Genomic DNA, 56,019 nt, shown 5'->3' with positions numbered 1-56,019 from the left:
CGCCCAGGCCGGGCCGGGCGTCCCACAGCGCCAGCACGATCCACGCCCGCACGAAGCCGAACACCGTGTTGGTGATCGCCTCGGCGAACGCTCCCAGCGGATAGGCGGCGTGACGGCGGAACGAGTAGGCCGCCACCCAGGGATAGACGCTCACTCCCCGTGATGCTAAGCGCCGGCGAGGAGCGTTCCATGCCATATGACACGGTCCCCGGACATGACGGACCCCTCCGGGCGGAGGAGCGCCCGGAGGGGTCCGTCACCTGACCTGGTTCGAAGGGACGTTCTCGAAACGAGTGAGCCTTACTTGTTGTCGAAGAACTGCTCGTCCTCGGTGGAGCCCTTGAGCGCCGTGGTGGACGAGTTCGGCGAGATCGCCGTGCTGACCAGGTCGAAGTAACCGGTGCCGACCTCGCGCTGGTGGCGGGTGGCGGTGTAGCCGCGGCCCTCGGAGGCGAACTCGCGCTCCTGCAGGTCCACGTACGCGGTCATGCCCTCGCGGGCGTAGCCGTAGGCCAGGTCGAACATCGAGTAGTTCAGGGCGTGGAAGCCGGCCAGCGTGATGAACTGGAACTTGAAGCCCATGTGGCCCAGCTCGCGCTGGAACTTGGCGATGGTCGCGTCGTCCAGGTGCTTCTTCCAGTTGAACGACGGCGAGCAGTTGTAGGCGAGCATCTTGTCGGGGTACTCGGCCTTGACCGCCTCGGCGAACTTGCGGGCCTGCTCCAGGTCCGGCGTGCCGGTCTCCATCCAGATCAGGTCCGCGTACGGGGCGTAGGCCAGCGCCCGGGCGATGCAGGGCTCCAGGCCGTTGCGGACCCGGTAGAAGCCCTCGGGGGTGCGCTCGCCGGTCAGGAACGGCTTGTCGCGCTCGTCCACGTCCGTGGTGATCAGGGTCGCGGCCTCGGCGTCGGTCCGCGCGATGATCAGGGTCGGGACGCCGCAGATGTCGGCCGCCAGGCGGGCGGCGTTGAGGGTCTTGATGTGCTGGCCGGTGGGGATGAGCACCTTGCCGCCCAGGTGGCCGCACTTCTTCTCGGAGGCCAGCTGGTCCTCCCAGTGCACGCCCGCGGCGCCGGCGGCGATCATCGCCTTCATCAGCTCGAAGGCGTTCAGCACGCCGCCGAAGCCGGCCTCGGCGTCGGCCACGATCGGGGCCAGCCAGTAGATGTCGTCCTTGCCCTCGGACCACTGGATCTGGTCGGCGCGCAGCAGCGCGTTGTTGATCCGGCGGACCACGGTCGGCACCGAGTTGGCCGGGTAGATGCTCTGGTCCGGGTAGGTCTGCAGCGCCAGGTTGGCGTCGCCGGCGACCTGCCAGCCGGACAGGTAGATGGCCTTCAGACCGGCCTTGACCTGCTGGACCGCCTGGTTGCCGGTGAGCGCGCCGAGGGCGTGGACGTAGTCCTCCTCGTGCAGCAGCTTCCACAGACGCTCGGCGCCGAGGCGGGCCAGGGTGTGCTCCTCCTGGACCGAGCCCCGCAGCCGCACGACGTCCTCAGCGCTGTAGTCCCGCTTGATGCCCTTCCAGCGCGGGTCGGTGTCCCACTGGCGCTGCAGCTCTTCGGCTGCGCCCTTGAGGCGACTGTCAGTCATGTCGGTGCCCTTCTGGTGTCGTCCCCTGGGTGCTTGTGTCCGAGTCTGCCCGGGTGAAGACGGTTGGAACTACTCAGAAGTAACAGAAGAACTGCGAAAGTTTCTGTACCATCAAGCTGTGACGACCTTGCGATCAGAAGAATCACTGAACTTGTCGAGTGACGTAGATCTCGTCACGTTCGGGCAGCGGCTTCGTCATCTGCGCAAGGCGCGCGGCATGACACTGTCGGACCTGGGCGCCAAGGTCGGCCGGGCGCCCTCCCAGCTGTCCCTGTTGGAGAACGGGCGCCGGGAGCCCAAGCTGTCGCTGCTGCAGTCGCTGGCCGCGGCACTGGAGGTCCCGGTCGAGGAACTGCTGCGCCGCCAGCCGCCCAGCCGCCGGGCCCAGCTGGAGATCGCGCTGGAGGAGGCCCAGCGCGACCCGCTGTACCGGTCGCTCGGCCTGCCGTACCTCAAGGTCGGCAAGCGGCTGCCCAACGACGTCATCGAGCACATCCTCGCCCTGTACTCGGAGCTCAAACGCAGCCGCACCAAGCCGACCGCCAGTCCCGAGGAGGCCCGCAAGGCCAACGCCGAGCTGCGCCGCCAGATGCACGAGCGCGGCAACTACTTCGGCGAGATCGAGCAGGTCGCCGCCCGCGCCCTGGCCGCGGTCGGCTACCGGGGCGGGGCGCTGTCGCAGGGGACGCTCATGGCGCTGGTCCAGCACTTCGGCTTCGACCTGCGCTACGTCCAGGACCTGCCGCACTCGGTGCGCTCCATCACCGACCTGCGCAACCGCCGCATCTACCTGGAGCGCGAGCAGCTGGGGATGCACACCCCCCGCACCATCCTGCTGCAGACCCTCGGGCACATCGCCCTGGGGCACGAGGTGCCGCGCGACTTCGCCGACTTCCTGCGCCAGCGGGTGGAGGCCAACTACTTCGGCGCCGCGGTGCTGATGCCCGAGTCGGCGGTGGTGCCTTATCTCCAGGAGGCCAAGGCCGCCCGCGAGCTGTCGGTGGAGGACCTGGCCGACGTGTTCTCGGTCTCTTATGAGATGGCCGCCCACCGCTTCACCAACGTGGCCACCCATCACCTGGGGCTGCAGCTGCACTTCACCAAGAACGACGAGAGCGGCACGATCTACAAGGCCTACGCCAACGACGGGCTGGTCTTCCCCCAGGACTCCGACGGGGCCATCGAAGGGCAGCGGATGTGCCGGCAGTGGGCCGGCCGCCGGGTCTTCGCCGCCCCCGACCGCTTCTCGGTCTACTACCAGTACACCGACACCCCCAACGGCACCTACTGGTGCCTGTCGCACATCGACCCCAGCCACGAGCGGGACTTCGCGATCACCCTCGGGGTGCGCTTCGAGGACTCCCGCTGGTTCCGCGGCCGGGAGACCACCAACCGGGTCAAGTCCGCCTGCCCGGACGGCGACTGCTGCCAGCGTCCCCCGGCCGAGCTGGCGCAGCGCTGGGAGGGCATGGCCTGGCCGTCGGCGCGCGCCCACTCGCACGTGTTGTCGGTGCTGCCGCCGGGTGCGTTCCCCGGCGTGGACGAGACCGACGTCTATGCGTTCTTGGACCGCCACTCCCGGGAGTGAACGGCGCCCGGCGGCGTCCGCCCCCGGGCGGCCGGGAGGCGGCCCCGGCGCCGCCGGAACGGGCCCGGAGACGGCCGGCGAAATTCTCCCGGTGACCGCTGTGTTGTGCGGTTGTTAACTCTTTGGGTCGAATCAGTTGGATCGTTCCTCCTGGTACAGGATCCCTACCAATGTGGGTTTCTCTTGAGTGAGGTCGTCCACCTGCGGAGGGAGTGCGCGTGCTGACTGAGGCCACCACATGGATGCGCCGCCGGACCACCATGGCGGCGGACTGGCCTGTGGAGATGCTCCTCGAGGCCAAGGCCGCACACGGCGACGGGCGGATCAGCGTCGTGCTGCCCGCCCGCAACGAGGAGGAGACGGTCGGCACGATCGTCGCCGCGATCCGCCGGGATCTGATGGAGAGGGCGCCGCTGGTCGACGAGATCGTGGTGATCGACTCGCGCTCCACCGACCGCACCGCCGAGGTCGCCGCGGCGGCCGGCGCGGAGGTGGTCCACCAGGATGCGATCCTGCCCGAGCTGCCGCGGATGTCGGGCAAGGGAGAGGCGCTGTGGAAGTCGCTCGCCGCCACCGACGGCGAGCTGATCGTCTTCATCGACGCCGATCTGCGCAACTTCTCCTCGCATTTCGTGAGCGGACTGCTGGGGCCGCTGCTCACCGACCCCACGGTCGGCTATGTCAAGGGCTGCTACGACCGGCCGCTGATGAGCGGCGGACGGCGGATCGACGGCGCGGGCGGCCGGGTCACCGAGCTGGTGGCCCGGCCGTTGATCAATCTGCACTGGCCGGCGCTGGCCGGGGTGATCCAGCCCCTGGGCGGGGAGTACGCCGGCCGCCGCGCGCTGCTGGAACGGCTGCCGTTCGTCACCGGATACGGTGTGGAGCTGGGGTTGCTGCTGGACGTGTACGCCGAGGCGGGACTGGACGCCATCGCCCAGGTGGACCTCGGCGACCGGGTGCACTCGCACCAGTCCACCGAGGCGCTGGCGGCCATGTCCGGCCAGATCATGCTGACCGCCTGGTCGCGGCTGCAGCGGCACGGCCGGATGCTGCCGCTGGAGGATCCGGGCACCGCGCTGGCCTGGTTCTCGCGCAGCGGCGACGGCCATGAGGTGCGGATCAACGACGTGGGCGTGCAGGAGCGTCCGCCGATGATCGAGGTCCCCGGTTACGCCGGGGCGAGCCGCCCGCTGCTGCCGGAGCACTGAGGATCGTCGGCGAGACCGGCCCGACACGGTGACGTGTTACCAGCGGTAACCCATCGGTGCTACCGTTGGTAACACGCCTGTTGGAGGGAAGGTCAATAAGCATGACGAGCAACGAGGCGGTGTCGTTCTCGCTCGAGCTCAGCGAGGACGTGGCCGAGGTCCAGCAGTGGGTGCACGAGTTCGCCCGTGACGTGATCCGCCCGGCGGCCGAGGAATGGGACGAGCGCGAGGAGACCCCCTGGCCCATCATCCAGGAGGCCTCCAAGATCGGCCTGTACTCCCTGGACTTCTTCGCCAACCAGTGGCTGGAGCCCACCGGCCTGGGCATCCCGGTGGCCTTCGAGGAGCTGTTCTGGGGAGACGCGGGCATCGCGCTGTCCATCGTGGGCACCGGTCTGGCCGCCGCCTCCATCGCGGCGACCGGCACCCAGGAGCAGATCGGGGAGTGGGTGCCCCAGATGTTCGGCTCCCCCGGCGATGTGAAGCTGGGGGCCTTCTGCGCCTCCGAGCCCGACGCCGGCAGCGACGTCGGCTCCATCCGCACCCGCGCCGTCTACGACGAGGCCAAGGACGAGTGGGTGATCAACGGCACCAAGACCTGGGCCACCAACGGCGGTATCGCCGACGTCCACGTGGTGGTCGCCTCGGTCTACCCCGAGCTGGGCACCCGCGGCCAGGCCAGCTTCATCATCCCGCCCGGCACCCCCGGCCTGAAGCAGGGGCAGAAGTTCAAGAAGCACGGCATCCGCGCCTCGCACACCGCCGAGGTGATCCTGGAGGACGTGCGCATCCCCGGCCGGCTCATCGTCGGCGGCAAGGACAAGTTCGACGAGCGCATCGCCCGCGCCCGCGAGGGCAAGCGCTCCAAGGGCCAGGCCGCGCTGAAGACCTTCGAGACCACCCGGCCCAGCGTGGGCGCCATGGCGGTCGGCGTGGGCCGCGCCGCCTACGAGTACGCCCTGCAGTACGCCCAGGAGCGTGAGCAGTTCGGCCGCAAGATCGGCGACTTCCAGGCCATCGCCTTCAAGCTGGCCGACATGAAGACCCAGCTGGACGCCGCCCGGCTGATGGTGTGGCGGGCCGCCTGGATGGCCCGCAACGGCAAGGAGTTCGCCAACGCCGAAGGCTCGATGGCCAAGCTGTTCGCCAGCGAGATGTGCGTGCGGGTCACCGAGGAGGCCATCCAGATCCTCGGCGGCAACGGCTACACCCGCGACTACCCGGTGGAGCGGATGCACCGCGACTCCAAGATCTTCACCATCTTCGAGGGCACCAGCGAGATCCAGCGCCTGGTGATCGGCCGCACCATCACCGGCCTGCCCATCCGCTGACCCTGACCTGGGACAACTCGAACCTCCAGGCGCGGTGAACCGGCGCCCCACCCCCGACGGACGGGGTGGGGACGCCGGTTCCGTCGTTTCCGGGGGTCGTCTGGGGGTGAGACCACGGCTCCGGAGCGGTCGCGGCCGGCCGCGCATCCGATGGGCGCCGACGGCTTTTCCGGACCGCTCCGTCACCGCCCGGGCGCCCGGCCGCCCCTAGGGGGGACGGCCGGGACGAGGTCAGCCGCGAGCGGCCGGGCCGCCGATGCCGACGGCCAGGTCGGCGAGGAACGCCTCCGGCGGCGGAACGTCGGACTCCGCGGACAACCGCGCCTCCTCGGCGGCGAGCCACCCCGCGGCCCGGTCCACCTGCTCCTCCGGCGTGTGGATCCCCAGGGCGGCGCGTTCCCGGTACGGCAGCCAGTCGATGGCCAGCCGCCGGACGACCCAGTCGACGACCGAGCGGACGCGGGGGATGTCGGGGTCGTCGGTGCGGCCGTTGGGCGCGAAGCACAGATCCAGGCCCTGACGGACGAACTCGGCGAGCGGAACGCCGTGCTGCAGCCCCACGGTCAGGGCGATGGCGTAGGCCTCCAGCAGACCGGCCTGGACCTGCCCCTGCTTGCCCCACCGGATGGACACCTCACCGAGCGTGCCGTCCTCGCGGCCGTTGGCGGTCAGGTAGAAGCGCTCCCCGCCGATGGTCACCGCAGTGGTCACGCCGGACCGCCGACGCGGCATGGGCCGGTGCACTGCGGGGCTGGCAGGGTGAGCCATATCCACCTCCATGACTGGTTCCACAACTTGTGGGGGACTTTCAAGATCATGCCACTAGATGTGGTGTGATGAGAGTAGTGGGGAGCGGTGACGTTTCCCGGGGCGACGCGCCGATGAGCTCTCGGCCCCTCCGGGAAGGGCCGACCCTGCGCGCCGGTTCGCACCGAACTCTCCGGCGAACGGTCCGCGCCCGCAGGCGGTGGACAGGCGCCGCGAAGGCTCCCGGTATCGGGCACGACACGGGAGAAGCGGACCTCCCGCCGATCACCGGTCGACGGGCGACGGGGAAGACGCCGAACGCGGCCGCAGCGGACGAGCCACCGGGATCACGGGCCCGCAAAAGCCGACTCGGCGCAGGCGCCTTGTCGAGGAGCGACCGGCGTGGACGCCCGGCCGCGCCGCTCGTCACCAGACGCGGAACCCGCCGTACTCGGCCGCACCGCGCAGGTAGTCGATCCAGGCCAGCCAGTGGTCCGGGTCGCCTGTGTGTTCGGCGATGAAGGTCATGGCGGTCTCTTCGCCCTTGTCGGCGACGTATTCCTCCCAGGCTTTGACCGCGGCCCGGCATTCGTCGGGCAGCACCAGCCACCCGCTGTTGCTGGAGAACTTGTGCAAGGGGATGCCGGGGATGTCGGTCCTGCCGTGCCAGGCCAGGACCCGCTCGACGGCCGCGCGGTGCTCGGCGGCCTTGGCCTTCTGCTCCTCGGTGAAAGCGACGTCCGGAAAATCCTCCGGATCCTCGAAGGCCCACACCTGCTCATGGGTGAGGCCGAACTCCTCGGGGCGGGGCGGGTCGGGGCGCGGGTCGTCCTCGAAGGCCATGCCGAGCGCGGCCATCACCTCCCGATAGCCGGCCATGCCCGACACGTTCAGGCGGAAGTACGAGCGCTCGGTCTCGTACAGGGCGGCGAGGGCGGCGTTCACCCTGTCCTGGGCGGCGCGGTACCGCGCGGTGCGGCCCTCGTAGGCGTCGTGGGAGATCGGGTCGGGGTGGTCGGGACGCAGCCGACCCGCCTCCTCCGGAGGCAGCGCGTCCCGTTCCCGGAGCGCGGCCTTGAGCCGCGCCTCCGCTTCGGCGACGACCTCGGCCTCGCCCGGAGGGCGGATCTCGTAGTGCAAGTCGTAACCCACAGCGGACCTTTCCGTGTTCCGGGGGCCCCAGTGTTCCAGGGATCGAACGGCCGCGGGCGGGGCGACGACCGTCCGCCTGCCCGTGCCCGCGGCCCTCACGCGCGCCGCCCCTCCCGGGGCGGCGCCGGCGGCCGGACGTGTGCGCCGGCGGTCGAGCCCGCCCGTTCGGCGCATGCCCGCAGCGTCTCCGGCTCACCCCCCGGGTTGCGGAGCCGCTTGGAGAGAGCGCGGGAGCACCGCGCGCTTCGCAGGCGGGTGCCGGACGCTTTCCCGCCGGGAACGCGGGACCGGCGCGGGCACCGGCCGGCCCGGCCGGGTCCTCCGAGGCCGGCCTGGCCTTCACCGCCGTCGATACCCCCGACGGGGCCGCGCGTGGGGCGTCGGCACCGCCCCCGCGGCCGAGTTCCGGAAGAGAGACGAGGAGCTGGGTGAGGCCCCGACACCTGCCTGGATTCTTCGGCGGGAGGGCCGTGATCGCCGGGAGCCGCTCGGCACGCCGTCGACCGGCCGGAGGCCGTCCGGATCCGTGGCCACGCCCTCCGGTCCTCCTCGCACCGCTCAAGCGGGGACCACGGCATCGGGCCGATCCAGTGGTGCCGGGCCCGCTCGAAGGCGGGCACAAGGGCCCGGGGCCGGGGCCTGACGGACGGCCCGAGCCGCTTCCCGCTTCGGTCGAGGTCGGCCGTTGAGCCGGCCGTCAGGGGCCGGCTGTCTGCCCCTGGGTGAGGAGCCGGTGCGCCAGCCGGGCAGCGGCTCCTGCAATGGGCCGCAGTCCGGGTGCCGGGTGAGCTGGATGCACACGCACAGTTGCTCTACCCGTCCGTCAGGGCTGTCCAGCACGTGACGGAACCGCCGATGGACCTCCTTGGCGACGCGAGGACGAGGAGACTGGTGCAATACAGCGTGGCGGCATCGGTGCCGGCGGGGGCGAGCCCTCAGAACTCCCAGTCCAGCAGGTAGGGGGTGGTGCGGGTGAGGTTGCACCACCGCAGGCCCCCCATGCCGGGTCGCCCGCCGTTCCACTCGTGTGGGGGCGTTGGGTCCGTAGGTTCGTCGCAGCGCCGCGGTGATCCGCTCCGGGCGGTGGCGTTGGTCAAGAAGCTGGGAAAGAGGCGTAGCTTTCCAGGACAGCGGGCTGCGAGCGGGGCGGCCGCCGTTGTGCCCCCTCAGCCCTTAGGTGTTTTCTGTAGCTGTTCGTGGCGAAGGCGGGGCGGGCGTCTCGGTACCAGGGAACACAGTGCTCTCCATGACGGAGGCAGCTTCTCGGATCTCCTCTGCCGACAACCCACGAACCTCTCGAAGGTTCGCGCTGTTCAGGAACGCGCCGCTTAGGTTCGCGCGGATCAGATTCGCATCGTTCAGGTGTGCGCCAATTAGATTCGCGCCGTTCAAGTTCGCACGGGTTAGGTTCGCGCAGGTCAGATCCACTTCGCTCAAGTGTGCGCCGTTTAGGTTCGCGCGGACCAGATGTGCGCCGCTCAGGTGTGCGCCGTTTAGGTGTGCGCCGTTTAGGTGTGCGCCGTTTAGGTGTGCGCCGTTTAGGTGTGCGCCGTTTAGGTGTGCGCCGTTTAGGTGTGCGCCGTTTAGGTGTGCGCCGTTCAAGAACGCGCCATTCAGATTAACCCCGTTCAGGTCCGCGTCCACCAGGTTCGCGCCAGTCAAGTCTGCGCCGCATAGGTCGATACGATCGGTGTCTTTATCGGAGTTGCGGCGTCCGATGACGGTGAGGGCGGCCTGCAGGTCGGGACGGAACCGGGTTCGCGCTGGTGGGGAAGAGCTGGTACCGCCAGTGTTCTCCTCGGGCCGACCCGGTGATCGGCTGGGGGCGGTGTGGGCGTCGGGGTCGTGGGAGTGCTCGCGGACGAACGTAGCCAGCACGGCCATGACGGTGGGGTGATCGCGAGCCGAATCGCGGGCGATGCGTTCCAGGGCGTAGATGCCGCCGAGGCGGATGTCGATCTTGTCGGAGCCGAGCTGCTCGATGGCGGTGGTATAACGGCCGGTCACCAGGCCCTGCTCGGTGAGTTCGTGGGTGCGCTGCTGGCCGCGTTCGGTGATCTCCACGCTGCGTAGGGCCGCTTCGGCGGTGCGCTGAGCTGCCTGCACGTTGGCTTGAGCGGCGTTGGCGGTGCGACGTGCGGCGGCGGCATTGACCGCGGTGAAGACCAGCGCTCCCACAGCCAGCAAGCCGGAGCCGTAGGCGATGATCCGGCCTCGTGCCTTGTCCTTGGCCTCCAGTACCTCTTTCTCGTTCGTGGAGATCCCGTCGCTGACCTGGACGTCGTCAACGGTGCGCATCCACCATTCGATACCGGGGCCCAGCACCCATCCCACAGCCGCGAGCATCACGATGGCCAGCAGCACCAGTGCAATCCACACCCACCGTGGGCTGCGGGGCGCCTGTTCGTTCACCTACGCCTCCTGCGATGAGCACTGCTTTGAGCGTTAGATGCCAAACCGACGACCGACGTTCCGTGAATCGAAAGGCCGCGGCCGTCCAACAGGAGTACGGGGAGAAGCAGCGTGTGCTCAGGGAGGAGCGGGATTTCCGACTGCGCGCCATAGCCGTCCGAGGCGTGCTGCGGGTGGACCTGGCTAAGGCCACCGGCTGGGCACGGCCACCATGCGGCTACCATGAACCCTGAGGCCCGCAAGGAGCGGCTGCGTCGCTGCAAGACTCCAATAAAGGTTGATGGCATGTCCTCCAGCGGTCACTGAGTCGTGAGCAGGGCGGCCGCCTCGCCGATCTGCCTGCGGGGGAAGCAGATCGACGCCCACGAGCACAGGCCGTCTGGGGTGATCGGTACCTGCGCCGGCCACTCTCCGGGGCGGACGGGCGGCCGGAAGATCTTCATCGTCCCGCTCCGGAGGGATCGGCCTGTCGGGGCGGTGCCGGTCGCCGGTGTTGTCGTGCTTGCCCATCGCGTTCCTCCTCACCGAACACCAGTGCTGACAGTAGTCGGATGCTCGCGAACGGTGTCGATGGTTGAGTCAGGTCAGGTCCGTGGCGCGCCGGTCAGGCGGCTGCGATGCTCCGCCCACATCCGGGCCGCCGCGGACATCGCCTTGACCCAGGACGCTGCAGGGGCGCGCTCGGCATGCCGGCGCCACAACCGTGCGTTCGCCGCGGCGAAGGCGGCCACCGCCTGGGAGTCGGCGGACTCCCACGCCGTGCAGCGGGCCGCCCACGACTCGGCCGATCCGGGTGTGCCCTTCGGCGACGAGCTGCACCGCCGGCAGGGCCGGGTCGATCCGTCCGGCGCCGCGGGTGGGCCATGCCCAATCGACCGCCTACGCGGTCTGCCGGACCGGCGCCCCGTTCCGGGTGGGCGCGGCCACCGGGGCGGAGGAGGCGGCCCGGTGCCTCCGGCAGCGGCCCGCCTTGGCCGGGGGGCGAGAGACATGCCCGTCGCCCGTGGTGGGATGCTGAACCCACGCGGCGGCTCTGAGCAGTCCGGAACCCCCTTGCACGTCGCCGGGGCCGCCGCGCCCGGCCCCATGGCGCTGGGCGTGGTGACCGTAGGCGCTCATCAGCGTGCACGAGCCGTGGACCACCGTCCCCGAAGGGGTGGGCGAACGCCACCGGCGGTGGGCGGCCGAGCCGGTGAAGGCGGCACGACGGGAGCCGGTCGGGGCGGCGGCGCAGAGACGGCGCCTGGGGGCCGACCGTGCAAGCGGACACCGTGCCGCGGACGGCCGGAGGAGACCGCGACGATGAAGGGCGGTGACCGGACGGCCGGGCGAGACGAGCGTGCCGCGGCTCGACCGTCCCCGGCCCGGGCCCTTCACCGCGGGGCATGAGCCGCCCGTCGTCCGTCACCAGACCCGGAATCCCCCGCGCTCGACCGCGACGCGCAGGTAGTCGATCCAGGCCAGCCAGTGGTCCGGGTCGCCTGTGTGTTCGGCGACGAAGGTCATGGCGGTCTCTTCGCCCTTGTCGGCGACGTATTCCTCCCAGGCTTTGACCGCGGCCCGGCATTCGTCGGGCAGCACCAGCCAGCCGTCGTTGCTGGAGAACTTGTGCAAGGGGATGCCGGGGGCGTCGGTCTCCCCGTGCCAGGCCAGGACCCGCTCGACGGCCGCGCGATGCTCGGCGGCCCTGGCCTTCTGCTCCTCGGTCAGGCCGAGGCCCGGATGGTCCCCGGGACTCCCGGCGGCCTGCACCTGTTCGCGGGTCAGACCGAACTCCTCGGGACCGGGCCAGTCCGGCGGGTCGCTCTCGAAGGCCATGCCGAGCGCCGCCATCGCCTTCCGGTACCTCTCCATGCCCCGCACGTTCAATCGGAAGTGGGAGCGTTCGGCCTCGCGCAAGGCGGCGTAGGCGGCGTCCACCTTCTCCTGCGCGGCGCGGTACCGCTCGGTGCGGCCCCCATGGGCGCCGCCGGAGGGCGGGTCGGGCCGTCCGGCGCGCAGCCGCTCCGCCTCGTGGCGGCGCAACGCGTCCCGCTCGCGGAGCGCGGCCTGGAGCGAGGCCAGTGCGTCGGCGACGGCCTCCTTCTCGCCGCTGAACCGGACCTCGTACCACATGTCGTAACCCATGATGAGTCCTTTCAAGGTTCCAGGGCAGGCGGCCGCGGGGCGGACGGCCCACGCCCCCGGGCCTTTCGACGCTCGGGTCGATGCTCGTGGCCCTCACCGTGCGCCGTACGGTCCTCTGGGCGACGATGATCGACGGACCGGCGCATGCCGGGGTGCTTTGCACGGCGGGAGGAAGCCGGGGGAAGGCCGGTGCGGAGCGGCCGCCTCGAACGGAACGGCGCGGCCGCGTGAGGTGGAACGCATCGCCCGAAGCCCGCGCCGAGGCCGGGCGGCGGCGGTCACGCTTCACGCATCGGGGGTCCGGCGTTGTCGGCGAGAGCCGGCGCATCGCGCCGTCCGGCCGGTCTCGGGCCGTCCGCCGCCAGGACCGCCTCCACGACGGCGGCGGTGTCGGTGAGATCGGCCAGCACCAGATCCGCCCCGGCGGCGCGCAGCGCGGCCTCGTCGCTGACACCGGTGGCCACGGCGATCACGCGGGCGCCGCCGAGCCGACCGGCCTCCACGTCCAGGGGCGTGTCCCCGATCAGCACGGTGTGGTCGGCGTCGACCGTCTCCCCGTAGACGGCGGCGGTGCGCCGGCGGGCGAGATCGACCAGGGGCGGGCGGGCGCGGCCGTCCATGCCGTAGGCGCCGACCCGCAGGTCCAGGTGCTCGTCGAAGCCGAAGGCGGCCAGTTTCCACTCAGCGATCGGCCGCATGTTCCCCGTCAGCACCGACTGGATCACCCGTGGTTCGGCGGCCAGGGCCCGTACCGCGGCGTGCGCGCCGGGCAGCGCCCGTCCCCGGGCGGGGATCTCCCGACTCCGGGAGGCGTACCGTTCGGCCACGGCGTCGGCGAGCGCGCCCACCAGTTCCTCGGTGGGGGCGACCCGGTTGAGCCGCAGCGTCTCGATGATGATGGCGCGTTCGGTCTTGCCCGCCAGGGCGGGGAACGCCTGCAGCTCCCGGCCGATGACCCGGCGGTACGCGGCGGCGTAGACCTCGGCGGTCAGGCCGTCGATGCTGAGCAGGGTGCGGTCGATGTCCCACAGGACCAAGGTGCGCACCGCACGGATGATAGGCGCTCCGTTCTCCGGCGGACGGCCGCGCCTTGGCGGACGGTGGGTGACCGTCCGGCAGTGCGCCGGTCTTCTCGCACGACACCGGTGACGACGATGAGCGGCCGTCGGGGGCGACGCGCGGGTTCGCCGCTCGGGGCGGGCCGCCGGTCATGTCCCGCACCCGGCGGGAGGCGGCCGTGCCGGCGGAAGGGCTGGAGGCGGTGGAGCCGTCGGATCGCCCGCCGCGGGCGGTCCGACGACGATCGGCCGTGCGACGGCCGTTCCCCGCGCCCGCGGACGGCCCCGTGTCCCGCCGGCGGCGCGGAGTTGGCGAATGCGCCGCTCCCCGCCGACACTGGACGCACCGACCGCCTCACCGGTCGGGCCGGCAGGCGGCGGAGCACGGAGGACGCCATGGGGAGGCCGTGAGGACGCCGCGCATGCGCCTCTTTCGGGAGGGGCCCGGCGAGCCCTCGACGCCCGTCGATCGGCCGTGTCCCTCGCCGGGCCGCCGGCCGGCCGATGCCCGTCGACGGTCCGGCCGCGTCCACGGTGCCGTGCGGGGCGGGGTCGGCCGCGCACCCGCCGCCGGAGCGGTGCATGATCGAATCGTCGTCCGTGTCATGCGGGGAGGGCGCGTGGTCCGCCGGGTGCGGGGCCTGCGAGGCCATGCGGACACCATGGGGACGACGCCATGGGGACAAGGAGCAGTCATGGGGAGCCGAGAACCGGACGGGGAAGAGCAGGCGAGCACCCGGGACCCCGACCGTCGGCGCGCTCTGCTGGAGGCCGCCGACCGGGTGATCCTGCGTGAGGGGCCGAGCGCCTCCATGGCCGCCATCGCCGCCGAGGCCGGCATCAGCAAGCCGATCCTCTACCGGCACTTCGGCGACAAGTCCGGGCTGTACCAGGCGCTGGCCGAGCGGCACACCCGCAGGCTGCTGGAGGTGGTGGAGGCCCAGTTCTCGGCCGCCGGGACGGTGCGGGACCGGATCCGCACCACCATCGACACCTATCTGTCGCTGATCTCGCACAACCCGCAGCTGTACCGGTTCCTGATGCACCGGGCCAGCGCCGAGGACGCGGCCACGCACAGCGCGATGAGCACCATGATCCGCGGGCTCAGCCAGGAGCTGGCCAAGGTGCTGATGGCCGAGTCCGGTCTGGCCGACCCCGCCCGCGCCTATGTGTGGGGGCACGCGGTGATCGGCATGGTGCAGACCGCCGGGGATTGGTGGCTGGACCACCCGGACGTGCCCCGCGAGACGGTGGTGGACGCGCTGACCGATCTGATCCTGGTCGGATTGCCGGAATCGGCCCGCCGGAACGGGGGTCGCTTCCCGGACTGAGCCGTCGGCTGCCACGATGGCATGGAAAGCGAGCGCTTACCGGGAGGCGGCGTGGATCTCAGCGGGCTCGGCGGACCCCTGCGGGACGTGCTCACCGCACGGTACGGCCCCGACGTGCAGGTCGCGGAGCTGCGCCGGTCCGCCGGCGGCGCCTCGCGCATCACCTGCACGTTCGACGCGGTGACCGGCTCCGGGCGGCACCCGCTGGTGCTGCGGCTGGCCGGGCCGGCGGGGGAGTTCTCCGGGCTGCCGCTGCCCATGGAGGCCGAGCTGATGCGGGCCGCCCGCCGCGCCGGGGTCCCCGGCCCGGAGGTGATCGCCGCGGGCGCCGCCGCGGACGGGCCGCTCGGGGTCGACTTCGTGGTGATGGAACGGGTCGAGGGCGAGACCATCCCGCGGCGCATCCTGCGGGACCCCGCGCTGGCCCCGGCGCGTCCGCGGCTGGCCGCCGAGTGCGGGCGGATCCTGGCGGCCGTGCACCGCATGCCCCCCGTCCCTGGGCTGGAGCGGGACCGCGGCCTCGAGCGGTGGCGGGAGCTGCTGGACGCCGCCGGCGAGCCGCACCCGGTGCTGGAGTTCGCCCTGCGGTGGTTGGAGCGCAACCGCCCGCCGGCGAACCCGCAGGTCCTGGTGCACGGGGACTTCCGCAACGGCAACCTCGTCGTCGGCCCCGACGGCGTCCGCGCCGTCCTGGACTGGGAGCTGGCCCACCTCGGCGACCCGCTGGAGGATCTGGGGTGGCTGTGCGCGAAGGCCTGGCGCTTCGGGTCGCCCGAGCCGGTCGGCGGGTTCGGCGGCTACGACGACCTCATCGCGGCCTATGAGGAGGCCGGCGGGGTGCGCGTCGACCGGGACGCGCTGCGCTGGTGGGAGATGTACGGGGTGCTGCGCTGGGGCGTCATCTGCATCATGCAGGCCCGCCGTCATCTGACGGGGGTCGAGCGCTCGGTGGAGCTGGCCGCGATCGGGCGGCGGACGGCCGAGACCGAGTGGGACCTGCTGCAGATGCTGCCGTGATCAGCGGGCCGCGGTCAGCCGCGCGTACACGATGACGTTGTCGCGATAGGTGCGCCGGCGCCGGTCGTAGGAGCCGCCGCAGGTGACCAGCCGCAGCCCCGCGTGGTCCACCGGACCGTACACCTTCCGCGCGGGGAACCGGCTCTTGGGCACCCGCTCCACGGACTCCACCGCGAACACCGCCGTGCGCCCGTCGCGGCGCTCGATCCGCACCACGTCGCCCCGTCTGACCCGTCCCAGGCGGTGGAACACGGCGGGGCCGTGCAGATCGTCGTAGTGGCCCAACAGCACCGCCGATCCCCGTGAACCGGGCGCGGGGCCGTACCGGTACCAGCCGACGCGGTGGGCCTGGTGCAACGGGGGCACCTGCACGGTGCCGTCCGGGGACCGCCCCACCGGCATCACCGGGGCCCGGACCCCGATCACGGGGATCTCGACGCGCACCGGCTCCGCCGGGGGCAGCTCCTCGGCGTCGCCCTCCCGGTCCCGGCCGTCGTGGGCGAGGGCCGCGAACGCGGCGGCGGCCAGGACGGCGACCAGGTAGCCGCGCCGGTCAGGCCCGGACACGGCTCCGGGCGAGCGTCACCGCGCCGGCCGCTCCGGCGAGCGCCGCCGGCAGCAGCAGGAGGGGGAGCGAGGGCCGGTCCCGGCCGTCGCCCTGGGCGCCTCCGCCGCCGGTCTGCGGGGCGCCCTTGGGGTAGGGGACCGCCTCGGGCTTGGGGTAGGTGACCGTCTCGCGGCGGTCCGGCCAGCGGTGCACGTAGAAGACCTCGGTGTAGGAGACCTTGGAGGGCTGGCAGATCACCGTCACCGTGTAGCGGCCGGGCTGCGTCCGGCGCACGGTCGCCGCCCGGTTGAAGCCGCCGTCGGAGTCCAGTTCGATCTCCTCGGCGCGCAGCGCATGGCTGGTGATGCGCATGGTCTCGTCGCCCGGGCGTTCGCAGCGTCCCCGGACGGTCACCGTCTCGTCGGGCTTGGCGCTGCTGGGGTCGATCTCGAACCGGCCCGGTTCGGGGTCGACCACGGCCCGCTCCGCCTGCGCGGGCGGTGCGGCGAGCAGTGCGGCGGCCGTCGCCGCGGTTCCGGCCACGATGGTCCTGACGCGCACGTTTCCCCCGGTGAGATCGCAGGACGACAGGACGGCGGGGACCGCCCCGCCGTCCGCGCGGCGTGATTCCCAGGCCGGCCGTGGAGCAGACGCGGGCACGCCGATCCTTTGTTGACTCTTTGTAATGAGATATTAGCTCACAGTAGTGAGCATGGTCAGTGGATGGGGTGGCGGAGCGTCTTTAGAATCACATTCTGTCGGTCGGCCGGTGAGAGGAGACGCGATGACCCCGCCCCATGACGCCCCCTCCGCCGGCGAACTGGTCGCCGCGGTCCGCGAGTACCTCGAGCGCGACGTCCTGCCCGGCCTGTCCGGCCGGGCCCGCTTCCACGGGCTGGTCGCCGCCAACGTGCTGGGCATCGTGGAACGCGAGCTCGAGCTCGGCGCGGCCCAGCGGGACGCCCACCGGCGCCGCCTGGCCGCGCTCGGCTACCCCGACGACCGGGCGCTGGCCGCCGCCATCCGCGGCGGCGACCTCGACGACCGGTACGCCGAGCTCAAGGCCGCGCTGCAGGACGCCGTGCGCGACAAGCTCGCCGTCGCCAACCCCGGATATCTCGATCGGCCCTGACCCTCACCGTCGCTCGAAGGCGTCGGCGATGTCGCGCGTCCCGTACCCCTCGGGAGCGGGCACCTCCGTGATCGGGTCGTCCCGGTCGTCGAACTCGGTGCGCAGCGCCTTGGACATCGTCGCGTGCATGTCGTACAGGCAGGTGACGTAGGTCAGCTCCAGGATCTGCTCGTCCGGCAGGTGCCGGCGCAGGACCGCGAACACCTCCTCGGGCACCCGCCCGCCGCCGAGCACGAGCGCGTCGGTGTAGGCCAGCACGGCGCGCTCCAGCTCGTCGAACCGGTCGGAGACCTCCCAGTGCGGGATCGCCCGGATCTTCTCCTCCGGCACCCCCAGCGCCCGCATCTGCTTGCAGTGCTGGGAGAACACGAACCGGCTGCCGCGCGCCCAGCCCGCCCGGGTCTGCCCCAGCTCGCGCAGCACCGGGTCCAGGCTCACCGTCCGGTAGACCTGGAACCCCTGCACGCAGTGCTTGAAGATCGCCGGCCGCAGCGCGAACGTCGTCCACCAGTTCCCGGGCGTTCCCGTGGCGGTTCCGGGCTCGGCCACCGGATCGCGGTCCGGGCCGAACAACGTGTCGTAGAAGTAGAGGATGAGCTCGTCGGTGACCTCGGCACGGCCGACCTGACGGAGTCGGGGCATCGGCGGCCTCCTCACACGGTGCGGTCGGCGGCGGTCTTGGGCTCGTGGCGCACGTCGTCGGGCGAGCCCACCTTGCGCGTCCAGGCCGCGAACTCCAGCAGGATCCCGTCGGGGTCCTGGAAGTAGATCGACCGCACGAACACCCCCTCGTGCGGCTCGGGCGCCACGCCCCACTCGCTGTCGTCGTGGTTGAGGATCACGCTCACGTCGACGCCCTTGGCGATCAGCCGCTCCCGGTACTCCTCGATCTTCTCCGGCGGAACGTCGAAGGCGATGTGGTTCATCGACCCCACCGCCGAGAGCAGCTCGCCCCGGTCGGGCAGTCCTTTGGGGGCCGACACCCCCGGCACCGCCTCGGGCGCGTTCGGGAACCAGAAGAACGCCAGCGCGTTGCCGCCCCCGCAGTCGAAGAAGAAGTGCTGCCCCATGCCGCCCGGCAGCTCGATGGTTTTGATCAGCGGCATGCCCAACACGCCGGAGTAGAAGTCCACCGTCCGCTTCATGTCCCGGCACACCAGAGCCAGATGGTTGACCCCGCGCAGCTCGAACTCGCCGTCCATGCCACCTCACCCGACCGTCTCGTAAGTGAGTCCTTGCATCCATCCTGACAGCGGAGCGCGCCGAACCCAACCCCCCTCAATGCCGGCCTCCCCGAACGCCGATGGGGTAGCCTGGACCCACCATGCGAACCGCACCGCGCCAGTGGTGGTGGCGCCGCTGAGGCGGCGCCGGTTCGCGCATGTCCGACAGCCAGCGACCGCCCCCCATCCGGCGGTCGTTTTCGCGTACGCGGGCCGCCGGACCGGGGGTCGGCCATCCAAGAGGGGCCGCCACGGTGGAAACCGACCGACCGCAGATCCGCGAGTATTCGACCGCCGGGGGCGTGCGGGTGATCCGCACCGCCACACCGGTCGACCCGCAACGCGACTCCGACGTCCTGAACGCCCTCATCGCCTCCGTGGGGGAACGGCGCGGGGGCGTGCTCAGTTCGGGGATGGAATACCCCGGCCGGTACAGCCGCTGGCACATGGCCTACGTCGACCCCTGCGTCGAGGTGGTCGCCCGGGGCCGCCGCATCTCCGCGCGCGCCCTCAACGCCCGCGGCGAGGTGCTGCTCCCGGCCATGGCCGCGGCGATGCGCCCCACCGGCGAGGTCGTCCGCGACGAGCCCGGGACCCTCATCGAGGTCCACATCCCGCCCACCGAGGAGTTCTTCACCGAGGAGGAGCGCAGCCGCCAGCCCACCGTCTTCACCGCGCTGCGCGCCCTGATCGACCTGTTCCGCTGCGAAGACCCCCATCTGGGGCTGTACGGGGCGTTCGGCTACGACCTGTCGCTGCAGTTCGAGCCGCTGCGGCTGCACCGCCCCCGGCCGGAGGACCAGCGCGACCTGGTGCTGCACCTGGCCGACGAGCTGACGGTGGTGGACCGCAAGCGCGAGACCTCGCACCGCATGTCGTATGAGTTCGTCGTCGACGGCGTCTCCACCGAGGGCCTGCCCCGGGCCACCGAGCCGACCCCCGCCGCGACCGCCGCCGAGCCGCCGCCCCAGCCGGTGCCCGGCGTGTACGCGCAGATGGTCCGCGACGCCAAGCGCAAGTTCATCGCCGGCGACCTGTTCGAGGTCACCCCCAGCCACGCCATGTACGGGCGCTGCGACTCGCCGGCGGCGTTCTTCAAACGGCTCCGCGAGACCAACCCGGCCCCGTATGAGTTCATGTTCAACCTCGGCGAGGGCGAGTACCTGGTCGGCGCGTCCCCGGAGATGTTCGTGCGGGTCACCGGCGACCGGGTGGAGACCTGCCCCATCGCCGGGACGATCAAGCGCGGCGGCGACGCCCTGGAGGACGCCGAGCAGATCCGCACCATCCTGTCCTCGGCCAAGGACGAGTCCGAGCTGACCATGTGCACCGACGTGGACCGCAACGACAAGGCCCGCGTCTGCGTCCCCGGCAGCGTCAAGGTCATCGGCCGCCGCCAGATCGAGCTGTACTCCCGCCTGATCCACACCGTCGACCACATCGAAGGGCGGCTGCGCCCGGGCCTGGACGCCCTGGACGCGTTCCTCACCCACATGTGGGCCGTGACCGTCACCGGCGCGCCCAAGACCTGGGCCATGCAGTTCATCGAGGAGCACGAGGACGCCCCGCGCCGCTGGTACGGCGGGGCGGTCGGCTTCGTCGGCTTCGACGGCTCGATGAACACCGGCCTCACCCTGCGCGCCGCCCAGATCCGCGACGGCGTCGCCACCGTCCGCGCCGGCGCGACCCTGCTGTACGACTCCGACCCCGAGGAGGAGGAGCGCGAGACCCACCTCAAGGCCAGCGCCCTGCTCAAGGCCCTGGCGGGGGAGGAACCGGCCGGGCCGGAGGAGACGGCGGAGGAGGGGCCGCTCCCGGGCGAGGGGATGAGGGTCGTCCTGGTCGACCACGAGGACTCCTTCGTCAACACGCTCGCCGACTACTTCCGCCAGCAGGGCGCGGACGTGGTCACCCTGCGCCACGGATTCCCGCTGCGGCTGCTCGACGAGCTGGCCCCCGACCTGGTGGTGCTGTCCCCGGGCCCCGGCCGGCCCGCCGACTTCGGCACCGCCGCGCTGCTGGACGCCCTGGCCGAGCGCGATCTGCCGGTCTTCGGCGTCTGCCTGGGGCTGCAGGCGATGGTCGAGCACGCCGGGGGCGAGCTGGCGCTGCTGCCCGAGCCCTGGCACGGCAAGCCCGGCCGGGTGAAGGTCGCCGGCGGCGACCTCTTCCGCGGCCTGCCCGACGAGTTCACCGCCGCCCGCTACCACTCCCTGTACGCCACCCCGGACCAGGTCCGCGGCGGCTTCCAGGTCACCGCCCTCACCGGCGACGTGGTCATGGCCATCGAGGACCCCGTCGCCCGCCGGTGGGCCGTCCAGTTCCACCCCGAGAGCATCCTCACCGCCACCGGCCGCGTCGGCCACCGCATCATCGCCAACGTCCTGCGACTGTGCCGCCGGGAGGCGCCCGCGCGCTGACCGGTGCGGGCCGTTCCCGCCCCGGCCGCGCCCCGGAGGACCCGCGGGCCGCCGGCCGGGAGAGGTGTTTGACGTCGGCCGGTGCGGGCATCGGGGGTGGACCCGAGAAACGAAGAAAAGAGGGAACGGCCTTGTACACCCTGCTCTGGCTGCTCGCGGTGATCCTGGTGATCGCCGGGATCTATGTCATCGTGGCGCGGCGCGAGATCCTGTGGGGGATCGTCCTCATCGTCGTCGGGCTGCTGGTCGGCCCCGGAGGCGTGAGCATCTTCGGATGACCCGCGGCCGGCCTCCCCGACGTCCTGAGCCGGCCCTCCCGTCCCGTGGACCCCACGCGGACCGGAGGGCCGCCCATGCGTCTACGGCCGGCCCACGTGTCTACACCCGGGTGACCTGGACCCGGGTGTCGTGGAAGACCGCGCCGCCGCCCATGTCGGAGTCGCGTTCGGCGACGAGGACGTTGGCGTTCGCGCCCCCGGACAGTTTGGGCCAGCGGCCCTTGACGGTGGCGACGACGCCGGGACGGACGTCGTCGCTGACCGCGGCGACGGCCTCGAAGGCGCCGCGGTCGTTGTGGACGCGGACCCGGTCGCCGTCGCCGATGCCGCGGGCCGCGGCGTCCGCGGGATGGAGGGTCACCCGGAACTCCCCCGCGCGGCGCCGCAGTTCGGGATTGTTGCCGAACGCGGTGTTGAGGGAATGGTGGGAGGCCGCCGCGATGAGCGCCAGCGGATAGCGGGCGGCGCGCTCGGGGTCGGCGACCTCGGCGGCGGGCACATAGCCGGCGACCGGGTCGTGGCCCGCCGCCGCGGCCCGCTCGGAGACGAACTCCAGACGGCCGGACGGGGTGGGGAAACCGTCGGCGAACGGCACGAACGGGTCGGGGAGCGGCAGCCGGGCGAAGCCCTCCTTGCGGAGCAGGTCCACGGTGACGCCGGTCGTGCGCAGCGCCTGCTCGGCCAGCTCCTCGTCGGTGTCGTACAGGCTCGGCTCCCGCAGGCCCATCCGGCGGGCCAGGCGGCGGAACGTCTCGGTGGTGGGCAGGCACTCGCCCGGCGGCTCCACGGCGGGCTCGTTCCACACCAGGTACAGGTGGCCGTAGCCGTTGTGCAGGTCGAGGTGCTCGTGCTGCATCGTGGCGGGCAGCACGATGTCGGCGTAGTCGGCGGTGTCGGTGGGGAACTGCTCCAGCACCACCGTGAACAGGTCCTCGCGGGCCAGGCCGCGCCGGATCTTCGACTGGTGCGGGGCGCTGGCGACCGGGTTGGCGGCGATCACGAACAACGCCTTCACCGGCGGATCGTCGACCTCCAGCAGGCCCTCGCCCAGCCGGGTCATCGACAGGCTGCGGGTCCGCCGGGGCGCCAGGTCCTCGCGGAACAGGGCGGCGGTGTCGATGGGGAAGTGCGCATCGGTCGAGTACGACAGGCCGCCGCCCGGCAGCGCCCAGTCGCCGGTCACCCCCGGCAGGCAGGCCAGCGTCCGCAGCGTCGCGCCGCCGCCGGCGTGCCGCTGCAGGCCCATGGTGGCGCGGATGGCGGTGGGCCGGGTCCGGCCGATCCGCTCCCCGAGAGCGACGATGTCGGCCTCGGGGACCCCGGTGATCTCCGCCGCCCGCGCCGGCGGGAACTCGGCGATGCGCGCGCGGAAGCGCTCCCAGCCCAGCGTGTGCGCCGCCAGATAGTCGCGATCCTCCAGGCCGAGCCCGACGATGACGTTCATCAGCCCCAGCGCCAGCGCCGCGTCGGTGCCGGGCAGCGGCGCCAGATGCTCGTCGGCCTGCCTGGCGGTGCGGGTGCGGACCGGGTCGATCGCCACCACGTGCGCGCCGTCGCGCCGGGCGTCCTGGATCGGCTTCCACAGGTGGTGGCCGCTGGTCAGGGGGTTGGTGCCCCACAGGATGATCAGCTTGGCCAGGGCGAAGGTCTCCGGGTCGATCCCGGCGGAGGTGCCGGTCGTGTACTCCAGACCGCGCGACCCGGCGATCGAGCAGATCGACATGTGGTGCCGGGAGGCGCCCAGCACGTTGAAGAACCGCTGTCCCCCCAGGCCGTTGCAGCCCTGGATCCAGCCGAGGGTGCCGGTGCCCCAGTACGGCCAGATCGCCTCGCCGCCGTGCTCGTCGATGATCGACCGCAGCCGGTCGGCGATCTCCTCCAGCGCCTCGTCCCAGGTGATCCGCTCGAAGCGGCCCTCGCCCTTGCGGCCCACCCGGCGCAGCGGATGCAGGATCCGGTCGGGGGCGGCGGCGCGCTCCAGCCAGCGGTTCACCTTGGTGCACAGCGCGCCCCGGGTGAACGGGTGGTCCCGATTGCCGCGCAGCCGCACCGCCCGCCCGTCGGAGACGGTGACCTCCCATGAGCAGGTGTCGGGGCAGTCCAGCGGGCACGCCCCCAGCACTTTCAGTTCCGCAGCCACGAGACGGACCTTACCCGGGGTGCGAGTCGCGCGGGCGGCGGCGAACTGGTTTGCTAGGGGCGGATCGAACGACCGGTAGGGAGCCTGAGCAGGTGAAGAGCGTCGAACCCGAGGTGTTCCTCATCGCGCGACCCGAACTCGACTACGACGAGATCGCGCGGTATCTGCGGGACGTGGGCGGCGAGCGCTGGCTGGAGCGGCTGGACCGCGGCGAGCTCGACGCCGAGCTGAACGATCCGCAGAACCTCGCCGAGTTCGCCGGCCGGCTGTGCTACCGCTCCTGGGAGCCGGGCCTGAACCCCAACGTCACCCGGGTCCGCACCGACCAGACCCAGTACCTGCAGAACATCCTGCGCAGCATGCACGGGTCGGTGCTCGAGCACGTCAGCTTCAGCTTCGTGCTGCACAACGTCAGCCGGGTCGCCACCCATGAGCTGGTGCGGCACCGTCCCGGCGTGGCCATCTCCCAGGAGTCGCTGCGCTTCGTCCGCCTGCGGGACATCCCGTTCTGGTTCCCCGAGTGGGCCCGCCGGGACGCCGAGCTGATGAAGCGGGCCACCGCCCTCCTGGAGCAGATGGAGGAGTTCCAGGCTTGGATGGCCGACCATTTCGGCCTGGACGAGGAGGGCGTGCCGTTCAAGGAGAAGAAGCACAAGACCTCCTTCATGCGCCGGTTCGCCCCCGAGGGCGTGGCCACCGGGCTGGTGTGGACGGCCAACGTGCGGACCCTGCGGCACACCATCGAGGCCCGCACCGCCGAGGGGGCCGAGGAGGAGATCCGGCTGATCTTCGGCAAGATCGGCGAGCTGATGCGGCGGGAGGCGCCCGCCCTCTTCGGCGACTACACCGTCGAGGACGGCGCCTGGATCCCGCAGTGGCGCAAGGTCTGAACGCCGTCGGCGGGCCGGGCGGTCCGCGGTGCGACCGCCCGGCCCGTGAGTTCATGTCACCTCGCGGCGCACCACCCGCAGATGACCCAGCAGCAGCGGCGCCCCAAGCCACACCGCCTGGGAGACGGCCAGCCGCGCCCACGCCTCGCCGGTGAGCCGCGCGCCGGGGTCCATGAAGGGCTCGCCGGTCCGGCCGGTGTCCAGCCATCCGGCGACGTCGTTCAGGGCCGAGACGGTCTCCCCCAGGATCCCCCAGACGATCGGCAGCGCGAACAGCAGCACGATCGCCAGCGGCGGGCTTGGGAACAGCATGCCGAACGCCACCCCGCCGAGCGTGCCCAGCAGCATCAGCAGCAGCGCGGAGGCCGCCAGCCGCGGCGGCAGGCCCCAGCCCGCGTCGGTGCGGTCCAGCGCCTCCGCCAGCGCCCGGCCCGCCCAGGCGAGCGCGGAGGACACCGCCCAGAACACCGCCGTCAGCACCGAGGCGGCCGCCAGCTTGGCGGCGACCACCCGTTCCCGCCGGGGCACGAGGGTGAACGTGCTCAGCGCGGTGCGCTGCGACCACTCGGAGGCGACCGACAGCACCCCCACGACGGGCAGCAGGATGAACGCCCCCGACGTGGCGGCCCCGAACAGCTCCTCCATGGTCAGCTCGGCCCGGGGCACGGCGAACAGCACCACGCCGACCAGAGCGGCCCCGATCAGCACGACGGACGCCAGCAGCCAGCGTCCGGCCCGGGTGTCGGTCATCTTGCGCAGCTCCACCGCCGTGAGCGCGAGCAGGGACGGGGCGGCGGGACGGTCCACGGCGACGGCGGTCATGAGGCGTCCTCCTCGCGCTCCTCGGGCCTCTCGCGCTCCGGCCCCCCGGGGTCCTTGGAGGGGGCGGTCAGCGACAGGAACAGCTCCTCCAGACCGCCGTCGCCGGCGGGCCGCAGCTCCCGCAGGGCGACGCCGGCCTCGGCGGCGGCCCGTCCGACCTTCTCGGCGTCGGCCCGCACCCGGAAGCCGTCCCGGCCGGCGCGCCGGGCCGGCAGGCCCGCCGCGGCCAGCGCGGCCCTCAGCGCGTCCGGCTCCGGTGCGCGCACCAGCGTCTCCGCACGCGCCGCCAGCAGATCGTCCTTGGCGCCCTGGGCGACGACCCGGCCCCGGGCGATGACCACGAACCGGTCGGCGACCGCCTCCACCTCCCGCAGCAGGTGAGAAGACAGCAGCACGGTGCCGCCCCGGTCGGCGAAGTCCCGCAGCAGCGTCCGCATCCAGTGGATCCCTTCCGGGTCCAGCCCGTTGGCGGGCTCGTCCAGGATCAGCACGCGCGGGTCGCCGAGCAGGGCCTGGGCGATGCCCAGCCGCTGCCGCATGCCCAGCGAGTAGCCGCCGACCCGCCGCCGGCCGGCGTTCTCCGGCAGGCCGACCCTCCGCAGCATCTCCTCGGCCCGCCCCGCGTCCACCCCCAGCAGCCGCGCCGCCAGCCGCAGCGTCTCCCGGCCGGTGCGTCCGGGATGCTGCGCGGAGGCGTCCAGCATCACCCCCACGTGCCGGCCCGGGTTGGCGATCCGCCGGTAGGGGACGCCCAGCACCCGGGCGGCGCCCGAGGTGGGCGGGGTGAGCCCGCAGATCATCCGCAAGGTGGTGGACTTGCCGGCCCCGTTGGGGCCGAGGAATCCGGTGACGGTGCCCGGCTCGCAGCGGAACGACACGTCCGCGACGGCCGCGACCTCCCCGTAGCGTTTGGTGAGCGCATCGACCTCGATCATGGAGCCCAGCGTGCGGGCGCCGGCCCGGCCGCCGCGTCGGCCACCGGTCGATCACCGCGCGACCGAGGTCTACGCCGCGATCGTCCTCGGTCGCCGGCCGCCGCGCCCCGGCCCGAGATCGGGACGCGCCGCCCGCGCGCACCGACCGCAGGGCGCGGGAGAGAGATCACTCCTCCAGCGCCGCGTCGTGCACCAGCAGCGCGATCTGCACCCGGTTGTTGAGCTCCAGCTTGGTCAGCAGCCGCGACACGTACGCCTTCACGGTCGCCACGCTCATCGACAGCTCGCGTCCGATCTCGCTGTTGGCCAGGCCCTCGCCGACCAGCCGCGCCACCGCCAGCTCGTTCGGGCTGAGCCGTTCCAGCGCGCGGCGGGCCCGCTCCCGCCGCGGATCGGCGGCCGCGTTCGACAGATCGCCCACATACGACATCAGCCGGCGCAGCACCGACGGCGAGACGATGGGCTCCCCGGCGGCGGCCCGGCGGATCGCGTCCACGAACTGCTCGGGCGGGGTGTGCTTGAGCAGGAACCCGCACGCCCCGGCGCGCATCGCCCGGAGGATGTGCTCGTCGGTGTCGAAGGTGGTCATCACCACGACCTCGGGCGGGTCCCGCCGCGCCCTGAGCCGTTCGGTGGCGGCCAGGCCGTCCATCCGCGGCATCCGGATGTCCATCAGCACCACGTCGGGCCGGTGCTCGTTGACCGCTCCGAACACCTCGGTCCCGTCGGCGACCTCACCGACGACCTCCAGGTCCTCGACCCCGGCCAGCATCATCGACAGGCCCAGCCGGACCAGGGCGTCGTCGTCGACGATCAGAATCCGTGCGGGTGTGCTCACTGTGGCAACGGTAGCCAGGCGTACAAGCGGAAATCCCCCTCGGGGGTGGGGCCGTGCTCCAACCGCCCGCCGACGATGTCGACCCGTTCCCGCAGCCCGATCAGCCCGGCCCCGGCGCCGGGCAGGGCCGCCGGGGCGCCGCCGGCCGGCAGCGGGTTGGCGACCTCGATGGTCAGCCCGTCTCCGGGGATCTCCGTCACCGTGACGCGGACGGGCGCGCCGGGTGCGTGCTTGCGGGCGTTGGTCAGCGCCTCTTGAACGATCCGATAGGCGTGCCGGCCGATCCGGGCGGGGATCGACGGCGGATCGGGCACCCGCTCCTCCAGCGTGACGCGGGTCCCCGCCTGTCGGGACTGCTCGATGAGGTCGGGCAGGTCGGTCAGGGTGGGCTGGGGGCGCTCACCGCCGTGCGCGGGATCGTCGCGGAGCATCCCGATCACCTCCCGCAGGTCCTCCAGCGCGTCGTGGGCGCATTGCCGGATCGCCCGGGCCAGGCGCATCTCCTCCTCGGGCAGGTTGCCGCGGTACTCCAGCGCCCCGGCGTGCAGAGCCAGCAGCGAGATCCGGTGGGCCAGCACGTCGTGCATCTCCCGGGCCAGCCGCTCCCGCTCGTGGTGGCGGGCCTCCTCGATGCGCAGCCGCTGCCGCTCCTCGGCCTGGCGGGCCCGCTCCTGCGCGGCCAGCAGCAGCTGCCGCTGCGAGCGGACCAGCAGCCCGACCGTGACCAGCGTGGTGTGCAGCAGGGCGATCGTGACCAGGCCCTCCCAGTAGTCGCGGCCGCTCTCGCCCGCCAGCGTCCAGATCACGGCGATCAGCAGCAGGTGGACGGAGGCGACCGTGATGCTGACCCGCCAGGACCGGCGGACGGCCAGGTTGAGCACGGCCGCGGCGGAGAACCCCACTCCGCCCGCCGCCACGATGCTCCCCGCCTGGCACGTCACCGCCAGGGCGACGGGCGCCCGTCGCCGCAGCGTCGGCGTCAGCGCCGCCAGCAGGGCGCAGACGGCCGTCTCGAACCACAGCGGCGGCGCGTCCTGCCGGACCGAGGGATCGGTGCGGGTGACGACGATGAAGAATCCGGCCACCGCCGTTCCGAAGGCCACCAGCGCCAGGTCACGGGTCCACTCCCGTAGCGATCGTCGTGGCACCCGTCCACGGTACGGCCGACCGCCGGACCGCGGCAGCGTCCACCGGTCGAGGCGGGCGTCGACTTTCGTCTACCGCGCGGCGGGCGGGGCGGCGCCGGGAACGGTCTAGGCGCGGTCGGCGGCGCGATCGGGCGTCGTTCCCAGCACGGCGCTGATGGTCGAGGAGAACGTTCGCCATTCGCTGCGTTCATCGGCCAGCGCCCGTCTGCCCGCCGCGGTCAGCCGGTAGGTCCGGCGCTGCCGCCCGCCCGTCGCGCTCCATGTGCTGTGCAGATAGCCGAGCCGCTCCAGACGGCGCAGCGCGGGGTAGAGAGTGCCGGTCGGCAGATCGATGGCGCCCGAGCTGAGCTTCGCGAGCTCCTCCATGATCGCGTATCCGTGCAGCGGCCTGTCCTCGAGCACCGCCAGGATCAGGGCGTCGATATGCCCGCGCAGCGAGTCCGGCCTCATGTCGACAGTCTATAGGAGAAACGCGAAGAATTCGTCGCCCTCGGCCCGGGAGAAAAATGGATCGTTGCGCATCGCGATAACGCCATGACAATTGAGTGACCTGGGACGACTCCATTGTCATGGACGTTCGCCAATGCCGGGGGAAAGGGGTGCTGGAGCGGATGGCGGACGCCGTCCCGGCAGGGCTTCGGCGGAAGTGAACGCCTTCGATTTTCAGCTGTGGCGTCGGTTTCTCATGCGACGTCGGCGCCGAGGCGGATGCGGCGGCCGGCCACGGACTTCGCGTCGGGCCCGGCGGCGGCCCCGTCGGCCGGATCGGGGCGGTGCGCCGTCGGTCTTCGCGGCGCCGCGGGCGCTCGGGGCGTTCGGCGCCGCGCCATCCGTCTCGTCTGCGCGCTCGAGGTCGTCGTGCGCCCAGCGGCGGCGGTCCCGGTCCGGCCGTCCCGATCCGGAGCGCGGATCTGGTCGTCGAGGACGGGACGGCCGGGGTGCGACGCCTCTCCTCCCGCAGGAAACCAGAAATCTACACTGTAAAGACAGTGGGCGGATTCAATCCGTCCCGGTGCCGGGTTAGCATCGCCCCGCACGATCGAGCGCAGGAGGGCCCATGGCGGACGGCGGGTTCACGGAGATCACCTCGGAGGCGGAGCTGCGGGCCCTGCTCGGGCCGCCGGTGCCCCGGGCGGCCGCCAAGGAGCGCGCCCGACTGCACGAGATGGACCGCAGATGGCTGGCGGCCTCCCCGTTCTGCCTGGTCGCGACCTCCGGCGCCGACGGCACCTGCGACGTGTCGCCCAAGGGCGACCCGCCCGGGTTCGTCCACGTCATCGACGACACCACGATCGCCATCCCCGAACGGCCGGGGAACCGCCGCGCCGACGGCTTCCGCAACGTGCTGACCAACCCGCACGTGGGGCTGATCTTCCTGGTGCCCGGCCGGGGGGAGACGCTGCGCATCAACGGCCGGGCCCGGTTGCTGCGGGACGCTCCGTTCTTCGACGACATGATCGTCAAAGGACATCGGCCCGCGCTGGCCCTCCTGGTGGAGATCGAGCAGATCTTCTTCCACTGCGCCAAGGCGTTCCTGCGCTCGTCGCTGTGGGAGCCGGCCACCTGGAACCCGACGGCCCTGCCCTCGACGGCGCAGATCGTCAAGAGCGTCCAGCGGGTCGAGGAGACGCTGGAGGAGCTGGAGCGCCACTACGGGGAGCAGTACTCCGAAGGGCTGTACGCCCAGCGGTGACCTCGGGCCTCATCGGATGCCTCCTTCACCGCCCGAAGGCGGGGGAGGAGGTCAACGGGGCGTCAGCACCGCCTGGGTCTGGGTGACCTGGGCGACGCGGCGGTCCCGGTCGTCGTACAGGTCGGTCTGCACGACGATGGAGGTGCGGCCGACGTGCAGCGGTCGGGCCACGGCGCGGACCGTTCCCTCGCGTACGCCGCGGAAGAAGTTCGTCTTGGACTCCAGCGTGGTGGTCGACGCCTCCGGCGGCAGGTTGAGGAACGCGCACACCGCGCCGAGGCTGTCGGCCAGCGCCATCAGCGCACCGCCGTGCATCGCCCCGCCGGCGGTGCAGCGTTCCGGCGCCCACTCCAGGCGGCCGGTCACCTCCCCGGGCGCGGCGGCGTCGATCCGCACCCCCACCGCGGCGGCGAACGGCATGGCCTCCAGCAGCTCTTCGGTCGTCATGGCGGCTCCCTGAGGAATCGCGGCGGACGCGGTCGCCACCACCCTCGTCCCCGTCGCCGCGCCGCGGCCATTACTCGATGGGTAATCGTCGTCATGAACAGGGGGCCGATAACGTCGGACCGTGACGACGATGATCTCGCTGGGAGACGTGCGGCCGGTCGGTGAGCAGCTGCGGGCCTGGCGGCGGCATCGACGGCTGAGCCAGCTGGAGCTGTCACTGGCGGTCGGGGTGTCGACCCGGCACCTGAGCTTCGTGGAGACCGGACGGTCGACGCCCAGCCGGGAGCTGTTGCTGCGGCTGGCCGAGCATCTGGACGTCCCGCTGCGCGACCGCAACCTGCTGCTGATCGCGGCCGGCTACGCACCGGTGTACACCCACACGCCGATCGAGGAACCGCGGATGGAGACGGTGCGGGCCGCGTTGCGCAAGATCCTCACCGGACACGAGCCCTACCCGGCGGTCGTGGTGGACCGTCTGTGGAACCTGATCGACGCCAACGCCGCCGCCGCGCTCTTCATGGAGGGGGCCGCGCCGCATCTGCTGGAGCCGCCGGTGAACGTGCTGCGGCTGAGCATGCATCCGGAGGGGATGGCCCGCACCGTCCTCAACCTGGGGGAGTGGCGCGCCCACATGGTCGACCGGCTCCGCCGGCACGTCGCGCTGACCGCCGACGAGTCACTGGCCCGGTTGTATCGGGAGCTGCGCGACTATCCGGTCCCCGACGACGCCGGGACGTTCCCGATGCCGACCGGCGGGGAGGTCCTGGTGCCGTTGCGGATCCGCGTCGGCGATCGGGAGCTGTCGTTCTTCAGCACCATCGCCACGTTCGGCTCCCCGCTCGACATCACGCTGGCGGAGCTGGCCATCGAGTCGTTCTATCCGGCCGACGAGACCACCGCGGCGTTCTTGCACGAACGCGCCCGGCGATGAGGACCCGCCGGAATCGGCGTCTGACGCGCGTGATAGACACCTTGGGCGATCGGGGGCGGACGGTCTGAGGAGCGCGCGGTGAAGATCACGGGGACGGTTCAGCATCAGGCGTGGCAGGACAAGGTGCTTCCGCCGGTGGAGCAGGTCCGGCCGGGATTGTGGTCGTTCCCGGTTCCGCTGCCCGACAACCCGCTGCGGTACGTGCTGGTGTACGGGCTGGAGCTGCCGGACGGGGGCATCGCCCTGGTGGACGCAGGCTGGGACACGCCCGAGGCGTGGGAGGCGCTGTGCGCCGGGCTGGCCGTCGCCGGCCGCGAGATCACCGACGTGCGGGCGGTGCTGGTCACCCATCTGCACCCCGACCACTACGGGCTGGCCGGGCGGATCCGTGAGGCCTCGGGGGCCTGGGTGGCGATGCACCCGGCCGACGCCGGGCTGCTGCGCGCCCGTTACACCGACTTCGACGGCCTGATCACGGCGATCCGCGAGCAGATGATCGTGCACGGGGTTCCCGAGGAGGAGGCCGGGGCGCTGGCCGAGGCGTCCCGCACGATTCTGCCGTTGGTCCGGCACACCGACCCGGAGCTTGTGCTGGAGGACGGCGAGCAGGTGCCGATCCCCGGGTGGCGGCTGCGGACGGTGTGGACGCCGGGACACTCGCCGGGGCACGTGTGCTTCCTGGACCCCGACCGGCGGCTGCTGCTGTCCGGCGACCATGTGCTGCCGCGGATCACGCCGGCGATCTCCGTCCATCCGCAGCAGCGGCACAACCCGCTGGCCGACTTCTTCGACTCTCTGGACAAGGTGCGCGGGCTGGACGTGGAGGAGGTGCTGCCGGCCCACGAGTACCGGTTCACCGGGCTGGCCGATCGGGTCGCCGCGTTGGCCGCCCACCACACCGCCCGGCTCGACGAGATCGCCCTCCTGGTCATCTCCTTCGGCGAGGGCGGGGCCACCGCATGGGAGCTGGCGCGCCGGCTGACCTGGTCGCGGCCGTGGGAGGAGATCCGGCCGTTCATGCGGCGCACCGCCCTGCTGGAGACGCTGGCCCACCTGGTGATGCTGGCGGCCCAGCAGCGGGTGCGGATGCTGGACGGCCCGCCGGTGCGCTGGCGCGCTATGACCGACTGAGCCCGGCCGCTCCGACCGGGGCGGGCTCGACGACCGCGGGATCGGGGTCCAGGTCGGATCCGTCGTGCTCGATCCGCTCCGGCGGCGCCCCCAGCTCCCGCAGCGCCCGCACGGTCCGGGACACCATCGCGGGAGGGCCGCTCACATAGGCGTGCCCGTCGGCCACGGGCAGGTCCTCCAGCCGCCGCAGCGCGTCCGGGACGGCGCCGCGCAGGCCCTCGAAGCCGGGGTCGTCGGAGACCACGGGGATCACCCGCAGCGCCGGGCAGGCGGACTCCATGGCCCGCAGCGCGGGCAGGTCGTACAGGTCGGTCACGGTGCGGACGCCCCACACCAGGTCGATCCGGCGGCCCGGGCTCGCGGCGAGGGACTGCTCGGCGAGCGCCTTGAGCGGGGCCAGCCCGGTCCCGCCGGCGACCAGCAGCAGGTCCCGGTCCCCGGCGCGGTCCAAGGTCATCTCGCCCTGCGCCGGACCGAGCATCACGGTGTCGCCCACGGCGGTGTGCCGGACCAGCGTTCCGCTGATCCAGCCGGCGGGGACGGCCCGCACGTGCAGGGTGAGGACGCCGTCGGGGCGGGGCGCGTTGGCCACCGAGTAGGGCCGCCACACCCGCGGCCAGCGGGACGTCTGGACCGTGACGTGCTGTCCGGCGGCGTAGGGCAGCGGCTGGCCGGGCCGCACCGTCAGCACCGCGATGTCGTGCCGGCGGCGTTCGTGGCCGATCACCTCGCCGAGCCACCACGGGGGCGTGCGCGCCGCGTCGGCCTCGGCGGCCTCGGTCATCGTGCGCACGGCGGCGGCGAACACCGAGGTCCAGGCCGCCTCCACCCGCGGGGTCCAGGCGTCGGCGGCGAACCGGCGCAGCGTCGCCACCAGCGCGGCGCCCACCGCCGGGTAGTGCTCCCGGCCCAGACCCATCTTGCGATGCTCGCGGCCGAGCCGGCGCAGCCGGTCCTCGAAGACGGCGGGATCCTCCAGGCTCCACACCAGGCGGGTCAGCACCCGCAACGCCCGGTCGCGCTGGGCGTCCAGCGCCGGGGGGAACAATGCGCGCAGTCGCGGCTGCTCGGCGAACAGCCGGCCGTAGAAATACGCGACCGCCCGATCGGCGTTCGGTTCCAGCAAGGCGAAAGTCTCTTTGACGATTCGGGCATCAGGCGACATGGGTTCTACTCGCCCTCTGGGGTGATTCAGGGGACTGCGAAGGCGCGGCGGGAATGCGGCGGACATGATCGCTACCAGCGGCATGTCCGGCTTGCTGAGAGTCTCGCATCGCTTTCGGAAGGGCTCAACCGGTTCCGCCGATGAATGGCATATTCGGTCGGCGTGGAATGCCGTGTCGATGGCGTCTGACGCATCCGATTCGGTACGCGGTGTTCGAATATCGAACATTCCTCCGGAGGCTTCCGGTCACCGCCGGTGAGCGATGCTCGACCGGATCGCCTGGTCGGGCACGGTCGGTGACGGGAGGCCCGTCAAGCAGTGGAAAGATCTTCTCCCGGGGAGTGAATTTCCCCACCGGGAGGCGCCGGGTGCGGAACGGTGATCGGTACGACGGGTGGCGGGTATCCATATTCCGAACCGGCCGGTCCGAAAACCCCGGCGGCCCGGTTCTCGGGAGGGGAGCAGCGCATGACCGACGGCCAGACCGGCGCGCCGCGCGGCGCACCGCCGATCATCGGGGTGACCGCCTATGAGGATCCCGCCCGCTGGGGCGTGTGGATCCGCGAGGCGACGCTGCTCCCGGCGTCCTATCCGCGGGCGATCGAACGGGCCGGCGGCGTGCCGGTGCTGATCCCTCCGACGGACGCGCTCGACGGCCTGCCCGCTCTGATGCGACGGCTGGACGGCGTCGTGCTCGCCGGCGGCCCCGACGTGGACCCCGCGCTGTACGGGGCCCGGCGGCACCCGGAGACCGGCCCGCCGCATCCCCGGCGCGACCGCTTCGAGCTGGCCCTGGTCCGCGCCGTGCTGGAGGCCGGTCTGCCGTTCCTGGCCGTCTGCCGGGGCATGCAGCTGCTCAACGTGGCCCTCGGCGGCACCCTTCTGCAGCATCTGCCGGAGGTCGTCGGGCACGAGGAGCACCTGCCGGCGCCCGGGCGGATCGGCCGCCACCGGGTGCGCATCGCCCCCGAATGCCTGCTCGGCGCGATGCTCGGCGACCAGGTCGAGGTGCCCACCTACCACCACCAGGCGGTCGACCGGCTCGGCGCCGGACTGGTCCCGGTGGCCTGGACCGACGACCGGGTGGTGGAGGCGGTGGAGCTGTCGGGGCACCGGTTTGGGCTGGGCGTGCAGTGGCATCCAGAAGACGGCGACGACCTGCGCCTGTTCGCCGGGCTCGTCGCCGAGGCCGGCGGCGGATGACCGTCCCGCCCGCGCATTCGGCTCGTCCGTGCACCCGACGCCCTGGAGGTCTCGTGCCCTCGCAGCCGCAGATCCAGCGGTTCCGCGAACTGCTCGCCCTGTGCGCGGAGCTGACCGGGAACGCGTCCTCGATCGAGGAGCTGCGACGTGCCCGGCGGCGCCTCCCGCCTCCGGAGCGTCCGCCGTATCCGCCGCTGGCCGAGGTGCGGGACCTGACGGCGGCCGGTCCCGCCGGGCCGGTCCCGGTGCGGCTGTACCGGCCCCGCCCCCGTTCCGCCGGCCCGCTGCCCGCCCTGGTGTACCTGCACGGCGGCGGCTTCGTGCTCGGCGACATCGACGATGTGGACGGGGTGTGCCGGGACCTGTCGGCCCGCGCGGACTGCGCGGTGGTGAGCGTGGGCTACCGGCTGGCCCCTGAGCATCCGTTCCCGGCCGCCGTCGAGGACGCGTGGGCCGTGCTGGCCGATGTGGCCGCGCGTCCCGAGCGGTACGGCGCCGACCCGGCGCGGCTGGCGGTCGCGGGGGAGAGCGCGGGCGGCAACCTGGCCGCCGTGGTCGCCCGGCAGGCCCGCGACGAGGATCTGCCGCTGGTCCATCAGCTGCTGGTCTATCCCGTCACCGACACGGCGATGGACACCCCCAGCTGGGCCGAGTACGGCGCCGGCCTGGGCCTGGACGCCGCGGTGATGGCCTCCTGCCTGGAGATGTACCGGGGCGGCGCGGATCCCGCCTCCCCCCGCCTGGCCCCCCTGCGCGCCGCCGACCTGTCCGGGCTGGCGCCGGCCACCGTGATCACCGCCGAGTGCGACATCCTGCGCGACGAGGGCGAGGCCTACGCCCGGCGGATGGCCGAGGCCGGGGTGCCGGTGGAGCTGCGCCGCTACCCCGGCACGATCCACTCGTTCTTCCTGCTCCCGGAGATCTTCCCCGAGGGGGCGCACGCCCGCGCCCTGGCCGCGGCCCGGCTGCGCGCGGCGTTCACCGCCGACCGGGCCGGCCGGTCAGCCGAACCGGCGCCGTAGCAGGTCCAGCGCCGACCCCAGCACCGCCTGGTCGAACGTGGCGGTCATCGCGCGCTCGTCGGCGGCGTCGGCGGTGAACTCGGCCCGCCATTCCACGAACGCCTGCCCGGTGTCGGTCACCGGCGCCACCCGGATCGTGGTGCGGCAGTCGCGGACCGGCAGCGGGCAGTCGATGATGTCGAACGAGCAGCACCGGGCGGCGTCGTCCAGCCGGGTCAGCCGCTCCCGGAACACCCTGTCGCCGACCCCGATCAGCCGCCGCACCGCGCCCACCCGGTCCGGCGGACCGCCGTCCTCGATCGCGCAGGTCTCGATGCCCGGCCGCCACCGGGACAGGTTGCCCGGATCGCGGACGTACGCCCAGACCTCCTCGGCGCTGGCGTTGATCACGGCGCTGGCGTACGACTCCGGCATGTGCGCCTCCCGGAACGACAGGGGGTGTCGGGGGACGTCGACGCCCCCCATGATCGTCCCCGGATGTGACGCGGGCAACACCCGATTTCAGTAGGACTTGGGCAATCCCAGCTCGTGCTGGGCGATGTGGGCGAGCACCAGCTCCTCGGCGACCGGGATGTTCTTGGCGATCCGCGCGTCGCGGAAGAAGCGCGCCACCGGGTACTCCAGCGAGTAGGCCATCCCGCCGTGGACCTGGAACGCCCGGTCCGCCGCCTGCCAGGCCGCGTCGGCCGCGGTCAGCTTGGCGATGTTGGCCTCCGCGCCGCACGGACGCCGCCGATCCCACAGCCAGGCGGCCTTGTAGGTCATCAGCCGGGCCAGCTCCAGCTGGGCCTTGATCCGCGCCAGCGGGAACGCCACCGCCTGGTTGGCCCCGATGGGCTTGCCGAACGGGGCGCGCTCCCGGGCGTAGTCGCAGGCGGTCTTGAGCACCAGCTCGCCGGAGCCGACCCCGCCGGCGGCGGCCAGGATCCGCTCGGGGTTCAGGATGTCCCACAGCACCGTGAAGCCCTGGTCCACCTCGCCGAGCACCCGGTCGACCGGCACCCGCACACCGTCCAGGAACACCATGCTGGAGGCGACGATGTTGGTGCCGAGCTTGGGGATCGGCCGGTAGGTCAGGGTCCCCTCAGCCAGCGCCTCCTTGACGTCCACCAGCAGCACGGTGAACCCGTTGACCCGGGGGCCGGCCTCGGCGGCCGGGATGGTGCGGGTCACCAGCACCATGAAGTCGGCCCGCTCGACCCCGGAGATCCAGATCTTCTGTCCGTGCACCACGAAGTGGTCGCCGTCGCGGACCGCCCGGGTGACGATGTCGATGGCGTTGCTGCCGGCGTCCGGCTCGGTGATGGCGAAGCAGGTGTTCAGCGCGCCGGCGGCGATCTTCGGCAGGAACTCGGCCCGCTGCCTCTCGGTGCCGTGCCGGGCGATGGTCAGCCCGCCGAACGCCGGGGTCAGCAGGTACAGGAACGAGGCGGCCCCGCCCGCGCCGCCGGCCGCCAGGCTCTCCAGCGCCACCGCCAGCTCCAGCAGCCCCTGTCCGCCGCCGCCGTACTCCTCGGGGATCGCCAGCGCCGTCCAACCGCCCTTGACCAGGTCCTGCCAGACCTCCTCGGGCCAGCGCTTCTCGGCGTCGCACCGGTCCCAGTAGGCCTGGTCGTACCGCTCGGCGACCGCCCGCACCCCGTCGCGCACCGCGATCGCGCTCTCCGGAAGGTCGAAGTCCACTGCGCGCCTCCTCAGCTCGTGCCGCGAGGACACCGTATCAAGCGCAGTAAGGAGTTACTGACACACCTTCGCGGGGGCCCGGCTACTCCGGACAGGGCTCGCCCACGTACCGGGCCACCAGCCGGGCGATCTGCCGGGCCACGCGGTCGGGCGGGTCGCCCGGCAGCAGCATGTGGCTCATGGTCAGCCGGATCGCCGCATCCGCCGCCTCGGTCAGCGCCGTGCGATCCAGATGCGGCCAACGGCGCAGCACGTGCTCGATCAGGCGCGCCTTGGCGCCGAACAGCACCGGCTCGGCCTGCGTGGTCAGCAGCGGCAGCAGCTCCTCGCCGCCGGTGCCGGTCAGCACCGCCTTCTTGACCGGGTCATCGGCCGAGGTGTGCAGCGTGAACGACACCGCCGCGGCCACCGCCGAGTACAGGTCGGTGTGCCGGGCCAGCACCTGGTCGATCCCGTCCAGATAGGCCTCGTTGTCCCGGATCACCAGGGCCTGCGCCAGCCGCCACTTGTCGCCGAACTCGTTGTAGACGGTCTGCCGGCTGACTCCCACCGCGTTCGCGACGTCCTGCATCCGGACGCCCCGGTAGCCGCGCACGGTGAGCAGCTCGGCGAAGGCGTCCAGCAGCTGGTCGCGCAGGGATCGACCGGTGCTCATCACAGCCTCGCCTTCATCTCCGACACCCGAGGCCTCACCTTATGCGCCCGGACGGCCGGGCGGACGCGCCGGGCCGGACCGCGGATCGGCGTGTGATCACGAAACGATTTCGTGGGAATCATGCATCTTGTGGGCAGATCGGTCATTACATAAGTTCACCGCGGATAGGGCGCCCTTCCGGAAAATTCAGTGCAGGTCACCGTGGCGGTCCCCGACCGGGACCGTCCGGGTGACCTGCCCGGCATCCAGGAGGCGCCATGCCCGAGCTCAGACGACGTCAACTGCTCGCCGGAGCCGCGGCCTTCGCGGGATTCGCCACCGTCGGGCTCAGTCCCGGCGCGGCCGCCGCCGCGACCAGACAGCGCCCTGGAGCGAGCCGGCCGCCCTCCCTCACGGCGGGGGACCGGGCCGTGGTCGCCCGGGTCGACGCCCGCCGCGCACTGCGGCACCTCAAGGTGCTCAGCGACGAGATCGGCTGGCGCATCTCCGGCACCTCCGGCGAGCATCGCGCCGCCCGCTACATCGCCGGCGTGCTGCGCGACCTCGGCTACTCGGTGACGCTGCAGCCGTTCCCGGTGGCCGACAAGTACCTCGCCGAGATGCGGGCCCCGGGCGTGCACTGGCAGTGCAGCGCCGCTCCCCGCGGCGCGGTCGGCTCCGCCCGCGGCCGCATCGTCGATCTGGGCGCCGCCACCGAGGTGACCGAGGACGTCACCGGCGGGCTGGTGCTGTTCACCCGGGTCGCCGGCCAGGAGACGGCGCAGGCCAAGGCCGCCGCCGCCAAGGGCGCGGCCGCGGTGCTCATCGCCAACGTGCCCTCCGACGGTTTCCCCGAGCGCAAGGCCGCCGCGTTCACCCCCTCGCTCGCCGAGGACGTGCCGATCCCGGTGCTGGGCGTGGCCCAGTACCACGGCGAGCAGATCCGCGCGAAGGTGTCCCGGCTGGAGCTGACCGTCACCCACCACAGCGGGCTGACCTCCTACAACGTGCTGGCCGAGCGGCGCGCCACGCTGCCCAACCCCGAGCGCAGGAAGGTGATCGTCAGCGCCCACTACGACAGCGTCCCCGGCTCTCCGGGCGCCAACGACGACGGCAGCGGCACCGTGCTGTGCCTGGAACTGGCCCGGGCGCTGCGTCGCCTGCCCACCCAGCAGGACATCACGATCGCGCTGTGGGGCTCGGAGGAGTACGGCCTGATCGGAGCCCGCCACTACGTGTCCCGGCTCACCGACGAGGAGGTCGCCCGGATCAGCGGCTGCTTCCAGAACGACATGGTCGCCACCAGCCACCCGCCGGCGGGCACCTACTGGCTGCTGTCGGTGGACGGCGCCGACAACACCACCACGGCCGCGGTCGCCGCCGCGGCCGAACGGCTCGGCTACACCGGCCAGGTCAAGGGCCCCACCGCCCGCGGCTCCAGCGACCATGAGGCGTTCTTCGAGCGCGGCATCGACGCCGGCAACTTCAGCTGGCGGGGCGAGGAGGCGCCCAGCCAGCTGGAGCCGATCTATCACACGCCGGAGGACACCGTCGCCGAGAACATCAGCCTCCAGCGGCTGCAGGTGTCGCTGGAGCTGATCGGCTGCGCCGTCTACGACGTGGCGCGCCGCTGACCCCGGCGCCAGGACGCCGCCCTGCCGTCCGCGGGGCGGCGTCCGGTGCGCCGCGGCGCGGTGACCTCCTCGATCAGCTCCTCCCAGCGCGCCCCGATCACGGGCAGCGCGTACGCCTCCGCCGCACGGCGGGCCTGCTCGCCGAGCCGGTGCCGCAGCTCCTCGTCGGCGATGATCCGGCGCAGCGTCGCCGCCAGCGCGTCGACGTCCTTGGGCGGGACCAGCAGCCCGTTCACCTCGTGGGCGATCAGCTCGGCCGGGCCGGTCGGGCAGTCGAACGCCACCGTCGGGAGTCCCTTGCTCATCGCCTCCAGGATCACCATCGGCATCCCCTCGAACCGCGAGCTGAGCACGCACACCGACGCCTTGGCCAGCTCGACCCCCAGGTCGGTGGACCGCCCCATGAGCCGGACGTGCTCGTGCAGATCGTGCTCGTCGATGAGCGCCTTGATCTGCTCGTGCCTGGGGCCCGACCCGAAGATGCGCAGCTCCCAGTCCGGATGGTGCGGGGCGACCTGCGCGTACGCCCGCACGAGCATGTCATAGCCCTTCTGCCAGGTCAGCCGCCCGGCCGTGATGATCACTTTGCGGTCCAGGTCGGCGGGACCGCCGTTCAGCTCGGGGACGGCGTTGGGCACCTGCACGATCCGCGGACGCTCCCCGCCCAGCAGCTCCGCGAACGCCTCCAGCGACGCCCGGGTCAGCACCGTGAGCAGGTCCAGCCGCGGGTAGGAGCGGGCGATCCCGGCCCGCAGCCAGGGCTTGTAGGCGGTCAGGTTCATGTGGTCCTGACCGATCTTGATCACCGAACGCGGCGCGACCTCGGCGATGAGCATGTTGTGCACCGGCTTGGTGCCGATCAGCACGTGCTCCCGGCCCGACCACAGCGTCCGCGCCAGGCACAGGTCGGTCCACAGCGACACGCTCGGAGCGGTCACGTCGCGGCGCGGGGTCAGCACGCTGGGGAACCGTGACAGCAGCCGGGCCGCCGGGCCCCGCCGCACCGTCCGGTCGTCGGCGGTGATCACCGTGACCCCCGGCGGGAACGCGAAGAAGGGCCGCTCCACGTTGCGGATCACGCTGACGATCTCCACGTCGTACCGGGCGGCCAGATGACCGGCCAGGTTCAGCGCGGTCCGGATCGTGCCGCCCATCCCGTAGGCGTTCTGCAGCAGGATGCGGATGCGCACCCGCTCCCCGTGCTCGCGTCGCCCCCGCAGCGCGAGCAGCCACCTCAGCAGCAGCAGGGCGGACCTGCGCCGCAATCGCTGCAGCCGTCCCGCCGTCCTGCGCGAGATCCCCCGTGCCTTGCGTCGCCACCCCGTCACCCGTTCTCCCTCGCCATAGGCGGGTACGTCCCCGTAGACCGCGATATCTCCGTTGTTTGTTGGCTTGACGCGCGAATGGGGCGCCGAGTTGTCCTGCTCGGCGGAAAAAGATCGGAACGTGCTCCGGGGTGACGCGGAATGGCGGGACGATCGGAGGGGGAGGGGGATTGTGCCGCAGCGTCGCGGTAACAGGGTTAATGGCGGATAACGTCTTATTTTTAATGTTCTGTCCTTTCTTGACGGGCGGGCGCGGTCCGATCGCCGCACAGCCCTCCAGCGGCGTCCGTCCCGCGGCGCGAGAGGGGCGAGCGGCGGCCGCGGTCCCGGGCGGTGATCTCAGGCGATCCGCCCGGGACCGCCGCCCGGGCGTCCGCCCCGCGTCCGGGCGGCGGTCCCGGCCGCGCCGGATCCCGATCGGCGATCGATCGCCGATCGGGCAGGGTTGCGCGCGAGAGATATTCGGGCAACTTTCCGATATCAGATTGATAACGGGCTGATTTTCTCGATGGGGACGGCGGTACGTGTGCGGCACGGCATGCTTTCGTCGCGGCGCCGCGGGAACGTCCTCCCGTGATCAGGCGCCCCGCCGGACCGGGACCGGCTTCGAAGGCGGCCGCCGGACAGGCTTGGGCAGGGGAGGCCCGGGACATGACGGGAACGGCCGAGATATTGCGCGTCGACCGGCGCACGGTCGGCCTGTGGTCGGTGCTGGAGCTGACCGGGGAACTGGACGTGGCCGGGCTTCCCGCGCTGCAGCAGCGGGTCGAGGAGGTCTGCGCGGCCGGAGGCCGGCCCCGGCTGGTGCTCGACATGTCCGCGGTGTCGTTCATGGACTCCTGCGGGCTGGGCGGCCTGGTGCGCTGCTGGAAGCGGGTCACCGGGATGGAAGGGCGTTTCGTCCTGGTCGGGGTGCGGCCGCGGGTGGCGCGGGTGCTGGAGATCACCGGCATGCACCGGGCCTTCGAGATCCATGGCGGGCTGGAGGAGTTCGCCGGCTCCTGAGACGGCACCGGCGCCTTCCGTCCAGTGGAAGGCGACTGTTCGCCCGCGGTGCGCCCGGCGGCAGGATTCCGGGAGATCTTTCCCCCGGACGAGGAGGACGCATGCGGACTGAACGCACCCAGGTGGCGATCGTCGGCGCGGGCCCGGCCGGCCTGCTGCTGTCGCACCTGCTGCACCGCCGCGGAGTCGGCTCGGTGGTCCTGGAGATCCGCAGCCGCGAGTACGTGGAACGACGGGTGCGCGCCGGAGTGCTGGAGCAGGGCACCGTCGACACCCTCATGGAGGCCGGGGTCGGCGAGCGGATGACCCGCGAAGGGCTGCCGCACCACGGCATCGAGCTGCGGTACGGCGGCAAGGGGCACCGCATCGCGTTCGAGAAGCTCGTTCCGGGACGCCGCATCACCGTCTACGGGCAGCAGGAGGTCGTCAAGGACCTGATCGCCGCCCGGCTGGCCGACGGGGGCCGCATCGACTTCGAGGTCTCCGACGTGGCGGTGCACGACATCGACACCGACGCCCCCGCGGTGACCTACGTGGACGCCTCCGGCGAGCGGGTGCGGCTGGAGTGCGACGTGATCGCCGGGTGCGACGGATTCCACGGGGTGACCCGGCAGGCCATCCCCCAGGACGCGCTCACCGTCTACCGGCGCGACTACCCCTTCGCCTGGCTGGGCGTCCTGGCGCGGGTGCGGCCGTCGACCGAGGAGCTGATCTACGCCTACACCGAGCGCGGGTTCGCGCTGCACAGCATGCGTTCGCCCGAGATCAGCCGCTTCTACCTGCAGGTGAAGCCGGACGAGGACCTCGCGGAATGGCCGGACGAGCGGATCTGGGCCGAGCTGAAGAGGCGGCTGGAGACCGTGCCCGGCTTCACCCTGGAGACCGGCCCGATCCTGGAGAAGGGCGTCACCCCGATGCGCAGCTTCGTGGTCGAGCCCATGCAGTACGGCCGGCTCTACCTGGCGGGGGACGCCGCCCACATCGTCCCGCCGACCGGGGCCAAGGGCCTCAACCTGGCGGTCGCCGACGTGCGGGTGCTGACCGAGGCGCTGGTCTCCTGGTACCGCACCGGATCGACCGAGCTGCTGGAGGGGTACTCGCAGGCCTGCCTCAAGCGGGTCTGGCGGGCCCAGCACTTCTCCTGGTGGATGACGACCCTGCTGCACACCTTCGACGACGACGACGCCTACGGGCGGAGGCTGCAGCTGTCGCACCTGGACTACGTCACCTCCTCCGAGGCCGCCGCCGCCACCCTCGCCGAGAACTACGTCGGCCTGCCGTTCGAGAGGGCGCTGCATGACTGACGACGGACTGCTGTCGCCGATCCGGGCGGGCACCGCCGCCGAGGCGGCCACCGCCGACGAGGCGTGGCTTCAGGCGCTGCTGGACGCCGAGACCGCCCTGGCCCGCGCCCAGGAGCGGCTCGGCGTCCTGCCGCCCGGAGCCGCCGAGGAGGTCGCCCGCGCCGCCCGCGCCGTCGCCGACCCGGCGGAGCTGGCCGTGCGGGCGCGCGGAGCGGGCAACCCGGTGGTGGCCATCGCCGCGGAGCTGCGCGCCGTCACCCCGCACGCGCATCGCGGGGCGACCAGCCAGGACATCGTCGACACCGCCGCGATGCTGGTGGCCTCGCGCACCCGCGCGCTGATCCTGGCCGATCTGGACCGCACCTGCGCCGCCCTGGCGGACCTGGCCGGCCGCCACCGCGCCACTCCCATGGCCGGGCGCACCCTCGCCCGGCAGGCGATGCCGACCACGTTCGGGCTCAAGGCCGCGGGCTGGCTGCTGGGCTGCCTGCAGGCCCGGCGGCGGCTGGCGGGGGTGGCGCTGCCGGTGCAGCTCGGCGGGGCCGCCGGGACCATGGCCGGGTACGGGGAGCGGGCCCTGGACCTGCTGTCGCTGTACGCCGAGGAGACCGGGCTGGCCGAGCCGGTGCTGCCCTGGCACACCGTCCGCACCCCGGTGGTGGAGCTGGGGTCGGCGCTGGCGCAGGCCGCCGGGGCGCTCGGCAAGATCGGCACCGATGTGACGCTGCTGGCCCAGTCCGAGATCGGCGAGGTGGCCGAGCCCGCCGCGCCCGGCCGGGGCGGCTCGTCGGCCATGCCGCACAAGCGCAACCCGGTGCTGGCGACGATGATCCGTTCCGCCGCGCTGCAGGTCCCCGCCCTGGTGTCGGTGCTGCTGACCGCGCAGGGCGGGGCGGCCCAGGAGCGCCCGGCGGGGGAGTGGCACGCCGAATGGCAGCCGCTGCGCGACTGCCTGCGACTGACCGGCGGGGCCGCCGCGACCGCCGCCGAGCTGGCCGAGGGGCTGGAGGTCCTCCCCGAGCGGATGAAGGAGAACCTGGACCGGCTGCTGACCGTCCTCGACGAGCACGGCTCCGACACCGGCGTGGGCTCCGCCCCCGACCTGGTGGACCGGGCGCTGGTGGAGTGGCGGGCGGAAGGCGGTGTCGCCGCCCCATGACCACGGCCGCGCCGCCCCGCCGTCCGATCGGGGTCACCGCCAAGGTCATCGCGATCCTGGAGGCGTTCACCGGGGAGCCGCCCGGCGACGGCGGGCTCACCCTCACCGAGATCTGCTGGCGGGCGGGGCTGCCGCTGGCAACCGGGCACCGGCTGGTGGGCGAGCTGACCGCCGGGGGTTCCTGGAGCGCTCGGCCGACGGCGCCTACCGGGTCGGGCTGCGGCTGTGGCGCATCGCCGCCCGGGCCCCGGCCGTCGCCGGGCTGCGCGAGCTGGCCCTGCCGCACATGACGGACCTGTACGCCGCCACCCGGGAGAACGTCCAGCTCGCCGTGCTGCGCGAGGGGCGCGCGCTGTGCCTCGAACGGCTGCGCGGCCCGCGCTCGGTCCCGATCGTCGCCCGGGCCGGCGCCGAGCTGCCGCTGCACGCCACCGGGGTCGGCAAGGTCCTGCTGGCGTTCGCCGACCCGGCCCGCCGGGAGGAGATCATCTCCGCGGGCCTGTCCGCGCACACCGCCCGCACCGTCACCGACCCCGGCCGGCTGCGCTCGGAACTGGCCGAGGTCCGCCGCCGGGGCTATGCGATCACCCGCGAGGAGATGACGGCGGGCTCCTGCTCGGCGGCGGCGCCGGTCCGCGACGGATCCGGCCGGGTGATCGCGGCGCTCTCCCTGGTCGCCCGCAGCGGCGCCGCCGACCCGCGCCGGCTGGCCCCCGCCGTCCTGGCGGCCGCCCGGGCGCTGTCCCGCGACGTCGCCGAGGCCTGGGCGGACGCCCCCTGAACCGGGGCCGGGCGGGGGAGCGCCGGGCCCGCCGCCGCAGGGACGGGACCGGCCTGGCGCCGGGACGCCCTCGCCTCCCGCGGCGGGGCGGTCAGGAGCCCCAGACCTCCTCGGCGACCTCGACGATCAGGCGGAGCTTGGCGAACTGCTCCTCGCGGGTGAGGGCGTTGCCCTCGACGGTGGAGGAGAAGCCGCACTGGGGGGACAGGCAGATCTGTTCGATGGGGACGTAGCGGGACGCCTCCTCGATGCGGCGCTTGAGGTGGTCCTTGCTCTCCAGCTCGCCGCGCTTGGTGGTCACCAGGCCGAGGACGACGCACTTGCCCTTGGGCACGAAGCGCAGCGGCTCGAAGCCGCCGGAGCGCTCGTCGTCGTACTCCAGGAAGAAGCCGTCCACGTTCAGCTCGTTGAACAGCGCCTCGGCGACGAAGTCGTAGCCGCCCTCGGCGGTCCACGAGGAGCGGAAGTTGCCGCGGCACATGTGGGTGGTGACCGCCATGCCCTCGGGACGGGCGGCCAGCGCCTCGTTGAGCTGCTTGATGTAGCGCAGGTGCAGGTGCTCGGCGTCGTCGCCGCGCTCGGCGATCATCCGGCGCTGCGCCGGGTCGTTCAGATACGCCAGGCTGGTGTCGTCGAACTGCAGGTAGCGGCAGCCCAGCTCGCCGAGCCGGCGGACCTGCTCGGCGTAGGCGGCCGACAGGTCGGCCCAGAACTCCTCGATGTCGGGGTAGACCTTCGGATCGATCGCGGCCGGACCGCCCCGGTAGTGGACCATGTTCGGGGAGGGGATGGTCAGCTTGGGGGTCATGCCGGTGCCGGCCAGCTCGTCGCGCAGGAAGGTGAACGCGTCGGCGAAGATCGTCTCCTCCAGCCGCACCTTGTCGTGCACCTGCAGCGCGGCGGTGGTGAACTCGATGTCGCCCTCGGCGTTGTGGAAGGTCACCTTGATCTGCTCCTCGGCGGGGCTGATCCCGCCGAGGCTGTAGATGAAGTCCATGTGCCAGGAGGTGCGGCGGAACTCGCCGTCGGTGGCCGACTGCAGGCCCGCCTCCCGCTGCAGCGCGATCGCCTCGCGGATCGCGGCGTCCTCGATCTCGCGGAGCCGGGCCCGGTCGATCCGCCCGGCGGCGGCGTCGGCCCGCGCCGCCAGCAGTTCCGGCGGACGCAGCAGGCTTCCGACATGGTCGGCGCGGAACGGCGGGGTCTGGCGCATGACGGTCTCCTTCGACGCGCGAGGTGGCTGGGGCGCCCCGATCGGACACGACGAATCTAGGCACGCATGTCACGGCCGTCAATGATGTGACGAATGTCGGTAAGGGACGGGAAGCGGTTCCCGTCCCCGGGCGCTTCGTCGTGCATTCCCGGCGGGGAGCACGTGAAAGACCTTCACCGGCCTTTGTCGGAGCGGTAGAACCCTGCGCTTCGAGAGATCATCGTGTTGAGTACGGTGCGAAACGGGCGAAGGCGGCGAAGCGTGAGGGTGGCCAGGAGGACGACCGGGCGGGGGAACGGACGAGGCGCAGAGCGGCGCTCAGTGCGGGCGATGCGGACCGCCGCGCCGTGGGCGGTCGGCGGGCTCACCGCCGTGGCCACCGCGCTGTCCATGGCCCTGGACGTGGTGTCGCTGTCCTTCCAGGGCCAGGCGGCGGTCATGGCCGGGGCGGCCGTGGTGGCGGGGGCGGTCGCCTGGCTCACCCAGCGCGACGCCCGGCCGCGGCCTCGAGGGCCCGCTCCGGCCGCGGCCGAGAACGCCCCGCCGGCTCAGCTCCCGCCGGTGATCTCCCATTTCACCGGCCGGGACGCGTTGCTGGCGGAGCTGCACGAGCTGTTCGCCGACACCTCCCCGCGCCGCCTGGCCAGGGCCTCCGCCCGCACCGCGCCGCACGTGGTGTCGGTCCACGGCCCCGCCGGCGTCGGCAAGTCCGCGCTGGTCACCCGGTTCGCCCACGAGATCGCCGACCGCTATCCGGACGGCCAGCTGTACTTCGACCTGCGCGGCGGCCGGGAGGCCCGGGTCCGACCCGAGGAGGTGCTGATCGGCTTCCTGCTGGCGCTGGGGGTCCGGCTGACCACCGACCCCGGCGGGCTGCCCGAGCTGCAGAAGCTGTGGTGGAGCTGGGCGCGCGGCAAGCGGATCCTGGTCTTTTTGGACAACGCCTGGGACGCCGAGCAGGTGGAGGCGATCATCCCGCCCGAGCCGCGCTGCGCCGTACTGGTCACCTCCCGCCAGCCGTTGTACCTGCGCAACACCCACGACCTGCGGCTGGAGGGGTTCACCCAGTCGCAGGGCATCGAGCTGCTGGCCCGGCTGGCCGGGGACGAACGGGTGGCCGCCGACCTGCCCGCCGCGGTGGACGTGGTGGAGCTGTGCGGGCACCTGCCGCTGGCGATCAGCATCTGTGGAGGGCGGCTCGCCGCCCGCGCCTCCTGGACGCTGCGCGAGATGGCCGACCGGCTGGCCGACGAGAGCCGCGACCGGCTGGACGAGCTGGAGGTCGCCGAGCAGAGCGACAAGAGCGTCCGCGCCTCGCTGCGGCTGTCATACGAGGACTGCACCGCCGCGCAACGGCGGCTGCTGCGCTCTTTCGCCCTGCTGGACGCCCCCGACGTGCAGGGCTGGGCGGCGGGGGAGCTGCTGGAGGCGTCCCCGCTGGAGGGCGAGGACCTGCTGGAGGCCCTGGTCGACGCCCAGCTGGTGGAGTACTCCGGCCGGGACGCCACCGGCGCGACCCGCTACCGGATGCACGACCTGGTCCGCCTGTTCGCCCGGGAACGGGCCGAGCAGGAGGACACGCCCGAGCGGCGCCGCCGGGCGGTGGAACGGGTGATCGACGGGTACCGGGAGCGCGCCGAGCGGATGGCCGCCGCCCGCTGGCCGCAGGACTGGCAGCGGCACGCCCGCCGCCGGCCCCCCGCCCCCGGCGAGGCGACCCCGATGGACTGGCTGACCAGCGAGCGTCTGGCGCTGCTGGCCCTCCTCGGGCAGGCCGCCGAGCTGGAGGCGTGGACGCTGGTGTGGCGGCTGGGCCGGGCGGCGTGCTCGCTGTTCCACTCCCTGCGGGTGTTCTGGCAGGAGTGGCGGGACGTCGCCGAGCTGACCTGCCGGGCCGCCCGGCGGCTGGACGACCCCCGCTCCCTGGGCATCGCGCTGCTGGAACGGGCGGCCGTGCTCGGCGGCCAGGGCCGGCCCGGCCCCGCCGAGGCCGACGCCCGCCGGGCCTTGGGACTGTTCGAGGAGCTGCGGGAGGACTGGTGGACCGCCCGGGCGCTGCGGGAGGTCGGCATGACGCTGCGCAACGCCGGCAACCTGGACGAGGCCCAGCGGTACTTCGAACGCGCCATCGAGGCCTTCCGGGAGGACGGCGACCGGTGGTGGCTCGCCCGCACCCAGCGCAACCTCGGCGAGCTGCGGCTGGAGCAGCGCCGCTACACCGAGGCCCGCGGGCTGCTGGAACAGGCGCTGGCGACGTTCCAGGCCAACGGCCATGCCTACTCCCATGCCCAGGCGCTGCGCGCCCTCGGCGAGGTGATGGCCGCCGAGGCCCGCGACCTGGCCGCCCAGGGGCGGACCCGGCAGGCCGAGAGCGGGTTCGCCCAGGCCGCCGCGGTCCTGGAACGGGCCGCGAAGACCTTCCGGCTCCGGCATGAGCAGTGGGAGGAGGCCCGCTGCCTGCGCGCCGCCGGGGAGGTCGGCGACCCCCGCAACGGACCGCGGGAGCTGGCGCACGTCTCCCGCGCCGAGGAGATGCTGGTCGCGCTCGGCGACGCCTGGGGGGTGGCGCGCACCCGGCTGTCGGTCGGCCGCGCTCTGGACAGGCTGGGCCGCAGGGACGAGGCGGTGACGGCCGTCGAATCGGCGATTGAATCCTTCCGCTCGTTGGAAGACCGCTGGTGGCAGGCGCGCGCCCTGCGTACGTTGGCCGAGGTGCTGCTGGACGCGGGACGCGCCGAGCGGGCCGTCCGCCCCGCCGGTGAGGCGCTGGAGATCCACCGCGCGCTCGGCGACGAGGCGGGCGCGGCACAGGCCCAGGCCGTGCTCGACCGGGCGCTCGGCGCCCGGTGAGGCAGAGGGAAGGCATCCCGACCAGGGAGGACGCATGGTTCACGAGGTCCGCGGCGTGGTGGCCGAGGCCAAAGGGCGGCCGGTCTCCATCGAGACGGTGCTGGTCCCCGACCCCGGTCCCGGCGAGGCGCTGGTGCGGGTGCAGGCCTGCGGGGTGTGCCACACCGACCTGCACTACCGCGAAGGCGGCATCAACGACGAGTTCCCCTTCCTGCTCGGCCACGAGGCCGCCGGGACGGTCGAGGCGGTGGGGGAGGACGTCACCGAGGTCGCGCCCGGGGACTATGTGATCCTCAACTGGCGGGCGGTGTGCGGACGGTGCCGCGCCTGCCTGCGCGGCCGCCCCTGGTACTGCTTCGACACCCACAACGCCGCACAGAAGATGACCCTCGCCGACGGCACCGAGCTGTCGCCCGCCCTGGGCATCGGCGCGTTCGCGGAGAAGACGCTGGTCGCGGCGGGGCAGTGCACCAAGGTGGACCCGGCCGCCGACCCGGCCGCGGCGGGCCTGCTGGGCTGCGGGGTGATGGCCGGCATCGGCGCCGCCATCAACACCGGCGGGGTGACCCGGGGCGACAGCGTCGCGGTGATCGGCTGCGGCGGCGTGGGCGACGCGGCGATCGCGGGCGCCCGGCTGGCCGGCGCGGCCAAGATCATCGCCGTCGACGTGGACGACCGCAAGCTGGAGTGGGCCAAGGGCTTCGGCGCCACCCACACCGTCAACTCCGCCCGCACCGATCCGGTGGCGGCGATCCGCGAACTGACCGGCGGGTTCGGCGCGGACGTGGTGATCGAGGCCGTCGGCCGCCCCGAGACCTACGAGCAGGCCTTCTACGCCCGGGACCTGGCCGGGACCGTGGTGCTGGTGGGCGTCCCGACCCCGGAGATGACGATCGAGCTCCCGCTGCTGGAGGTCTTCGGCCGCGGCGGAGCGCTCAAGTCCTCCTGGTACGGCGACTGCCTGCCCTCCCGCGACTTCCCGATGCTCATCGACCTGTACCGGCAGGGCCGCCTGGACCTGGACGCGTTCGTCACCGAGCGGATCGGGCTGGAGGACGTGGAGGCGGCGTTCGAGAAGATGCACGCGGGCGAGGTGCTGCGATCGGTGGTGATCCTGTGAGCGTCGAGCGCATCGTCACCTCGGGCCAGTTCACCTTGGACGGCGGCGTCTGGGACGTCGACAACAACGTCTGGCTGGTCGGCGACGACCGCGAGGTCGTGGTGATCGACGCCGCCCACGACGCCGCCGCCATCGCCGCCGCGGTCGGCGACCGGGAGCTGAAGGCGATCGTGTGCACCCACGCCCACAACGACCACATCAACGCCGCCGCGGACCTGGCCGACCGGTCCGGCGCGCCGATCCTGCTGCACCCGGCGGACGCCCCGCTGTGGGAGATGGTCTACCCGGACCGCCGACCCGACCGGGACCTGGCCGACGGCGACGAGATCACCGTCGCCGGCCTCGCCCTGCGCGTCCTGCACACCCCCGGCCACGCCCCCGGCGCGGTCTGCCTGCACGCCCCGGACCTGGCCACCGTGTTCACCGGCGACACCCTGTTCAAGGGAGGGCCGGGGGCGACGGGACGGTCCTTCTCGGACTTCGGGACGATCATCACTTCGATCCGGGAACGGCTGCTCACCCTGCCCGGCGAGACGGTCGTGCGGACCGGGCACGGCGAGGACACCTCGATCGGGGCCGAGGCGCCGCATCTGGAGGAGTGGATCGCCCGAGGCCGCTGACGCGCCGCGCACCGCGGTCCGGGCGCCGGTCGGCGAGGGCGCGCGTGTGCGCCGACGACCGCGTCGAGGTCTCCCGCCGTCGGGCCGGTGCGGTCCCGGCGGGGCGGGGGAGGGCGTTTGAAATGTCCGTGATGCGGTAGTCGGTGATGGTGTTCATGCTGAGGCTTCCGGGGGTGTACCGACCGCAGGGCGATACCGCCCTGCTGCTGGAGACCTTGCGCGAAGCGGCGATCCCCCCGGGTGCGCGGGTGCTGGACCTGTGCACCGGCACGGGCGCGATCGCCGTGGCCGCCGCCTTGTGGGGCGCGCGGCACGTCACCGCCGTCGACGTCTCCCGCCGCGCCGTGCTCACCGCCCGCGCCAACGCCGTGGCGCGCCGCGTGCCGGTCCGCGTGCTGCGCGGCGACCTGACCGAGCCGGTCGCCGGGGAACGCTTCGACCTGATCACCGCCAACCCGCCGTACGTTCCCTGCCCCGACCCCGGACCGCCGCGCCGCGGCGCGGCCCGCGCCTGGGCCGGCGGCCCTCGCGGCCGATTACAGCTGGACCGGTTGTGCGCCTCCGCTCCGGCGCTGCTGAATCCCGGCGGGACGATGCTGGTGGTGCACTCGGCCCTGTGCGGCGTGCGACAGACCTTGGAGGCGTTGCGCGGCCACGGGCTCAAGGCGTCGGTGGCGGCCCGGCGGCGCGAGCCGTTCGGCCCGGTCATGCGCGCCCGCACGGCCGAGCTGGAGGAGGCCGGGCTGATCCGGCGCGGGCAGCGTCACGAGGAGCTGGTGGTGATCCGTGCCGACCGAATCGAATGCCGCGGCTGAGCCGCGCCGCGTCCTCATCGAACCCGGCGGCCCCCTCCTGGTGGAGGGGCCGGTCGAGATCGTGCTGGAGGACGGCGAGACCATGATCTGCGATCGCTTCATGGTGGCGTTGTGCACCTGCCGGCGCAGCCGTCGCCATCCGCTCTGCGACACCAGCCATCGCCGCCGCAGGCGGCCGGAGGGCTGACGATCGCCCCTCCGAGACGATCCCTTCCCCCGGGAGGTCCTCCCTGCAGGGCGGTCACCCCTCCAGCGGGTGCAGCAACGAGGTCCTCCCCGCCCGCCAGCGCTCCAGCACGTGCTCCCCGAACCGCTCCTCCAGCAGTTCGGTGGCCTGCACCCCGAACACCACGTCGGCGGCCAGGCCGGGCTCCCGGCGCAGCAGGTCCCCGATCACCTCGTGGCGCAACACCTGCTCGTGCACCGCGTCCGCCTCGATGTGCTCGGTGTAGAAGGTCGTGCCGCGCCTCCCCACGCCCAGCCGCCGCAGCGCGGCGGCCATCCGGGCGGCGGCGGGCGCGGTGGTGACCTCGGCCGCCGCGAAGTGCCCCACCATCGCACCGCGCAGCGCGCGGTGCAGTCCGAACAGCGACATCATGTTCACCGTCGCCAGCATCACCGCCGGGACGACGTCCAGATACCGCAGGTAGCCGTTGTCGAGGCCGACCTCGTCCATCAGGTCCGCGTACAGCCGCGAGTGCATCCGCGTGAAGCGCCCGCCGCCGTACTCGTCGAACTCCACCGCCACCAGCGACGCCTTGGCCTGTCCCTGCAGCCGGGGGATCACCAGCGCGTGCGGATCGGCCTCCTTGTGGTGGTAGACCGACCGGTGCACCAGGTACTCCCGCAGCTGCCACCACCGGCCCTCGTCCCGCAGGAAGTCCGCGACGCCTCGGCCGTCGACCGGTTCGACCAGCAGATCCGCCAGCACGCCGTCCACGTCGTCGCCGCCGGGCGTCCGGGCCCGCAACTCGGCCAGGAACGCCTCCTCCAGGGCCGCCCGCAGCCGCAGCAGCGCCGGATCCCACTCCCACCGCGGATCCACCCCCCGGAATCCCCGGTAGTGCAGCTCGTAGGCGACCTGGAGGGCCAGCTGCACGTCCTCGCCCAGCGGGTCGGCGTCGCCGGCGCCGGCCGGGAACCTCGCGCTCCCCGGCGCCGACCGCAACGCCGCGGTCACCGCCTCCGACACCGGGCCGCGCGGCGCGGGAAGGGCGCATCCGGTGTCCGGGGCACGAGCGACATCGGCGGTCATCATGTCTCCGTTCGTCACCTTCGTCCGGCGATGCTGCCTACCCGTTCCCCCGGGGACCATGCGCCCTGCACGGTCTGCGCGATCAGCATCGCCGTCACCGCCGGGACGCCTCCGCCGCGGGCCGCCCGGCGCTGTCGCTCCGCCCCCGTGCCCTCCCGGCGGAGCACGGCCAGCGCCGCCTCCGCCTCGGTCAGATCCCCGGTCTCCTCCAGGTGGGGCCGGACGTGGGCGATCAGGTCCTCCACCAGGAGGGCGGCGGGGACGCGGACCCGCCGCACCGGGTCCACCCCCGGCCCCTCCAGCCCGTATCGGGCCGCCGACCACAGCGCCGCCGCGCACACCTGATCGTCGACCCGCGGCGCCTCCCGGCCCGCCGCCAGCTCCGCCAGGGCGCGGCGGACCAGGGCGCGGGTCAGCACCGCCTGCAACACCGCCTCGTCCACGGTCGCGGCGGCGTCGGCGGCCCGGACCTCCACGGTCGGCAGATGCGGCGAGGGGCGGGCCAGCCAGAACGTCATCGCCGGATCGGCCAGCGCCCCGGCCTCCACCAGCAGCCCCACCCGCCGGTCGTGGTCGGCCGCGTCACGGGACCACGGCGGCACCCCCGACCCGGGGAAGCGGGCCTGCTCCATCATCCGCCAGCTCGCATACCCGGTGTCCCGGCCCCGGTCGAACGGCGAGTTCGCCGACAACGCCACCAGCACGGGCAGCCACGGCCGCAGATGGTTGACCACGGCCACCGCCGTCTCCCGGTCCGCCACGCCGATGTGCACATGACAGCCGCACGCCTGATAGCCGGCCACGACACCGGCGTGCAGCTCGGCGATGCGCGCGAACCGCCCGCCCTCGGTGAACGGCGGATCCGGGCAGGCCGCCACCGGCGTGCCCGTGGAGATCGGCCGCAGCCCCTCCGCCGCGGCAGCCTCGGCCAGCCGCGCCCGCCCCGCACGGAGCTGGCGCCGCAGCTCGGCCGGCCCGGCGCACACCCCCGTCACCGCCTCCGCCTGCGTCCGCAGCAGCTCGGCGTGGAATCCGGCGCCCGGCGCGTGCGGCGGCCGCCGGTTCGCCCGGGCCAGGACGCGCGGGGCCGCGGGCACCGTCCGGCCGCTCCCCGGGTCCACGAGGAGGAACTCCTCCTCCACGCCCATGGTCGTTCCGGACACTCCGCGCCTCCCGCTGATCGGCGAGCGGGTCCTACCCCGCCGAGAGCGTGCCAACCGGTGTCCGCGGGCGGCCGTCCGGGCGGCTCGGATCCCGCCGGCCGGTCGCGCCCGCCGCGGAGGGACGGGCCCCCTCCCCGGGCGCGCCGTCGACCGTCCGGGCCGCCGGATCCCGATGCGCCGCCGGACCCCGCCGGTGACTCCGACAGGGCTTTTTCAGAGCGGGTCGTCGGACGAGCCTGTTGTCAGCCGCCCGGGTACGCTCGGCGCATTTCGCGTTTTTTGAGAATGTGTCGCCGTTCACGCTGGTCCATATTGTGACGTGAACTGGTCCGGTTCGCGGCCCGGTGAGGGAGCGGGCGGGGCAAAAAACTGAAAAATCGGTGATCTCGGTCCCTTCGTTCGCGGGATTCCCTGTTGTGACCTGCGTCGTCGCCGGGATGCGAGGGGACGGCGGAGGGTTTCGACATTAAGAGTTTTGTCGCCGGTCCGGCATGATCGCGCAGATCATCGGCCGCTTGGTGAATTCCCCCGTGCGCCGGGCGGCGAGGGGAGGAACTTCACAGACGATCACTCTGGCGCGTACACGGACGGTTACCGCAAGATAAGTGCGGCGGTCGACGGTTTCTGGAGTTGTGTATGACGCAGCAGACCGAAGGGCCGGGGGCGATTCTCGACGATGTGCTGCGCACGGGCCCTTTCGACCGTGCGCTGCACCTGGCGATCCAGGCGCGGGGACTGAGCCTGGAACGCATCCACGCACGCCTGCGCGATCGCGGCGTGCACGTCAGCGTGGCGAGCCTGAGCTATTGGCAGCGCGGGCGGTGCCGTCCCGAGCGCCGCCAGTCGTTGCGGGCGATAGAGGAGCTGGAGGAGATCCTCGGGCTGCCCCCCAAGTCCTTGATCACGCTGCTGGGACCGCGCCGCCCCCGCGGCCGCTGGCTGGGCAAGACGTCCGGGGCGTCGTCCTCCCCGGACCTGTGCGCGACCCACCCGGGGCTGCGTCCGCTGCTCGGCGACATCGGCGATCCGGCCGACGGGCGGCTGGAGACGCTCAGCCATCACGAGATCTACACCGTCGGCCCCGATCACCGGGAACGCTCGGCCCGCTCCCGGATCGTGTTCCGGGCCCGGCGCGACGGCGTGGACCGGTACGTGGCGGTCCACCGCTGTGAGGGCGGGCCGCCGCCGGACGGGTTCAGCAGCGAGATGTGCCGGGTGGGACGGGTGCGGGTCGGGCCGAAGGACGGGCTGACCGCGGTCGAGCTGCTGTTCGACCGTCCGCTGGCGGCGGGGGAGACCTATGTGGTGGAGTACGAGTTCTCCTGCGGCGGCGGACAGCCGGTGGCCCACCGGTACGTGCGCGGGTTCCGCTTCCCCGTCCGTGAATACCTGCTGCAGGTCCGGTTCGCCCCGGAGGCGACCCCTCGGCGCTGCTTTCGGGTCCGGCAGCCCGCCGTCGAGGCCGCCCGCGCCGACGACCAGGCGCTGCGGCTCACCACCTGGGACACGGTCCACCTGATCGAGCACCGACTTCAGCCCGGGGTGTACGGCATCCGCTGGGACTGGACCTGACCCTGCAGAGGCCCCGGGGAGGGCCGGTCAGCGCAGCGGGGCCGTCGGTCCGTCCGGACGCTCGCGGCGGGCCCGCACCACCGACTCGGCCAGCTCGGCCACGTCCTCCTCCGGCAGCCTCCGGTAGCCGTCGGCGGTGACCACCGCGATCACCGGGAAGATCCGGCGGACCAGGTCGGGGCCGGAGGTCGCCGCGTCGTCCTCGGCGGCGTCGTACAGCGCCTGCACGCACACCGTCGCGGCGTCCTCCTCGCCCATGTCCGGGCGGTAGAGCTTCTTGAGGGCGCCGCGGGCGAACGGCGCCCCCGAGCCGTCGGCGTGGTGGTCCCGCGCCTCCTGCGGCATTCCGGTGAT

At 72.9% G+C, this 56,019-nt stretch carries 54 protein-coding genes (2 of these 54 cut by a window edge); 26 read left to right on the top strand and 28 right to left on the bottom strand.

Annotation, left to right across the window (positions count from 1 at the left end; translation table 11 throughout):
- Nucleotides 1-154 carry the beginning of an ABC transporter permease gene (locus EIO00_RS13890; RefSeq protein ID WP_140178965.1) on the bottom strand. The gene continues 635 nt to the left of window position 1, outside the view, so only the first 154 of its 789 coding nucleotides appear in the window; it begins with the start codon at nt 152-154; the stop codon falls past the left edge of the window.
- Between the two features lie 146 nt (nt 155-300).
- Nucleotides 301-1,593, bottom strand: a complete 1,293-nt coding sequence (gene aceA / locus EIO00_RS13885; RefSeq protein ID WP_140178963.1) for an isocitrate lyase — start codon at nt 1,591-1,593, stop codon at nt 301-303.
- Nucleotides 1,594-1,744: 151 nt separating this feature from the next.
- On the opposite strand from aceA, the gene EIO00_RS13880 reads away from it, so the two are divergent.
- From EIO00_RS13880 to EIO00_RS13870, 3 genes are all read left to right on the top strand, one after another.
- Nucleotides 1,745-3,181, top strand: coding sequence for an XRE family transcriptional regulator (locus tag EIO00_RS13880; protein WP_140178961.1), 1,437 nt, complete (start codon nt 1,745-1,747; stop codon nt 3,179-3,181).
- A gap of 218 nt (nt 3,182-3,399) precedes the next feature.
- Complete coding sequence (locus EIO00_RS13875) at nt 3,400-4,392, top strand: glucosyl-3-phosphoglycerate synthase (protein WP_140178959.1); 993 nt, start codon at nt 3,400-3,402, stop codon at nt 4,390-4,392.
- 101 nt (nt 4,393-4,493) lie between these two features.
- Nucleotides 4,494-5,723 carry an acyl-CoA dehydrogenase family protein gene (locus EIO00_RS13870; protein WP_140178957.1) on the top strand — a complete coding sequence of 410 codons (1,230 nt, stop codon included), beginning with the start codon at nt 4,494-4,496 and terminating at the stop codon, nt 5,721-5,723.
- Nucleotides 5,724-5,954: 231 nt separating this feature from the next.
- On the opposite strand, the gene EIO00_RS13865 is transcribed toward EIO00_RS13870, so the two are convergent.
- The 6 genes from EIO00_RS13865 to EIO00_RS13845 form a co-directional block, all read right to left on the bottom strand.
- Complete coding sequence (locus EIO00_RS13865) at nt 5,955-6,455, bottom strand: TSCPD domain-containing protein (protein ID WP_479681609.1); 501 nt, start codon at nt 6,453-6,455, stop codon at nt 5,955-5,957.
- 441 nt (nt 6,456-6,896) lie between these two features.
- A complete protein-coding gene (locus EIO00_RS13860; RefSeq protein ID WP_140178953.1) occupies nt 6,897-7,622 on the bottom strand; it encodes a hypothetical protein in 726 nt (241 codons plus the stop codon).
- A gap of 1,173 nt (nt 7,623-8,795) precedes the next feature.
- Nucleotides 8,796-10,034 (bottom strand): pentapeptide repeat-containing protein, encoded by a 1,239-nt coding sequence (locus tag EIO00_RS13855; RefSeq protein ID WP_140178951.1) that lies wholly within the window; start codon nt 10,032-10,034, stop codon nt 8,796-8,798.
- A gap of 299 nt (nt 10,035-10,333) precedes the next feature.
- Nucleotides 10,334-10,477 carry a hypothetical protein gene (locus EIO00_RS24200; protein WP_161602719.1) on the bottom strand — a complete coding sequence of 48 codons (144 nt, stop codon included), beginning with the start codon at nt 10,475-10,477 and terminating at the stop codon, nt 10,334-10,336.
- 961 nt (nt 10,478-11,438) lie between these two features.
- Nucleotides 11,439-12,161: a hypothetical protein gene (locus EIO00_RS13850; protein WP_140178949.1), complete on the bottom strand. Its 723-nt coding sequence runs from the start codon at nt 12,159-12,161 to the stop codon at nt 11,439-11,441.
- Between the two features lie 278 nt (nt 12,162-12,439).
- A complete protein-coding gene (locus tag EIO00_RS13845) occupies nt 12,440-13,207 on the bottom strand; it encodes a haloacid dehalogenase-like hydrolase (protein ID WP_206664132.1) in 768 nt (255 codons plus the stop codon).
- A gap of 707 nt (nt 13,208-13,914) precedes the next feature.
- On the opposite strand from EIO00_RS13845, the gene EIO00_RS13840 reads away from it, so the two are divergent.
- Together EIO00_RS13840 and EIO00_RS13835 are read left to right on the top strand one after the other, a co-directional pair.
- Nucleotides 13,915-14,550, top strand: a complete 636-nt coding sequence (locus EIO00_RS13840; RefSeq protein WP_140178945.1) for a TetR family transcriptional regulator — start codon at nt 13,915-13,917, stop codon at nt 14,548-14,550.
- A gap of 51 nt (nt 14,551-14,601) precedes the next feature.
- Nucleotides 14,602-15,567, top strand: coding sequence for a phosphotransferase family protein (locus tag EIO00_RS13835; RefSeq protein ID WP_140178943.1), 966 nt, complete (start codon nt 14,602-14,604; stop codon nt 15,565-15,567).
- Here the strand turns inward: EIO00_RS13835 and EIO00_RS13830 are convergent, their stop codons facing one another.
- Nucleotides 15,568-16,134, bottom strand: coding sequence for a class F sortase (locus EIO00_RS13830; RefSeq protein ID WP_140178941.1), 567 nt, complete (start codon nt 16,132-16,134; stop codon nt 15,568-15,570).
- Entirely contained in the window at nt 16,121-16,675 is a 555-nt protein-coding gene (locus EIO00_RS13825) for a hypothetical protein (protein ID WP_140178939.1), read from the bottom strand. Before EIO00_RS13825 ends, EIO00_RS13830 begins: the two co-directional genes overlap by 14 nt.
- A 223-nt stretch (nt 16,676-16,898) precedes the next feature.
- On the opposite strand from EIO00_RS13825, the gene EIO00_RS13820 reads away from it, so the two are divergent.
- Nucleotides 16,899-17,246 (top strand): DUF6285 domain-containing protein, encoded by a 348-nt coding sequence (locus EIO00_RS13820; protein ID WP_140178937.1) that lies wholly within the window; start codon nt 16,899-16,901, stop codon nt 17,244-17,246.
- A 3-nt stretch (nt 17,247-17,249) separates the two neighbouring features.
- Here the strand turns inward: EIO00_RS13820 and EIO00_RS13815 are convergent, their stop codons facing one another.
- The gene (locus EIO00_RS13815; protein ID WP_140178935.1) at nt 17,250-17,888 is read right to left on the bottom strand and encodes a carboxymuconolactone decarboxylase family protein; all 639 of its coding nucleotides are present in this window, start codon (nt 17,886-17,888) and stop codon (nt 17,250-17,252) included.
- Nucleotides 17,889-17,899: 11 nt separating this feature from the next.
- Nucleotides 17,900-18,448 carry a VOC family protein gene (locus tag EIO00_RS13810; protein ID WP_140178933.1) on the bottom strand — a complete coding sequence of 183 codons (549 nt, stop codon included), beginning with the start codon at nt 18,446-18,448 and terminating at the stop codon, nt 17,900-17,902.
- Nucleotides 18,449-18,723: 275 nt separating this feature from the next.
- Here EIO00_RS13810 and EIO00_RS13805 point away from each other — a divergent pair, with 275 nt between their 5' ends.
- Together EIO00_RS13805 and EIO00_RS24540 are read left to right on the top strand one after the other, a co-directional pair.
- On the top strand, nt 18,724-20,889 hold the full coding sequence (locus tag EIO00_RS13805; RefSeq protein WP_241661337.1) for an anthranilate synthase component I: 2,166 nt from the start codon (nt 18,724-18,726) through the stop codon (nt 20,887-20,889).
- Nucleotides 20,890-21,020: 131 nt separating this feature from the next.
- Nucleotides 21,021-21,167, top strand: a complete 147-nt coding sequence (locus EIO00_RS24540; RefSeq protein ID WP_175596219.1) for a GPGG-motif small membrane protein — start codon at nt 21,021-21,023, stop codon at nt 21,165-21,167.
- Between the two features lie 100 nt (nt 21,168-21,267).
- Here EIO00_RS24540 and EIO00_RS13800 read toward each other — a convergent pair whose 3' ends face one another.
- On the bottom strand, nt 21,268-23,307 hold the full coding sequence (locus EIO00_RS13800; RefSeq protein ID WP_140178928.1) for a molybdopterin-containing oxidoreductase family protein: 2,040 nt from the start codon (nt 23,305-23,307) through the stop codon (nt 21,268-21,270).
- Nucleotides 23,308-23,399: 92 nt separating this feature from the next.
- Here EIO00_RS13800 and thyX point away from each other — a divergent pair, with 92 nt between their 5' ends.
- Nucleotides 23,400-24,197 carry an FAD-dependent thymidylate synthase gene (gene thyX, locus EIO00_RS13795; protein WP_140178926.1) on the top strand — a complete coding sequence of 266 codons (798 nt, stop codon included), beginning with the start codon at nt 23,400-23,402 and terminating at the stop codon, nt 24,195-24,197.
- A 51-nt stretch (nt 24,198-24,248) separates the two neighbouring features.
- Here the strand turns inward: thyX and EIO00_RS13790 are convergent, their stop codons facing one another.
- From EIO00_RS13790 to EIO00_RS13770, 5 genes are all read right to left on the bottom strand, one after another.
- The gene (locus tag EIO00_RS13790; RefSeq protein WP_140178924.1) at nt 24,249-25,019 is read right to left on the bottom strand and encodes an ABC transporter permease; all 771 of its coding nucleotides are present in this window, start codon (nt 25,017-25,019) and stop codon (nt 24,249-24,251) included.
- Nucleotides 25,016-25,954, bottom strand: coding sequence for an ABC transporter ATP-binding protein (locus EIO00_RS13785; protein WP_140178922.1), 939 nt, complete (start codon nt 25,952-25,954; stop codon nt 25,016-25,018). The genes EIO00_RS13790 and EIO00_RS13785 overlap by 4 nt, the downstream gene beginning before the upstream one ends.
- Before the next feature lie 166 nt (nt 25,955-26,120).
- Complete coding sequence (locus EIO00_RS13780) at nt 26,121-26,792, bottom strand: response regulator transcription factor (RefSeq protein ID WP_140178920.1); 672 nt, start codon at nt 26,790-26,792, stop codon at nt 26,121-26,123.
- Nucleotides 26,789-27,940 (bottom strand): sensor histidine kinase, encoded by a 1,152-nt coding sequence (locus EIO00_RS13775; protein WP_140178918.1) that lies wholly within the window; start codon nt 27,938-27,940, stop codon nt 26,789-26,791. Before EIO00_RS13775 ends, EIO00_RS13780 begins: the two co-directional genes overlap by 4 nt.
- Before the next feature lie 105 nt (nt 27,941-28,045).
- Nucleotides 28,046-28,390, bottom strand: coding sequence for a PadR family transcriptional regulator (locus EIO00_RS13770; protein WP_140178916.1), 345 nt, complete (start codon nt 28,388-28,390; stop codon nt 28,046-28,048).
- 607 nt (nt 28,391-28,997) lie between these two features.
- On the opposite strand from EIO00_RS13770, the gene EIO00_RS13765 reads away from it, so the two are divergent.
- Nucleotides 28,998-29,633 carry a pyridoxamine 5'-phosphate oxidase family protein gene (locus EIO00_RS13765; RefSeq protein WP_140178914.1) on the top strand — a complete coding sequence of 212 codons (636 nt, stop codon included), beginning with the start codon at nt 28,998-29,000 and terminating at the stop codon, nt 29,631-29,633.
- Between the two features lie 51 nt (nt 29,634-29,684).
- On the opposite strand, the gene EIO00_RS13760 is transcribed toward EIO00_RS13765, so the two are convergent.
- Nucleotides 29,685-30,080: a PaaI family thioesterase gene (locus EIO00_RS13760; RefSeq protein ID WP_140178912.1), complete on the bottom strand. Its 396-nt coding sequence runs from the start codon at nt 30,078-30,080 to the stop codon at nt 29,685-29,687.
- Nucleotides 30,081-30,210: 130 nt separating this feature from the next.
- On the opposite strand from EIO00_RS13760, the gene EIO00_RS13755 reads away from it, so the two are divergent.
- Nucleotides 30,211-31,011, top strand: coding sequence for a helix-turn-helix domain-containing protein (locus EIO00_RS13755; protein ID WP_140179012.1), 801 nt, complete (start codon nt 30,211-30,213; stop codon nt 31,009-31,011).
- Nucleotides 31,012-31,089: 78 nt separating this feature from the next.
- On the top strand, nt 31,090-32,142 hold the full coding sequence (locus EIO00_RS13750; protein ID WP_140178910.1) for an MBL fold metallo-hydrolase: 1,053 nt from the start codon (nt 31,090-31,092) through the stop codon (nt 32,140-32,142).
- On the opposite strand, the gene EIO00_RS13745 is transcribed toward EIO00_RS13750, so the two are convergent.
- Nucleotides 32,129-33,268, bottom strand: coding sequence for a globin domain-containing protein (locus EIO00_RS13745; RefSeq protein ID WP_241661336.1), 1,140 nt, complete (start codon nt 33,266-33,268; stop codon nt 32,129-32,131). The genes EIO00_RS13750 and EIO00_RS13745 overlap by 14 nt on opposite strands.
- A gap of 507 nt (nt 33,269-33,775) precedes the next feature.
- Here EIO00_RS13745 and EIO00_RS13740 point away from each other — a divergent pair.
- Nucleotides 33,776-34,510 (top strand): gamma-glutamyl-gamma-aminobutyrate hydrolase family protein, encoded by a 735-nt coding sequence (locus EIO00_RS13740; protein WP_140178906.1) that lies wholly within the window; start codon nt 33,776-33,778, stop codon nt 34,508-34,510.
- Nucleotides 34,511-34,563: 53 nt separating this feature from the next.
- Nucleotides 34,564-35,532, top strand: coding sequence for an alpha/beta hydrolase (locus tag EIO00_RS13735; protein WP_241661335.1), 969 nt, complete (start codon nt 34,564-34,566; stop codon nt 35,530-35,532).
- Here EIO00_RS13735 and EIO00_RS13730 read toward each other — a convergent pair.
- From EIO00_RS13730 to EIO00_RS13720, 3 genes are all read right to left on the bottom strand, one after another.
- Nucleotides 35,512-35,997 carry an SRPBCC family protein gene (locus tag EIO00_RS13730; protein WP_241661334.1) on the bottom strand — a complete coding sequence of 162 codons (486 nt, stop codon included), beginning with the start codon at nt 35,995-35,997 and terminating at the stop codon, nt 35,512-35,514. The genes EIO00_RS13735 and EIO00_RS13730 overlap by 21 nt on opposite strands.
- 36 nt (nt 35,998-36,033) lie before the next feature.
- Nucleotides 36,034-37,215, bottom strand: coding sequence for an acyl-CoA dehydrogenase family protein (locus tag EIO00_RS13725; RefSeq protein WP_140178902.1), 1,182 nt, complete (start codon nt 37,213-37,215; stop codon nt 36,034-36,036).
- A gap of 82 nt (nt 37,216-37,297) precedes the next feature.
- The gene (locus EIO00_RS13720; RefSeq protein WP_140178900.1) at nt 37,298-37,870 is read right to left on the bottom strand and encodes a TetR/AcrR family transcriptional regulator; all 573 of its coding nucleotides are present in this window, start codon (nt 37,868-37,870) and stop codon (nt 37,298-37,300) included.
- Nucleotides 37,871-38,127: 257 nt separating this feature from the next.
- Between EIO00_RS13720 and EIO00_RS13715 the strand changes: the two genes are divergently transcribed.
- Nucleotides 38,128-39,483 carry a M20/M25/M40 family metallo-hydrolase gene (locus tag EIO00_RS13715; RefSeq protein WP_140178898.1) on the top strand — a complete coding sequence of 452 codons (1,356 nt, stop codon included), beginning with the start codon at nt 38,128-38,130 and terminating at the stop codon, nt 39,481-39,483.
- Here the strand turns inward: EIO00_RS13715 and EIO00_RS13710 are convergent.
- Nucleotides 39,462-40,811: a glycosyltransferase family 4 protein gene (locus tag EIO00_RS13710; RefSeq protein WP_241661333.1), complete on the bottom strand. Its 1,350-nt coding sequence runs from the start codon at nt 40,809-40,811 to the stop codon at nt 39,462-39,464. The genes EIO00_RS13715 and EIO00_RS13710 overlap by 22 nt on opposite strands.
- A 648-nt stretch (nt 40,812-41,459) precedes the next feature.
- Here EIO00_RS13710 and EIO00_RS13705 point away from each other — a divergent pair.
- From EIO00_RS13705 to EIO00_RS25225, 5 genes are all read left to right on the top strand, one after another.
- Complete coding sequence (locus EIO00_RS13705; protein WP_140178897.1) at nt 41,460-41,813, top strand: STAS domain-containing protein; 354 nt, start codon at nt 41,460-41,462, stop codon at nt 41,811-41,813.
- A 101-nt stretch (nt 41,814-41,914) separates the two neighbouring features.
- Nucleotides 41,915-43,117, top strand: coding sequence for a 4-hydroxybenzoate 3-monooxygenase (pobA, locus tag EIO00_RS13700; protein WP_140178895.1), 1,203 nt, complete (start codon nt 41,915-41,917; stop codon nt 43,115-43,117).
- Nucleotides 43,110-44,276, top strand: a complete 1,167-nt coding sequence (locus tag EIO00_RS13695) for a lyase family protein (RefSeq protein WP_140178893.1) — start codon at nt 43,110-43,112, stop codon at nt 44,274-44,276. The genes pobA and EIO00_RS13695 overlap by 8 nt, the downstream gene beginning before the upstream one ends.
- Nucleotides 44,273-44,566, top strand: a complete 294-nt coding sequence (locus EIO00_RS25230) for a helix-turn-helix domain-containing protein (RefSeq protein ID WP_241661331.1) — start codon at nt 44,273-44,275, stop codon at nt 44,564-44,566. The genes EIO00_RS13695 and EIO00_RS25230 overlap by 4 nt, the downstream gene beginning before the upstream one ends.
- On the top strand, nt 44,563-45,057 hold the full coding sequence (locus EIO00_RS25225; RefSeq protein ID WP_277752877.1) for an IclR family transcriptional regulator: 495 nt from the start codon (nt 44,563-44,565) through the stop codon (nt 45,055-45,057). Before EIO00_RS25230 ends, EIO00_RS25225 begins: the two co-directional genes overlap by 4 nt.
- Nucleotides 45,058-45,148: 91 nt before the next feature.
- On the opposite strand, the gene EIO00_RS13685 is transcribed toward EIO00_RS25225, so the two are convergent.
- Nucleotides 45,149-46,270 (bottom strand): 5-methyltetrahydropteroyltriglutamate--homocysteine S-methyltransferase, encoded by a 1,122-nt coding sequence (locus EIO00_RS13685; RefSeq protein ID WP_140178891.1) that lies wholly within the window; start codon nt 46,268-46,270, stop codon nt 45,149-45,151.
- Nucleotides 46,271-46,600: 330 nt separating this feature from the next.
- Between EIO00_RS13685 and EIO00_RS13680 the strand changes: the two genes are divergently transcribed.
- The 5 genes from EIO00_RS13680 to EIO00_RS13660 all read left to right on the top strand — a co-directional run bounded on the left by EIO00_RS13680 (nt 46,601) and on the right by EIO00_RS13660 (nt 51,862).
- Nucleotides 46,601-49,120: an ATP-binding protein gene (locus tag EIO00_RS13680; protein ID WP_140178889.1), complete on the top strand. Its 2,520-nt coding sequence runs from the start codon at nt 46,601-46,603 to the stop codon at nt 49,118-49,120.
- A 34-nt stretch (nt 49,121-49,154) separates the two neighbouring features.
- Entirely contained in the window at nt 49,155-50,240 is a 1,086-nt protein-coding gene (locus EIO00_RS13675; protein ID WP_140178887.1) for an S-(hydroxymethyl)mycothiol dehydrogenase, read from the top strand.
- Entirely contained in the window at nt 50,237-50,860 is a 624-nt protein-coding gene (locus EIO00_RS13670) for an MBL fold metallo-hydrolase (protein ID WP_140178885.1), read from the top strand. Before EIO00_RS13675 ends, EIO00_RS13670 begins: the two co-directional genes overlap by 4 nt.
- A gap of 146 nt (nt 50,861-51,006) precedes the next feature.
- Nucleotides 51,007-51,675: a HemK2/MTQ2 family protein methyltransferase gene (locus EIO00_RS13665; protein ID WP_175596218.1), complete on the top strand. Its 669-nt coding sequence runs from the start codon at nt 51,007-51,009 to the stop codon at nt 51,673-51,675.
- The gene (locus EIO00_RS13660; RefSeq protein WP_140178883.1) at nt 51,647-51,862 is read left to right on the top strand and encodes a CDGSH iron-sulfur domain-containing protein; all 216 of its coding nucleotides are present in this window, start codon (nt 51,647-51,649) and stop codon (nt 51,860-51,862) included. The genes EIO00_RS13665 and EIO00_RS13660 overlap by 29 nt, the downstream gene beginning before the upstream one ends.
- 54 nt (nt 51,863-51,916) lie before the next feature.
- Here the strand turns inward: EIO00_RS13660 and EIO00_RS13655 are convergent, their stop codons facing one another.
- Both EIO00_RS13655 and EIO00_RS13650 read right to left on the bottom strand, forming a co-directional pair.
- On the bottom strand, nt 51,917-52,930 hold the full coding sequence (locus EIO00_RS13655) for an iron-containing redox enzyme family protein (RefSeq protein ID WP_140178881.1): 1,014 nt from the start codon (nt 52,928-52,930) through the stop codon (nt 51,917-51,919).
- 14 nt (nt 52,931-52,944) lie between these two features.
- Complete coding sequence (locus tag EIO00_RS13650; protein ID WP_241661330.1) at nt 52,945-54,093, bottom strand: carboxylate-amine ligase; 1,149 nt, start codon at nt 54,091-54,093, stop codon at nt 52,945-52,947.
- A gap of 636 nt (nt 54,094-54,729) precedes the next feature.
- Here EIO00_RS13650 and EIO00_RS13645 point away from each other — a divergent pair.
- On the top strand, nt 54,730-55,665 hold the full coding sequence (locus EIO00_RS13645; RefSeq protein ID WP_140178878.1) for a hypothetical protein: 936 nt from the start codon (nt 54,730-54,732) through the stop codon (nt 55,663-55,665).
- A gap of 27 nt (nt 55,666-55,692) precedes the next feature.
- Here EIO00_RS13645 and prcB read toward each other — a convergent pair whose 3' ends face one another.
- Nucleotides 55,693-56,019: the final stretch of a proteasome subunit beta gene (gene prcB, locus EIO00_RS13640; RefSeq protein WP_140178876.1), read on the bottom strand. The gene runs 507 nt beyond the window's last position; the window shows 327 of its 834 coding nt (coding positions 508-834); its start codon lies off the right edge, out of view; it ends in the stop codon at nt 55,693-55,695.

Source organism: Thermomonospora catenispora (assembly GCF_006363815.1).
Lineage (GTDB): Bacteria > Actinomycetota > Actinomycetes > Streptosporangiales > Streptosporangiaceae > Thermomonospora > Thermomonospora catenispora.
The sequence above is the reverse complement of the archived record's forward strand: the minus strand, read 5'-3'. Positions and strand labels throughout refer to the sequence as shown.

Excerpts from the sequence above, each read along its gene's own strand:
- aceA (WP_140178963.1), bottom strand. The coding sequence starts at position 1,593 with ATGACTGACAGTCGCCTCAAGGGCGCAGCCGAAGAGCTGCAGCGCCAG.
- EIO00_RS13870 (WP_140178957.1), top strand. The coding sequence starts at position 4,494 with ATGACGAGCAACGAGGCGGTGTCGTTCTCGCTCGAGCTCAGCGAGGAC.
- EIO00_RS13865 (WP_479681609.1), bottom strand. The coding sequence starts at position 6,455 with ATGCCGCGTCGGCGGTCCGGCGTGACCACTGCGGTGACCATCGGCGGG.
- EIO00_RS24200 (WP_161602719.1), bottom strand. The coding sequence starts at position 10,477 with ATGAAGATCTTCCGGCCGCCCGTCCGCCCCGGAGAGTGGCCGGCGCAG.
- EIO00_RS13850 (WP_140178949.1), bottom strand. The coding sequence starts at position 12,161 with ATGGGTTACGACATGTGGTACGAGGTCCGGTTCAGCGGCGAGAAGGAG.
- EIO00_RS13840 (WP_140178945.1), top strand. The coding sequence starts at position 13,915 with ATGGGGAGCCGAGAACCGGACGGGGAAGAGCAGGCGAGCACCCGGGAC.
- EIO00_RS13820 (WP_140178937.1), top strand. The coding sequence starts at position 16,899 with ATGACCCCGCCCCATGACGCCCCCTCCGCCGGCGAACTGGTCGCCGCG.
- EIO00_RS13815 (WP_140178935.1), bottom strand. The coding sequence starts at position 17,888 with ATGCCCCGACTCCGTCAGGTCGGCCGTGCCGAGGTCACCGACGAGCTC.
- EIO00_RS13810 (WP_140178933.1), bottom strand. The coding sequence starts at position 18,448 with ATGGACGGCGAGTTCGAGCTGCGCGGGGTCAACCATCTGGCTCTGGTG.
- EIO00_RS13790 (WP_140178924.1), bottom strand. The coding sequence starts at position 25,019 with ATGACCGCCGTCGCCGTGGACCGTCCCGCCGCCCCGTCCCTGCTCGCG.
- EIO00_RS13785 (WP_140178922.1), bottom strand. The coding sequence starts at position 25,954 with ATGATCGAGGTCGATGCGCTCACCAAACGCTACGGGGAGGTCGCGGCC.
- EIO00_RS13770 (WP_140178916.1), bottom strand. The coding sequence starts at position 28,390 with ATGAGGCCGGACTCGCTGCGCGGGCATATCGACGCCCTGATCCTGGCG.
- EIO00_RS13765 (WP_140178914.1), top strand. The coding sequence starts at position 28,998 with ATGGCGGACGGCGGGTTCACGGAGATCACCTCGGAGGCGGAGCTGCGG.
- EIO00_RS13760 (WP_140178912.1), bottom strand. The coding sequence starts at position 30,080 with ATGACGACCGAAGAGCTGCTGGAGGCCATGCCGTTCGCCGCCGCGGTG.
- EIO00_RS13755 (WP_140179012.1), top strand. The coding sequence starts at position 30,211 with ATGATCTCGCTGGGAGACGTGCGGCCGGTCGGTGAGCAGCTGCGGGCC.
- EIO00_RS13740 (WP_140178906.1), top strand. The coding sequence starts at position 33,776 with ATGACCGACGGCCAGACCGGCGCGCCGCGCGGCGCACCGCCGATCATC.
- EIO00_RS13730 (WP_241661334.1), bottom strand. The coding sequence starts at position 35,997 with ATGGGGGGCGTCGACGTCCCCCGACACCCCCTGTCGTTCCGGGAGGCG.
- EIO00_RS13720 (WP_140178900.1), bottom strand. The coding sequence starts at position 37,870 with ATGAGCACCGGTCGATCCCTGCGCGACCAGCTGCTGGACGCCTTCGCC.
- EIO00_RS13715 (WP_140178898.1), top strand. The coding sequence starts at position 38,128 with ATGCCCGAGCTCAGACGACGTCAACTGCTCGCCGGAGCCGCGGCCTTC.
- EIO00_RS13705 (WP_140178897.1), top strand. The coding sequence starts at position 41,460 with ATGACGGGAACGGCCGAGATATTGCGCGTCGACCGGCGCACGGTCGGC.
- pobA (WP_140178895.1), top strand. The coding sequence starts at position 41,915 with ATGCGGACTGAACGCACCCAGGTGGCGATCGTCGGCGCGGGCCCGGCC.
- EIO00_RS13695 (WP_140178893.1), top strand. The coding sequence starts at position 43,110 with ATGACTGACGACGGACTGCTGTCGCCGATCCGGGCGGGCACCGCCGCC.
- EIO00_RS25230 (WP_241661331.1), top strand. The coding sequence starts at position 44,273 with ATGACCACGGCCGCGCCGCCCCGCCGTCCGATCGGGGTCACCGCCAAG.
- EIO00_RS25225 (WP_277752877.1), top strand. The coding sequence starts at position 44,563 with ATGACGGACCTGTACGCCGCCACCCGGGAGAACGTCCAGCTCGCCGTG.
- EIO00_RS13685 (WP_140178891.1), bottom strand. The coding sequence starts at position 46,270 with ATGCGCCAGACCCCGCCGTTCCGCGCCGACCATGTCGGAAGCCTGCTG.
- EIO00_RS13680 (WP_140178889.1), top strand. The coding sequence starts at position 46,601 with ATGCGGACCGCCGCGCCGTGGGCGGTCGGCGGGCTCACCGCCGTGGCC.
- EIO00_RS13675 (WP_140178887.1), top strand. The coding sequence starts at position 49,155 with ATGGTTCACGAGGTCCGCGGCGTGGTGGCCGAGGCCAAAGGGCGGCCG.
- EIO00_RS13665 (WP_175596218.1), top strand. The coding sequence starts at position 51,007 with ATGGTGTTCATGCTGAGGCTTCCGGGGGTGTACCGACCGCAGGGCGAT.
- EIO00_RS13655 (WP_140178881.1), bottom strand. The coding sequence starts at position 52,930 with ATGACCGCCGATGTCGCTCGTGCCCCGGACACCGGATGCGCCCTTCCC.
- EIO00_RS13645 (WP_140178878.1), top strand. The coding sequence starts at position 54,730 with ATGACGCAGCAGACCGAAGGGCCGGGGGCGATTCTCGACGATGTGCTG.